This window comes from Luteibacter sp. 1214 (assembly GCF_031455395.1).
GTDB classification, from domain to species: domain Bacteria; phylum Pseudomonadota; class Gammaproteobacteria; order Xanthomonadales; family Rhodanobacteraceae; genus Luteibacter; species Luteibacter mycovicinus.
Genome location: NZ_JAVDSQ010000012.1, coordinates 1 through 57,671, shown reverse-complemented (window position 1 = coordinate 57,671; position 57,671 = coordinate 1). Strand labels below are relative to the sequence as shown.

The window sequence follows — 57,671 nt, the reverse complement described above, 5'->3', positions numbered from 1 at the left end:
GCCGATCTGCTCGATACGCCCGTGGCTGAAGATCGCGATGCGATCCGCCAGCGTCATGGCTTCGACCTGATCGTGGGTGACGTAGATCATCGTCGCGTTGAGTTCGGTGTGCAGCCGGGCGATCTCGAGGCGCGTCGCCGCACGCAGCGCGGCATCGAGGTTGGACAGCGGCTCGTCGAACAGGAATACGCGCGGTTCGCGGGTGATGGCGCGACCGATCGCGACACGCTGGCGCTGACCGCCGGAGAGTGCGGACGGCTTGCGGTCGAGGTACGGTTCCAGGGCGAGGATCTTCGTCGCCCTGGCCACCTTCTCGTCGATCGCGCGCTGGTCCGTCTTCGCCAGCTTCAGCGCGAACGACATGTTCTCGCGCACGGTCATGTGCGGATAGAGCGCGTAGCTCTGGAACACCATGGCAAGGTCGCGCTTATCCACCGGCTTATCGGTGATGTCGTCCTTGTCGAGCAGGATCTGCCCGTCGTCGGCCTCTTCGAGGCCGGCGATCAGACGCAGCGTGGTGGACTTGCCGCAGCCCGAAGGCCCGAGGAAGACGCAGAACTCGCGATCCTCCACGACGAGGTCGATGCCCTTGATGACGTCGACGCCCTCGAAAGACTTGCGCAGCTGACGGATTTCCAGACGGGACATGGGTGGCTCCTTATTTGACTGCGCCGAAGGTGAGACCGCGGACGAGCTGTCGCTGCGACAGCCAGCCGAGCACCAGGATGGGTGCGCAGGCCAGGGTCGACACGGCGGACAACTTCGCCCAGAACAGCCCCTCGGGACTGGAGAACGAGGCCACCAGCGCGGTCAGTGGCGCGGCGCTGGCGGTGGTGAGGTTGAGCGACCAGAACGCTTCGTTCCACGAGAGGATCAGGCAGAGCAGCGCGGTCGAGGCGAGGCCGCCGCGGCTCACCGGGATCAGTACCCGGAACATCGTCTGCGTGGTGCTGGCGCCATCCATGCGGGCCGCTTCGAGGATGTCGTACGGAATGTCGCGGAAGTACGTGTAGATCATCCAGACCATGATCGGCAGGTTGATCAGCGCGAAGATGATCACCAGCGCGGTCTTCGAATCGAGCATGTTCAGATCGCGGCAGATCAGGTAGATCGGCACGAGCACGCCCACGCTCGGCAGCATCTTGGTCGAGAGCATCCACAGCAGCACGCTCTTGGTCTTCATCGTCGGGTGGTACGCGAAGGCGTACGCCGCCGGCACCGCCACGATCATGCCGAGGATGGTGGCGCCGCCCGCCGTCACGATGGAATTCCACGCGTAGTGCAGGTAATTCGCACGGGCCAGGATCTGCTCGTAGTTCTCCAGGGTCGGCGCGAACAGGAAGTGCGGCGGCATGCTGAAGGCATCCAGCTCGGACTTGAAGCTGGTCAGCACCATCCAGAGGATCGGAAAGAACATGACGAACGCGACGATCCATGAAGCGACGATGCGTAGCGTGCGGGCGAGGGGGTTGCGGGTCTTCTTGGCCATGGCTGTCTCCTCACGCCTTCTCGGTCAACGACTTGCCGATCAGGCGGATGAGGAACACCGCCATGATGTTGGCCAGTACCACGGCGACCAGACCGCCGGCCGACGCGGCACCCACGTCGAATTCGAGCAGCGCCTGCGTGTACACCAGGTACGGAATGTTGGTCGTCGCATCGCCCGGTCCGCCGTTGGTGGTGACGAAGATCTCGGCGAAGATGTTGAGCAGGAAGATCGCCTCGACCATCACCACCACGGCGATGGGGCGCGCCAGGTGAGGCAGGGTCAGATAACGGAAGATCGCGAAGCCCCGCGCACCGTCCATGCGTGCGGCTTCCATCTGCTCGCGATCCAGCGACTGCAGCGCGGTGACGAAGATCAGGATGGCGAACGGAAGCCATTCCCACGACACCACGGTGATCACGGACAGTAGCGGCCAGTCGGCGAACCAGTTCACGGGTGTGGCCCCGAAGGCCTTCCAGACCCACGCGAGAAAGCCCGATACGGGATTCATCAGCAGGTTTTTCCAGACCAGCGCCGCCACGGTGGGCATGATGAAGAACGGCGAGATCAGCAGCATGCGGACGATGCCTTGGCCCGGAAACGTCTCGTCCACCAAAACCGATATCAGCACACCGCCGACCACGGTGATCACCAGCACACTGCCCACGAGCAGGATCGTGTTGAGGATCGAGGTCCAGAAGCTCGGGTAGGTGAAGAAGTAAGCGAAGTTTTCCAGCCCGACGAAGGCCGACTTACCCGGGTAAAGCAGGTTGTAATACTGGGTCGAGAAATACAGCGTCATCGCCAGGGGCACGATCATCCATACCAGCAGCATGATGATCGCGGGCTGGGCGAGCAGCCGTTCTGGACGTTTACGGATGCGCGCGCTCATTACGGCGACTCCTTCTGGATGACCGGCTTGTTGTCGTAGTAGCCGGCACGTTTCATGGTGCGGCTGACCGCGCCCTGGGCCGTGTGCAGCAATTCATCGATGTTGCCGCGGCCAGCCAGCGCACCGGCGATCTGGCGGCCGACCAGCGTCGCCACCGCCTGGAACTCGGGAATGGAAACGATCTGAATACCCTTGTACGGCACGGGCTTGAGCGTGGGGTGCGAGGGATCGACGGCTTTCAGCGAGTCGTAGGTGACCTTTGCGAAGGGCGCCGCCTCGATGTAGCCCGCGTTCGCATATGTCGACTCACGGGTACCCGGTGGCGTCGCCTGCGCGCCGTACTTGTCCGCGACCAGCTTCAGATACGGTTTGGACGTCGCCCAGAGGATGAAGTCACGCGCCGCATCGGGCTGGCGCGTGCTGGCCGGGATCGCCAGCGACCAGACCCACAGCCACGACGAACCGCGATCGGTGATCTGATGCGGCGAGCGCGTAAAGCCGACGTTGCCGACCACCTTGCTTTCCTTCGGATCGGTGACCGTGCCGCCGCCAACGCTTGCGTCGACCCACATGGCGCATTTGCCCGCGGCGAACAGGGCGAGGTTTTCGTTGAACCCGTTATCCGACGGGCCGGGTGGCCCGTAGTTCTTGAGCAGATCGACGTAGAAATTGACCGCCTTGTGCCACTCGGGCGTATCGATCTGCGGATGCCACTGCTCGTCGAACCAGCGTCCGCCGTAACTGTTGACGATGGTGCCGAGCAGGGCCATGTTCTCGCCCCAGCCGGCCTTGCCGCGCAGGCAGATGCCGTACACGCCGTTGGCCGGGTCATGCAGCTTCTGCGCAAAGCCTTTGATCTGATCCCAGGTCGGCTCGGCCGGCATGGTCAGGTTGGCCCTGGCGAACAGATCCGTGCGGAAGTACGTAACGCTGGCTTCGGCGTAGAAAGGCACGGCATACAGGTGGTTATCCACCGTCAGCTGCTCGCGCACGTTCTTCATGACGTCGTTGACGTCGTAGTCGGCCGGCAGGTTATCAAGCGGTTTCAGCCACTGCTGCTTGCCCCATAGCGGCGCCTCGTACGCACCGATGGTGATGACATCGAACTGCCCGCCATGGGTGGCGATGTCCGTGGTCAGACGCTGACGCAGCGTGTTTTCTTCGAGCACCACCCAGTTCAGATGCACGCCGGGATGCGTGCGCTCGTACTCGGGGGACAGTGCCTGCATGCGCACCATGTCCGCGTTGTTCACGGTACCGATCGTCAGTGTCGTGTCGGCGTGGGCGGCGGAAATCCCCAGCGCTGCGAACAGCGCGGAGGCGGCTAGGGCGCCGAGCCGGTTCCGGTAATCGCTCATCGTGCCTCCCTGGGCGGCGGGCTTTCGCGCGGTGACGTATCTGCCGTCGCGTCGAAATGGATGTGCGTTTATAGGTTTTATCGCGGACGGCTCACCAATACGCGCAACGTGGTTTTCCGGTGAAAATACATACTTTTTTGCGGAAAGGCCCTCGCAGGGACGCGGGAAAACGGCGATACAACGAGCTTTATGCTGCGATGCAGCATTCCCGTTGCACGACAATAAAGTACGTAAAAACGCGAGGATGAGGATTCGGCAGTAACGGACGCGTGACGCGTCGCGACATCAAAGGTCGGCGACGGGCAGCCGATGACGCATCCGATATTCGCGCGGGGTCATCCCGGTGAGGCTCAGGAACCGACGATTGAAGTTGGAGAGATTGCTGAAACCGACCTCGTAGCAGATGTCGGTAATCGAGGCCGGTGAGCTGACCAGCTTCTCGCAGGCGTGCTGCACGCGCGTCTGGTTGACGTAGTCGATGAAGCGGTAGCCCGTGTGCTGATGGAAAAAGCGCGAGAACGCCGATTCCGACATGCCAAGGCGGTCCGCCACCGCCCTGAGCGATACGTCCCCGGTGTAATGCCGGTCGATGAAGGCCACGGCGCGGTGGAGCTTCATCGACTGGCTGGGGTCGGCCGAGGCCTGAAAGGGCCGGCTGCTGAGTGGCCGGCGCGCGGTATCTTCGGCCAGGGCCTCCACCATCTCGAAGAAGCTGGCTACCCGGCGAAGTCCCGGATGATCGGAGACGCGGCGGAACAGCGGTTCGAGCTGCCTGCCCAGCTCCGAAGAAAACTGGATACCGTAGCGGGCTTCCTCGAGCAACAGGGACTTCACGTGGCGGGCGGATGGGAAAAATTCAGTACACCGACGGACGAAGGCTTCTGAGAAAAGGATCACCCTGTCACGCAGCGGCGAGGGCTCGCATCCTGCATCGGTGACCCAGTTGTGCGGAACGTTGGGCCCGGTGAGCATCAAGGTATAAGGCGCGAAGCGGCCTTCGTAGTCGCCGACATAAGCCGTGCCCTCGGTCGCTACGATCAGGTGCAGCTCGTACGCGGGGTGGTAATGCCAGCGGATCAGCCGGCTGCGCGAGCCGTGCTCGAGGTAATGAATCGACGGTTCGTCGGACAGACCCAGCAGATCCTGCTCACGACCGAGTGCCGACGTATCGGCCATGGGTGGCGGCAGCGAAAGGGCGGCGCGACGATTCATGCGGCCGAGAGTACCCTCTCCCGCTGGCAATCTCCAAGGAGCAGTGCAATGAAGGTTCTCATCGTCGGTGCCAGTGGCACGCTGGGCCGCGCCGTGGCGGCCGAACTCGGCGAGCGCCACGAGATCGTCACGGCGGGGCGCTCGGGTGGCGATCTCCGCGTGGATCTTCGTGACAGCGAAAGCATCGAGGCCATGTACCGTGAACTGGGCAAGCTCGACGCCGTGGTTTGCGCGGCGGGCAAGGTACCGTTCGCGCCCCTGGCCGAGTTGACCGAGGCAAAATACGTCGAGGGCCTGCAGGACAAACTGCTGGGGCAGGTCCGCCTCGTCCAGCTCGGCGTCGACTCCCTTCACGACGGCGGCTCATTCACGCTGATTACCGGCATTCTCACCGAGCAGCCGATCCTGGCCGGCGCGTGCGCAAGCATGGTCAACGGCGCGGTCGAGGGTTATGTGCGTGGCGCCGCCATCGAGCTGCCGCGCGGTATCCGCATCAACGTCGTCAGCCCCAGTGTCCTGTCGGAGGCCATGGCATCGTATGGGCCGTATTTTCGGGGCTTCGAGCCGGTCGGCGCGGCGCGGGCGGCGCTGGCGTTTTCGCGGTCGGTCGAGGGGCGGGAGACGGGGAAGATCTACAAGGTCTGGTAGACCATCCCGCCCCAACGTCAGGCGATCGCCAGCGGTCTTTCGATCGCGGCGATCCCGCTCCGCGCATGATCGACGATCTCGCCCGCGACACGCAGTGCGACAAGAAACGCATCCACTTCGTCGGCGCGCCCCGTGTACTCGACAACCGACTGACCCGCCGCGCGTTGCAGCATGCGCCCGCCGAACTGCGCGAGGCAGAGATCGACCGCGGCATGGCTGGCCTCGATGCGCGCCACCAGCAGCTCGCGTTCCACGTGTTCGCGGCGCGTGAGTTCGGCGATCTCGATCACGTCGATCAGTTTGGCCGACTGCTTGATGATCTGCTCGACCACGTCGTCGTCGCCGAAGATCACCAGCGTGAGTCGGGAGGCGTCCGCATCGTGCGTGGCCGCTACCGTCAGCGATTCGATGTTGTAGCCACGCGATGCGAACAGGCCCGCCACACGCGCCAGGGCGCCGGCTTCGTTCTGCAACAGCATGGAGATCAAGTGGCGCATGGTCAGAACATCCCTGTAGGTTCGGCGGTGGAGGCGATCGGCGGGTTGCGGCTGGCGATCCAGTCGCCGGTGATCATCTCGGCGTAGGTGGCGCCCGGGCCGACCATCGGATAGACGCCGGCGTCGGCATCGATCACGACTTCCAGGAAGGCGGGGCCGTCGAAGGCAAGGAAATCGGCGATCGTCGCGTCGATGGCGGCGGGGTCGTCGAGGCGCCGCGCCCATTCGAAGCCATCCGCTTGCGCGGCGCGCACGAAATCCTTCTTGTGCAGGCTCTTGTCCGACGCGGAGAAGCGGCCCTTGAAGAACAGCTTCTGCCACTGACGAACCATGCCGTCGCCGCTGTTGTTGAGCACGACGACCTTTACCGGCAGGCCATAGGTGGTGACCGTCTCCATCTCGCCGATGTTCATGCGGATGCTGGCGTCGCCATCGATGTCGATGACGGTCAGGTCGCGCCGCGCGAACTGGGCGCCGATGGCGGCGGGCAAACCAAAGCCCATGGTGCCCATCGAGCCCGAGGTGAGCCAGTGTCTGGGCTCGCGAAAATCGAAGTACTGCGCGGCCCACATCTGGTGCTGGCCCACGCCCGTAGTGATGATGGCGCGGCCGTCCGTGATGCGATTGATCGCCTGGATGACCGCGCAAGGCTGGATGGTCTCGCCGTCCCGGCAAAAATTCATCGCGTGTGTGGTCTTCAATGCGCCGACATGGTCGTGCCATGCCGCGTAGTCGGGTTTGAATCCGATGCGCCTGCCGTAATCCAGCAGTCGCTGGAGCGACACGTCGAGCGAGCCGACGTGGTGCCAGTCCACCGACTTGACCTTGCCGATTTCGGCGGGATCGATGTCGATCTGCGCGATGGCGCGTGCGCTCGGTGCGAACTTAGTCGGCACGCCCACGACGCGGTCGTCGAAGCGCGCGCCGAGGGCGAAGACGAAGTCGCTGTCGTCCATCGCATAGTTGGCATACGCCGCGCCGTGCATGCCCAGCATGTGCAGCGCGAGCGGGTCGGTGGTGTCGAAGCCGCCGATGCCCATGAGTGTGGTGACCACCGGAATGCCGAAGGCGTGTGCGAACTCACGGAGGATGGACGACGCGCCCGCCGCGATGATGCCGCCGCCCGAGTAAATCAGGGGGCGTTCGGCCCTGGCTAGGGCGTCGAAGAAGCTCGCGCAATGGGCGTCGGCGATAGTCGCCGACTCCACGGCGCGCAGCCGCGAGCGATAGCCGCGCACGGGTAATTCGCGGCGGCCTTCGAAAATGAGGGGTGCGTTCTGCACGTCCTTGGGGATATCGATCACCACGGGGCCGGGACGGCCGCTGCGCGCGATATGGAACGCGGTACGCAACGTGGCTTCGAGCGTGGAGGCGTCCGTGACCAGAAAGACGTGCTTGGCGCAAGCGCCCATGATCGTGCTGATCGGCGCCTCCTGAAAGGCATCGGTGCCGATGGCGCCCGTTGGCACCTGGCCGCAGATCACGACGACGGGAATGGAGTCGGCCATGCAGTCGCGCACCGGTGTCACGGCGTTGGTCGCGCCGGGGCCGGAGGTGACCAGGGCCACACCCACCCGCCCGGAGGCACGGGCATAGCCGGCGGCCATGAAGCAGGCCCCTTGTTCGTTGGCGGGGACGATGAGCGGCATCGGTTCGTTGCCGTCGTCTTTCGTATGCTCCGCGTTGTAACGGAACACCGCATCGTAGACGGGAAGGATCGCGCCGCCGGAGTAACCGAAGAGTACGTCGAGGCCCTCGTCGGCAAGCACTTGCACGACGATGTCGGCACCGGTCATGGCCTGGCCGGCGAGCGGGTGATTCGATGCGATGCGGCGGGTATCGCCGACGGTATCCAGTTGCGCGTTCACGTTGATATCGATTCCTTTGGCGGCGTGTAGGAGCGCGCCCTGCGCGCGACTGAGGGACATCGCGCGCAGCGCGCTCTCCTACAGGGTTTCTCGGTTATTCCGCGGTTTTGGCCGCTTCGGCGGGGGCCTTCGGCTGATTCGCCTGCAGCCACGGCATACGGGCACGCAACTGGGCGCCGACCTTCTCGATCGGGTGATCCAGATCCGCCTGTTTGAACTTCTTGTAGTTCGGCAGGCCCGCCTTGTATTCGGCCGTCCACTCACGTGCGAAGGTGCCGTCCTGGATGTCCTTGAGCACGGCCTTCATGCGTTCCTTGGTGCTGGCGTCGATCACGCGCGGACCGCGGGTGTAATCGCCGTACTGGGCCGTCTCCGAGATGAACTCGAGCATGCGCGCGATGCCGCCCTCGTAGAACAGGTCGACGATCAGCTTCAGCTCATGCATCACTTCGTAATAGGCGATCTCCGGGCGGTAGCCGGCTTCGGTCAGGGTCTCGAAACCCTTGATCACCAGCTCGGTCGCGCCACCGCAAAGGACGGCCTGCTCGCCGAACAGATCGGTCTCGGTTTCTTCCTTGAAGTCGGTCTCGATCAGCATGGCGCGAGCGCCGCCGATGCCGGCCGCATAGGCGGTGGCACGCTCGGTCGCGTGACCGGTCGCATCCTGGTGCACGGCGTACAGGCACGGGACGCCGCGACCGATCTCGTACTCGCGACGGACGAGTGCGCCGGGACCTTTCGGCGCGACCAGCACCACATCGATGTCCTTGCGCGGTTCGATCTGGCCGAAGTGGATGTTGAAGCCGTGCGCGAACAGCAACGTGGCACCCGCCTTGATGTTGGCTTCGATAGCGTCCTTGTAGATGCCAGGCTGGGTCATGTCCGGAGTCAGCACGGCGATCAGGTCGGCGCCGCGCACGGCGTCGGCGGGCTCGGCGACCGCGAAGCCGTCGTTATAGGCACGGCTCCAGGACGGGCCGCCGGCGCGCAGGCCGACGACGACGTCGAGCCCGGAGTCCTTCAGGTTGAGGGCATGCGCGCGGCCCTGGCTGCCGTAGCCGAGGACGGCGATACGGGCGTTCTGCAGGGGGGCGGTGGTGGCTTGCTTGTCGGTCACGGTGTTCTCCTTGATGCGTCGTTGTCTGAGTGGGAGCCAGGTCGGCTGGCGATTCCCGTTGATGAGTCGTCGGAACGATCAGTTGCCGATGAGCTCCTGCGTGCAGTCGTCTTCGGCGTATTCGCGGCGTGGCGGGTTAGCGATGGCGGTAGCGGGCGCATCGTCGAAGGCTTGCGTCACGGCGCCCTCGGCGGCGGAGCCGACCAGACGTGCGTACTTGGCAAGGACGCCACGGGTGACCTTCGGCGGCTCCGGTCGCCATGCCGCCCGGCGCGATGCCAGGTCCGCGTCTGTGCGGAGCTCCCGCGTCGAGGCATCGATGAAGATCGCATCGCCCTCGCGGATCAGGCCGATCGGGCCGCCGCGCGCGGCCTCCGGTGCGATGTGCCCGACCATGAATCCGTGCGTCGCGCCGCTGAAGCGACCATCGGTTATCAGCGCCACATCGTTGCCGAGCCCGCGACCGATCAGGGCGGCCGTCACCGCCAGCATCTCGCGCATGCCCGGACCACCGGCGGGTCCTTCGTTGCGGATGACCATCACGTCACCGGCACGGATACGTCCAGCCTTCACGGCGGCGAACGCTTCCTCTTCGCTCTCGAAGACGCGGGCCGGTCCGGCGTGACTGCTGCGGCCGTGGCCGGCGAGCTTCAGGATGCAGCCCTCGGGCGACAGATTGCCGTACAGGATGCTGTAGCCACCACGCGGCTTGAAGGGGCTGTCGACGGAGCGAACGACCTCCTGGCCCTCGGTGGCCGCGGGTGCGGTGTCGAGCTCGGCGAACAGGTTGCGACCGGTGACGGTCTGCGTGTCATTGAGCATGCCGCCCTTGCGCAGTTCGCGGGCGACGATGGTCGTGCCACCGGCGGCGGTCAGTTCGACGGCGCTGTAACGGCCGCCGGGCATCAGGTCGGCGATGACCGGCGTATGCGCGGAGGCCGGCTCGAAGTCTTCGATCGACAGCGGAACGCGCGCCTCGTTGGCGATGGCGAGCAGGTGCAGTACCGCGTTCGTGGAGCCGGCCGTGCCGGCCACCATGCGCGCGGCATTGTCGAACGCGCTGCGGGTCATGATGTCGCGCGGCTTGCGATCGGCCTTGAGGCACTCCATCGCCAGCTCGCCACAGCGGAAGGCGGCGTCGCGCTTCGACGGATGTGTCGCCGGGATATCGTTGAGACCGACCGGCGACAGACCCAGCGTGGTCAGCACCATCGCCATGGTGTTGGCGGTGTACTGCCCGCCGCAGGCACCCGCGCCGGGGCAGGCGTGACGCTCGACGTCTTCCAGTTCGGCATCGTCGATCTTGCCCGCGCCATGAGCGCCCACCGCTTCGAACACCTGCTGTACCGTGATGGCGCAGCCGTTGCGCGTGCCGTGATCGATGCTGCCGCCGTACAGCGCGACACCGGGGATGTTCAGGCGGGCCAGGGCCATGGCGGCGGCGGGAATGGTCTTGTCGCAGCCACACAGCACCACCATGGCATCCAGACAGTGACCGTCGACGGCCAGCTCGATCGAGTCGGTGATCACCTCACGGCTGACCAGCGACGAACGCATGCCGGTGGTGCCCATCGCGATGCCGTCGGTGACGGCGATGGTGTTGAACTCGACCGGCGTGCCGCCTGCCGCACGGACGCCTTCGGCAGCGGCTTCCGCCAGTTCACGCAGGTTGAGGTTGCACGGCGACACGTTGGACCAGCTGTGCACGATGGCGACCATCGGCCGCGCGATGGCGTCGTCGTCCAGACCGGTGGCGCGCAGCATGGCACGTGCCGGCGCGCGGTCGGGACCGGTCTTGATCGCATCGCTGCGCAGCGTGCGGATGGGGATCTTCTTGTCGTTCATGCGGCCTCCGCGTTGGCGTGACAGGCTTCCAGGACGGCGCGGGTCACGTCATGCGTGCTCGCGCTGCCGCCCAGGTCGCGGGTGAGGTTGGCGTGCTCCAGGACGTGATCCACCGCGGCTTCGATCACGGCGGCCTCGTCGGCCAGACCGAGCGAGTGACGCAGCAACATCGCGGCGGAGAGAATCGTGCCGAGCGGGTTCGCCAGCGACTGGCCGGCGATATCCGGTGCGGAACCGTGGATCGGCTCGTAGACGCCCGCGCCAGGACCGCCGATGGACGCGGAAGGGGACAGACCCAGCGAGCCGGCGAGCACCGAGGCTTCGTCGGTCAGGATGTCGCCAAACATGTTCTCGGTCACGATGACGTCGTAGTCGGCGGGACGCGTCAGCAGATGCATCGCCATGGAGTCGACCAGCTGATGTTCCAGCTCGACATCGGGGTAATCGGTGGCGACGCGCGTTGCCACCGAGCGCCACAGGCGCGATGTCTCGAGCACATTGGCCTTGTCGACCGAGGTCACCTTCCCGCGGCGTGTACGTGCCAGTTCGAAGGCATGGCGGACCACGCGTTCCACTTCTTCGACGCTGTAGCGGCATTCATCCGTCGCATCGTTCTCGCTGCGCGTTTTCGCACCGAAGTAGATGCCACCGGTGAGTTCGCGGATGAAGACCAGGTCGACACCCTTCGTCCGCTCCGCTTTCAGCGGTGACAGCGCCGCGGTGCGCGGATGCAGCTTCAGCGGGCGCACGTTGGCGAACACACCCAGCAGCTTGCGCATGGCCAGCAGGCCCTGCTCGGGACGGACCTTCGCAGCCGGATCGGACCACTTCGGACCACCGACGGCACCGAGCAGGATCGCGTCGGAAGCCAGTAAGGCTTCCCGCGTCCGCGGGGGCAGCGGATCGCCGAAGCGATCGATCGCATCGCCGCCGATGGCGTGCTCGGCGAACGTGAACTCGTGGCCGAAACGTTCGGCGATGGCGCTCAGCACGGCGACGCCGGCGTCGGCGACTTCCGGGCCGATACCGTCACCCGGCAATACGACGATCGAGGCCTTCATGCGGCTTCCTCCATGCGTGCTTCGAACGCCGCGATGTCGGCTTCCTGCTGCAGCAGGAAACCCATCTGGTCGACGCCGTTGAGCAGGCAATGACGCGAGAACGCGTCCAGATTGAAACGAATGGTGCCGCCGTCCGGCAGGCGGATGCTGCCTTCGGCGATATCGATGCGCAGTTCGACGCCGGGATTGTCGAGCAGCCAGCGGTGCTCGGCCTCGCTGACCACGATCGCCAGCAGGCCGTTCTTCAGCGAATTGCCGCGGAAGATATCCGCGATCTCGCTGGAGATCACCGCCTGGATGCCGTAGTCCAGCAGCGCCCAGGGCGCATGTTCGCGCGAGGAGCCGCAACCGAAGTTGTGGCCGGCGACGAGGATCGAGCAACCGCGCGCCGCGGGCTGATTCAGCGGGAACGCGGGGTCGTCACTGCCGTCGGCGGCGTAGCGCCAATCTTCGAAGCAATGCTTGCCCAGGCCGGTACGTTCGGTGGTGGTCAGAAAGCGCGCCGGGATGATCCGGTCGGTGTCGATGTTTTCGTTACGCAGCACCGCCGTGCGGGAATGCACATAGGCGAGCGGGCGGCTGGTCTGGCTCATGCGGCGACTTCCTGGTTCATGTAATCGCGGGGGTCGGCGACGCGGCCGGCGATCGCCGACGCGGCGGCGACCAGCGGGCTGGCCAGTACCGTGCGTGCGCCCTTGCCCTGACGACCTTCGAAATTGCGGTTGCTGGTGGCGACGACCAGCTGGCCCGGCTGGGCGAGGTCGCCGTTCATGGCGATGCACATGGAGCAGCCCGGCTCGCGCCATTCGGCACCAGCGGCGCGGAACACCTCGTGCAGCCCTTCGCGCTCGGCATCGCGACGTACCTGCTCGGAGCCCGGCACCACCAGCATGCGCACGCCGGCGGCGACGGTGCGGCCGCGCAGGATTTCCGCGGCGGCGCGCAGGTCGGACAGGCGACCGTTGGTGCAGCTGCCGACGAAGACGACGTCGACCGTCTCGCCCGTGATCGGCTTGCCCGCGGTGACCTTCATGTAGTCGAGCGCACGCTGTTCCTGCGCGTCGGCGGCGGCGGGCACGTTGCCGTGGATCGGCACGACCATGCCGGGATGGGTGCCGTAAGTGACCGACGGCTGGATCGCCGACGCGTCGATGCGGACTTCGCGGTCGTAGGTGGCGCCTGCGTCGGTGGGCAGCGCACGCCATGCGGTAACGGCGCGGTCCCAGGCTTCGCCGCGCGGCGCGCGCTCGCGGCCCTTCAGCCAGTCGAAGGTGGTCTCGTCCGGCGCGATCAGGCCTGCGCGTGCGCCTGCCTCGATCGACATGTTGCACACCGTCATGCGCTCCTCCATCGACAGCGCGCGGATGGCTTCGCCGGTGTACTCGAGCACGTAACCCGTGCCGCCACCGATACCGATCTGGCCGATGATGTGCAGGATCAGGTCTTTCGCGGTGACGCCTCGCTGCAACGCGCCGTCGACATGGATCGCGAAGGACTTCGGCTTCCGCTGCAGCAGGCACTGCGTGGCCAGCACATGGCCGACTTCCGTGGTGCCGATCCCGAAGGCCAGGGCGCCGAAGGCGCCGTGCGTGGCGGTGTGGCTGTCGCCGCAGACGATGGTCATGCCGGGCTGCGTGGCGCCCACTTCAGGTCCGGCCACATGCACGATGCCGCGTTGCGGGCTATCCCAGCCCATCAGGTCGATGCCGAACTCGGCGACATTGGACTCCAGCTTCGCGACCTGGGCTTCCGCCTCTCTCGTGTAATACGGGCGCCTGCCGTCCGCATCGGCGGGCAGCGTCGGCGTGGAATGGTCCAGCGTGGCGAGTGTGCGATCAGGGCGGCGCACCTTCAGCCCGCGTGCGCGCAACTCGTCGAAGGCCTGCGGCGACGTGACTTCATGCACCAGGTGCAGGTCGATGTAGAGAACGCCGGGCGTGCTTTCCGTTTCGGCTTTTACCTGGTGGCTGTCCCACAGCTTGTCGAACAGGGTACGCGCGCTCATGCCGCGACCCTCCCGTCCGCGGTTTCCTCGATGGGCGACAGCCAGCCCCACTGGTCTTCGGTGCGGCCGTCGAACAGCCCGAAGAAGTCGTCCTGCAACTGACGGGTGATCGGCCCCGGACGACCGCTGCCGACCGGCTTGCGGTCGACCGAACGCACGGCGGTGACTTCGGCGGCCGTGCCGGTCATGAACACTTCGTCGGCGAAGTAGAGCATTTCACGCGGCAGCGGCTGTTCGATGACCTGGAAGCCGCGCGCGCGTGCCAGCGTCAGCACGGAGTCCCGCGTGATGCCGCACAGGATCGACGAGGCGGCGGGCGGCGTGTAGATCACGCCCTTGCGCACGATGAACAGGTTCTCGCCCGCGCCTTCGCTCAGCAGTCCGTCGGTGCCCAGCGCGATGCCTTCGGCGAAGCCGCCATTGATCGCTTCGCGCGCGATCAGCTGGCTGTTGAGGTAGTTGCCGCCGGCCTTGGCCCCGCTGGGATAGGTATTGGGCGCGGCGCGGTTCCACGAGGAGACGCAGACGTCGACACCCTTCTCGATCGCGTCGGCGCCATGGTAGGCGCCCCAGGGCAAGGCGATGATCGACACGTCGACCCTGGTGTCGAGCGACGGCGCCAGGCTGAAGGTGAATCCGCTACGGAACACGATGGGACGCACGTAAGCGGACTGCAGCCCGTTCGCGGTGATGACATCGCGACAGGCCTGATTGATCGCCCTGGCGTCGTACGGCATCACCAGGTCGTATACACGCGCGGAATGGAACAGGCGCTCGGTGTGTTCTTCCAGTCGGAAATAGCGCGGGCCATCCGGCGTGGAGTACACGCGAATGCCTTCGAAGACGGAGGAGCCGTAATGCAGCGCGTGTGCGCCGACATGGACGGTGGCGTCCTGCCAGGACGTGATGCGGCCGTTGTGCCAGAGATGTTTCGGGGCTTCCATGGATCCTCCTCAGGACTGGACCGCGACGGGCGCGGCCTGGGTATCGAATTCGTAAGCGCTCATCAGAGCGGTGAGATCGTCGTTGGTTACCGAGCGCTGCCTGTCGGCCAGCACCTTGAAGCGATCGAAGACGGCGTCCAGCGTCGTTTCGTCGATGTCGTACTCCAGTTCTTCCAGGCGCTGCCGCAGCGCGTGGCGACCGGAGTGCTTGCCCAGGACCAGCGAGGTCTTCGCCCCGACGTCCTGTGGCCGCATGATTTCGTACGTGCCCCGATGCTTGATCATCCCGTGCTGATGAATGCCGGATTCGTGCGCGAAGGCGTTGTCGCCGACGATCGCCTTGTTGCGCGGCACGGCCTGCCCGGTCACTTCGGCCAGCAGGCGAGAGGTCGGATAGAAGTGCCGGGTGACGATGCCGGTATCGACCTTGAACAGCGGGCGGCGCGTGTGCAGCGCCATGACGATCTCCTCCATGGCGGCGTTGCCGGCGCGTTCGCCGATGCCGTTGATGGTGCATTCCACCTGGCGTGCACCGGCGGCGACGGCGGCCAGCGAGTTGGCGACGGCCAGGCCCAGATCGTCGTGACAGTGGGCCGAAAACACGACTTTGTCCGCGTTTCTCACGTGGGCGCGCAGGTAGGTGAACATCCGGGTGATTTCGTCGGGGGTGACGTAGCCGACGGTGTCGGGAGCGTTCAGGACGCTGGCGCCGGCTTCAACGGCGACCGAGAAGATCTCGGCGAGGTAGTCCGGCTCGGTGCGCAGGGCATCTTCGGCGGAGAATTCGACTTCGTGGGCCAGGGCCTTCGCCCGGTGGATGGATTCGGCGGCGATGTCGATGACTTGCTGCTTGCTCTTGCCCAGCTTGTGTTCGCGATGCAGCGGGCTGGTGGACAGGAACAGGTGGATCCGTGAGTGATGCGCGCCTTGCAATGCTCTGCCCGCGCTGTCGATATCGCCTGGCTGGCATCGGGCCAGCGCGGCGACCGTGGGCGTCTTCAGCGATCTTGCGATCTCGGCCACGGCGGCGAAATCGTCGGGTGAGGCCTGGGGGAACCCGGCCTCGATGATGTCGACACCCAGTTCTTCCAGGGCGTGCGCCATGCGCAGCTTGGCTCGTCGGTCCATGGAGAATCCAGGGGCCTGTTCGCCGTCGCGCAAGGTGGTGTCGAAGATACGCACGCGGCCGCCTACGTCGCTCTCGACGGATTCGGTGCTGCCCTGGTTTGCTGGATTCATGTCTGGCTCCGCTCGTGAATGAGGCGGGCCCGGGGCAATAAAAAACCCCGCATCCGTTGCCGGGTGCGGGGTTCTTCAGGAGTCTTCAGGTTTGTTGCTTATTCACCTGGACACTTGCCCTCAGCCCGCACCTCCGCAGGTAATAAGTACAAGGCTAAGAAGAAGGAGGCCGCCACCGAGACGCAGCTTGCCGACCGCCGGAAGGCGGTTCAGGTCAAAGCGGCCATGGGTGGTGCGCTGCGTCATGTCATCGAACGTATGTCACTTCGTCGGCGCGTGTCAACACTTTCGCGCGAAACTTTTTTCCTAGGACGTTTGGACGGCTAGACGCCCGATGTCGTGGTTCTCCTACGCAGGCCGCGCTGGAATGCGGCTTGCAGCCAAGTGGTATGGCCCTCATGGAATGAGAAAAATGGACAGTTAGTGGGAGTGTGACGGAGGTCGCACTTGGTCACGTTGACCGTGTTTTTTTGCGCCACCTAAACTGGTCACGTTCCAGTCGACGTATCCCAAAGGACGATTCATGGCCAAGCAACGGACGGCCGGAGCGCGCATGTTTGCGCGGCTCACGGCATGCACCTTCCTCGCGTTCACCCCTCTCGCCCATGCGGGTGACGCGCCCCCTCCCTTTATCGAGTACGAAGCCGCCGGTGAGTATTTCACCGACCTGATGCAGGTGAGCCTCCGGGCCATGCACGCGCGCTGCGAACACTTCAACGAACCCGACTGCCAGCTCATCTCGGCAAGAACCAGCGACATCGGCTACGCGTACACCTACCAGTTCCGCTATGACCGGCCGGGCGGCGACAGCGAATGGCGGAGCAGCGGCGATGGCGGCTACGGCTACATGTCCTGCGCGCCGGGCTTCTCGGTCTACATGATGGCCTTCGGCGTGCCGATGGGGCCCTTCGCGAACCGGGAACTCGATGTGGACAACATGTTCCCCGTGTTCTGTCAGGCGGCGGGGCGCGCGTCGGCGGTTGCCGGAAAGCGCGAAGTCGCGGATGCCTACCAGGACGGGAAGCTCGCCTTGCGCGAGGTGACCGAGGGCGGGGGGAGCGTGCGCTGGACCGTGAATGAGGAGGATGCCGGCATCCGGGTACGCGGCGTCTCCCGTGAGTCGGTGTCCGAATTTCTCATCAATGACGATCGCGTGGTCACCATCGGTGATCGGGTCACCCTGATCTACGCCGTCGACGGTTCGCTGCGACGGGTGCAGGGAAGCGACGGCACGTCGATCGATGCGCAAGGGAAATACGACCCCGAAGCAAGGCTTGGCCTACTGCTTGCGTCGATCACGGCCCAGTTGCCTGAGGTCGGTTCGCCCGGGCCGCTGGGGGTGGTGGCTAAGACGGGCGATGCGATCCGCGCACTGCTGGCCCGCTCCGAGAGCCGGGACGAGCCCTGACGTCGAGGCTGGAGCTCGTGGGAGCGGCATCCGCCGCTCCCACGAACCGGGTCCCGCCATGCATTTTCCTCAACTCGGAAATGTCATTTTTGTTTCAAGTTAGTTACAGGGTTGCCGATAATGGGCGGGCAACCCGTCGCGTCATCCGCGCTGTTGCAAGTCGAATCGCATGAAGTTGCGAAAAGCGTGGGTGACGAGCGAAGTACCTCTTCCGCGACGTCCCCGGTCTTGAATTGAAATTGCGCTTGAAACGCAAAGCAGGGGATACAACCGTGGTCAGCTCGTTTTACGCCGGTGCGGTGCACTGATGCGCGCCCGTTATCTGATCGCCGTCGCACTCGCATGCACGGCCGCCGGCGTCCAGGCCGATGATTTCTTCCGCGACGGCTCGTTCAACGGCGAACTGCGCCTGTACAGCTTTGCTCGTCATTACGATGCCGACACGCAGTACAACACGCGAGCCACGTCATTGGCGGGGCTGTTCACCGTGAAGAGCGGCAAGGTCGGTGGCTTCAGTCTCGCCGCCACCGCGTTCTCGGCGCAGTCGCTCGGCACGCGTGCCGAAAACCCGGGCCGGGTCGATACCTCGCTGATGGGACCGAACCACGCGGTCAGCGGGTTTACCCAGGCCTATGCCGAGTATGCGAACGACTGGCTCGTGGCACGGGCCGGTGACCAGTATCTCAACACGCCGTGGATGGGGCAGTTCGACTCGCGGGCGATCCCCGCTTCCTATCAGGCGGCCATGTTCGACTTCAAACCGGCCAGGGGCTTGGACATTTTCGCCATCCGCACGCTCCGCTGGAAAAGCCGAACCTCCAGCGGTTACAACGACGACAACCTGTATTACCCGTCGACGTACCATCACGACTCGATGTACGGCAACAACGGCGCATTGCCGCGCACCGCGCAGGAAATGGACGGCACCACGGCGATCGGTACGACTTACGCGACCGGCGGCCTGAAGGCGCAGGCGTGGTTCTACGACTTCGAGCACTTCGGCCGGATGGGCTACGTGGACGGCATGTACACGTTCAGGAACGACAGCGGTATCACGCCGTTCGTCGGCGCGCAGATCGTTCGCCAGACCAGTGGCTCGGATAACGTGCTCGTCGAGACGCACACCAGGCTCACCGGTGCCGCCGGCGACCGCGTCGATGCGCAGGCATGGGGCGTCGATGCGGGTGCGTCGGTCGGCAAGGCCAGGTTCGACGTGGCGTACAACAAGCTCGAGCGTCAGCACGACGCGGTGGGCGGTGGCGCGATCATCTCGCCGTACAGCAACAGCTATTCGGCCGATCCGCTGTACACCACGTCGATGCTGCGTGGCCTGGTCGAGCAGGGGCCGGGACATGCCTGGAAGGCGAAGGCGACCTACCTGATGCTGCACGATGCGCTGAGCCTCACGGCGGCCTATGCGCACTACGACACCAATCTGCGTGGTGCCAGCCACAATCTGTACGTCGACATCGTCTACAAGCTCGACGACGTGCTGAAGGGTCTGCAGATCCGTGATCGCTGGGAGCACCCGGTGGGCGGGACCAACAATCTCAATCCCGGCAACCTGCCGTGGACGAGCAACCGCCTGATGATCGCTTACCAGTTCTGATCGGACGCATCGCCGGCAGGGGCTGGTTACCAGCCCCGCAACCACTCCGCGAACATCCGTCCGTCCGCCGCCATCGGCTCCGCGGTCGCCCTGCGCGACAGCATGGCACCCAGCGCCTCGGGCACCGCGACCGTACGCCCGATCAACGGCTCCACCACCGTATCGAACTTCGCGGGATGTGCCGTCGCCGCGATCGTCCATGCGCGTCGATCGCCGGCGTGCCGATGCCGCTCGAACACGCGGACAGCCGTCGCGGTATGCGGACAGAAGACCTCGCCGTCGTTACTCGCATGTCGACGAATGACATCGCGGATCTCGGCGTCGTCGACACTTTCGGCGTGCCCGCCGCGTCGCGCCGCTTCCTCACCGCCGAACAAATGGCAGAGCCGCTCGAAGTTGCTTGGCGCGCCGACATCCATCGCGTTGGCGATCGTGGCCACCGCATCGCGCGCGCGATAAGGCTGTCCGCCGAAGAATTCCGGCAGCGTATCGTTGGCATTGCAGGCAAACATCACATCCCCGATCGGTAACCCGATCTCGCGCGCCCACAAGGCGGCTACCGCGTTACCGAGATTCCCCGTCGGCACGATCGTGTGCATCGCTTCGTCGGCCTCCAGCGAGGCATGGCCGAAGTAGGCCATCTGCGGCAGCAGGCGGCCAAGGCTGATGCTGTTCGCCGAGGACATCGGTACGTCGGATTGCAGGGCTGGGTCGCCGAGCGCCGCCTTCACGAGACGCTGGCAGTCGTCGAAGCTGCCCTCCACGCGCAGCGCACGCACATTGCCGCCGAAGCTGCCGAGCTGATGCGCCTGTCGCGGCGATACCCGGTTGTCCGGGTAGAGAATGGCGACGCGCACGCCCGGCAGATGGTGGAAAGCGGCTCCCACCGCCGCGCCGGTATCGCCGGAGGTCGCCACGAGAATGGTCAGCGGCCGGTCGTTGTCGCGACGCAGCCGGCTGAGGCACGCGGCGAGAAAGCGCGCCCCGAAATCCTTGAACGCCGCCGTGGGGCCATGGAACAGCTCGAGCACATGTGCGCCGTGGACGGGTAGCTGACGACGGGGCGTCGGATGGGCGAAGGCTTCCGCACAGATGGCAGGCAGTTCATCCTCGAGCGGATCGCCTGCGAAGAACGGTTCCAGCATCCGCAGCGCGGTGCCGGCGAGGTCACCCTGGCGAAAAGGCAGCGAGACCGTCGGCATCCGTTCGGGAACGTAGAGCCCGCCGTCCGGTGCGATGCCTGCGGCGATGGCGTCGGAAAGGCGCGTGGGCGCGGCACCGCCGCGCGTACTGACGTAGCGCATGCTCAGAGAATCCTGGCGGCAGGGCCGTCGATGGGAGCGACCAGTATGTCGCTGTCGTGGCCAGCCGCGGCGAACGCGGCGCGCATGTCGTGCGACGCGGCGTCAGCCGAGGCGCGGTCTTCGAACCAGCCGAACACACTGGGCCCCGCGCCGGAAATGCTGGCGCCGAAGGCACCGTGATCCAGCGCGGCCTGCTTGACGTCGGCAAAGCCTGGAATGAGCGGCGCACGTCGCGGTTCGACCAGTACGTCCGAAAGACCCTCGCGTACCAGCGCCGCTTCGCCGCGGTAGCAACCCGCGAGCACGAGGGCGAGGTTGGCGCTCTGCGCCACGAATTCACCCAGCGCGTAATGGCCCGCGAGTGCGGCGCGCGCCCGGCGGGTCTCCAGCACCACATGCGGATGGACCAGGGCGCAATGCCATGCCGCCGGTACCGGGATGCGCACGAGGCGCTTGTCGGTGGCCAGCACCAGTCCGCCGAGCAGCATGGGGCCGAGGTTGTCACCGTGACGGCTGCCGCTGGCGACGGCTTCGCCATCCAGCGCGAACGGATAGAGCGCCTCGCGCGGCAGCGGCTCGTCGAGCAACGCGTTGGCGGCGACGACGGCGGCCACGCAGGACGCGGCGGAGCCGCCCATCCCGGAGCCCAGCGCGATGCCCTTGTGCAGGGTGAGTTCGAAGCCGAAGGGCAGGTCGAGCGCACGCATCATCGACAGCAGTGCGGCGCCGGCGGTGTTGTCCACGGCGGCCAGCGGCAGGTCGGTGATCACGCCATGGATGGCGGCGATGCGCACCTCCCGTTCGGGGATGCGGCGCACTTCGGCGCGATCGCCCGCGCCGGCGACGCAGTGGCCCAGGATGTCGAAACCGACGCCGACGTTGCCGACACTCGCATACGCCTCGGCGACAGCGACATCCGCGCGGATCAGGGGTGAGGATTCTTCTTTCAGCATGCGCACCGTTTTACTCCCATGGCGCCGGCCACGCGCAGCAGATCCGTAAATACCGCCGCGGCCGTGACCTCGGGACCGGCACCCGGCCCCTGGACGACCAGGGCATTGTCGCAGTATCGGCGCGTGGCGAAACGCAGCACGTTGTCCGTGAGCTTCGAATGGGCGAAGGCATGGTCGGCGTCGACCACCTGCACGCCGACCGAGGCACGGTGGCCATCGAGCCGCGCGACGTGGCGCAGTGCACCTCCCGCGATACGGGCATCGGCGAGCAGGGCGGCCATGGGCGCATCCATCGCTTCGAGGTTGTCCATGAATTCGTCGCGCGAGGAGCCGGCGAGCTCGGCGGGGATCAGGCTGCGGACAGCCACATCGTCCAGAGACAGGGCAACGCCGGCCTCGCGGGCGAGGATCACCACCTTGCGGGCCACGTCCATGCCGGAGAGGTCGTCGCGCGGATCCGGCTCCGTGTAACCCATGGCATGGGCCTCGCGGACCAGCGCCGAGAACGGTACCGAGCCATCGAAGCGGTTGAACAGCCAGGCCAGCGTGCCGGAAAGCATGCCTTCCACGGCCGTCAGCTCATCGCCCGTGTCGATCATGTCGCGCAGGGTCTGCACGACGGGCAGGCCGGCACCGACCGTGCCTTCGTAGTACAGGTGCGCACCGCTCGCATCGGCCGCGGCGGCGATCTTGCGCCAGCGATCGAGCGGGCCGCTGGCCGCGCGTTTATTCGGGGTGACGACGTGGATACCGGCGCCGAGCCAGCCGGCATAGTGGTCGGCGACCAGGTCGCTGGCACTGCAGTCAGCGATGACGGCGACATGGTGGCCGTCCCCGGCGACATAGGCGGCAAACTCATCGAGTTCGGCCGGACGCCAGGTCTGCGCGCCGTGCTGGCGGCCGTTGAGGGCGTCGTCGTCGCAGTCGAGCCACATGTGCCGGCTGTCGCTTACGGCGCGCAGGCTGAGTTCGAGGTTGCAGTCACGCAGCAGACGCGGAGCCGCGAGGCGCAACTGGTTCAGCAGCGCGCTGCCGACCTTGCCGGGTCCGACGACACCGACTTGCACGACGAGCGGCTGGACGGCGGCGCGCACGGGCGCGGCACGTAAGGGTGAGCGGGGTAATGCGACAGCGATGGACACGATCAAAGCCTCCGGTGAGAGGCCCGTGGTCACGTCAGGTGGGGATCTTGGCTGGGAGTTCCGGCGCCGATCCCGTCCTGCGGGAGGTCGGGGCCGGCAGCGACAAGGAACTAGGCGCGCGCGAACTCCGATCCTCCGACCATGGTAATGGTCGTAGTGGATGTGGTCGCGGTGGTGGTCACGGACGCAAGCGTGCCGGTCGTGGAGACCGTGGTGAAACGCAGCGCTGGCGTGATGGGATACATGTGCCCGACGTTATGCCCGGGTGATGGGGGCTGTCAAGCGTGTCGGACGTGGCCGGATGGCCTATGGAGGATCTGGGTCTGCTGCCGGGGGGGGCAGGGGCAAGGTTGAATCGCCCGCAGGGCGGGCTCCTACAAGTCTGCGTAATTTTGTAGGAGCCCGCCCCGCGGGCGACCCCGTCCATCGCAGCCTCGGTAGGAGCCCGCCCCGCGGGCGACGCGAACTACCTCAACGCTTCGAAAGATCCAGCGCGTAAACCGCCGTACCGTCGCCGTTGTCGCGCAGCTGCCTGATCGCCAGTCCCTGCGCCTTGGCTACGCCTTCCTTCCCCGACGCCGCCGTAAACGTCACCGGCCCCCTGGTCTTCACCGGCACGAAGCTCCACGAACGCTTGTCCACGTCCTTCGCGGTCACGGTCTTCTTCGCCTCGACCCACTTGATCACGACTTCGCGATTGCCGTCCGGCGCGTTGAGCACGACGGACTCACCGTTCATGCCGGGGAACTCACCACCACCGTTCGCACGATAGCTGTTGGTCACGACGATGAAGGTCTGGCCATCCCTGATCGCCTTGCCCTTGTACCGAAGATTGCCGATACGCTGGCCTTCCGGCTTCGTGATATCGATGGTGTAGGTAATGCCGCCCTGCATCTGGTCGAAGTTATACGGCACCAGCTTGCCGGTGAGCGGCTGTTCGCCTTCCTTCGACGGATCGATCTGGTTGAAGCGCGTCGCCGACTTCTCGAGCCAGGCCTTCACCCCTGCCGTGTCGATCTTCACCGCCGCCAGCGTGTTCGGATAGAAGTACAGATCCGCCGCGTTACGGATCGTCATCGGTCCCCTGGCGACATCGGTGTAGTCGTCCGGACCGCCGAAGCCCGTACGAAAGGCGGAGGCCGCGGAAATCACCGGAATGTCCTTCCACTCCGGATGCTCACGTGCGATCTCGTCGCGTGCGTAGTCGGCCTGAGCCGCGTTGACCACCGCCAGCGCGCTCATGTTGCCTTCGTCGGCGAAGTAGCTGGTGAGGTCGTGATCGGTCGCGCCGATCGGCGTGTTGACGTACGCGACCGCGGCGTCGTGCGCTTCCTTCACGATCGGCGCGATGGCCGGATCCGCAGGCACGCACTCGTTCTTCTTCGGACAGATCGGACGGACCTGGCTGTGGCTCTTGTCCTTCTGCACCACCCAGCGACCGTTCTCGCGGGTCATGGTCATGTTGATGACACCGAGATCCTTGCCGAAGAAGCCGCCCATCACCGCAGGCACGCCGCGGACGATGCCGCGCTTCGCGTCGACGTCTTTCATGTCCATGTAGCGCGGCCCCGGAAACTCGGTATGCGAATGGCCGAGCAGCAGCGCATCGATGCCCGGCACACCGGCGAGGTACCACCCGCCGTTCTCCATCTGCGGCGTGTACGGCGCGGTGTTGAGGCCACCGTGCAGGATGGCGACCACGAGGTCCGGTTTCTGCGCGAGCACTTCCGGCATGTAACGGTTGGCCGCTTCGACGACGCCGTCGACAGTGACCTTGCCCTGCAGGTTGCGCTTGTCCCAGTCGAGGATCGGCGGCGGCGTGAAGCCGATGATGCCGATGCGGAGCGCGGTCGGCGTGGTGCTGCCGTCGGCGTTCTTCACCTCGACGGTTTTGGTCACGATCGTCCACGGCTTGAAGATCGGCTGCTTGTCACGAACGCTGTAGACGTTGGACAACACCAGCGGAAACTTCGGGCCGGCACACTGCCGCGGCTTCACGCCGTCGACGTTCATCGCGGTGTTGGTGACCTGAGCAAGGAACGGCAGGCCGTAGTTGAACTCGTGGTTGCCGGCGGTGCCGCCGTCGTAACCGATCGCGTCCATCGCGGCGTAGATGCCGAGCTCGGTATCGCAACCGACCGGCTTGACCAGTGCCTGATAATCGGCGAGTACCGAGCCCTGGATGGTGTCGCCGCTATCAAACAGCACGGTGTTCGGGAACTCCTTGCGCGCCTGACGGATCAGCGTGGCGAGACGCTCGTACCCGAAGCTCGGGTCGTCCTTCTGCTTGTAGTAGTCGTACGACAGGATGTTCGAATGGACGTCGGTGGTCTCGAGGATGGCGAGGTCGAGCGTGGCGCCATCTTTCACGCTGCCGGTTTTGCCGGACTTGTCCGCGGTCGGCGCGCTGGCGCACGCAGCGAGAAGGGCGGCCGAAAGCGTGGCCATCGCGAGAGATCTGAACATCGAAGGGTATCCGGGTGGGAACAAGGAGATTCGGGGCGGAAAACTAGCAGAAAAAGGTCATGTAGGAGCGCGCCTTGCGCGCGATGGGTGTGTTGCGGGTGTGCCTCTGGGGTGCCGCTGGTGTGCCGCGTCGCCGCTTCGTTGGCTTTTCGCGCGCGGGGCGCGCTCCTACACGCGGGGGTGGGGCGCGCTTTTACGGGAGGCGTTCCGCCTTGGCCTGGTCGAAGTAGGTGTAGGTCTTGCCGTTATCGCTCAGTTGTCTGGTCTTGAGGACGAAGCGGTACGTCGAACGATTCATCGGCGTACCGTCCACGCGGCGCACATCCAGGCCCGTCGCGGTGTCGGTCGCGATATCGGCGGGCTTCACGCTCAGACCTTCGGGCGAGTGCCCTTCGAGCGCCTCGCGCAGCACGCGCCCGTCCGGCTTGCCGAGGTCGATTTTCAGCACGGCCGCGATGGTCGGCGCGACGTCCACGTTGCCGCTGGGCAGCTCGCTGCGCAGGTTCCTGCGGAAATCCGGGCCGCTGGCCAGCAGCATGTTGTGCACGTCGATCGGGCTGAAGCTGCCGTGCATGCCGCGCTCGTTGGACATGCTGGTATAGACCGTGCCCTTGAAACCCTGCACGGTCGCGTCGGCGTTGAAGTCGTAGCTGACGATGATGTCGGGTGAACGCGTGTTCTCAAGGTGCACGGACGCCAGCGGCAGTGTGCCGGGGATCTTGCCGTAGCGGGCGTCGACGAAAATCGCGCCGAACATCTCGCGGCTCTGCAGGAAACGTACGGCTTCCACGATGCGTGCGCGATCGTGCGAGGGAAGGTAGAGGTATTCGCCGCCGCCATTCGGGGCAATGACGAAGGCGTCCTTAGGCAAGTCGGCCGGTACCTTGTACGACGGCGTCGTATACGGGCCGGGCTTGCCGCAAGCGCGGCCGTCATCGTCGAAGCGGGTCGGATGCAGCTGCGCGCCATCCGCTTCGACGCCGGACATCACCGGCGCGTAGATGCAGCCGAAACCGTCGAACGCCTTGAAGCCGGCGTGGGTCATCTCATCGGCGAGACGAATCGCGCCCGACGTGGAGAAGCCCCATTCCGCATCGACGCGACCGACACGGCCATCGGCGATCTGACGCAATGGGAACAGGTCGGCAGGACCGGCGACGTTGCTGTGCGCGTGGTCGGAGACGATCACCAGATCGGTATCCGCGTCCATGCCCAACGACTTCAGCTTCGCCTGGAGCTGGCCCAGGAGTTCGTCCTGTGCGCGCAGGGCGAGATGGAAGTTCGGTGAACCCACACCATAACTGTGCTCGGTGCCGTCGGGATTGCGCAGCCAGACGAAGCTGATATCGGGCTTCTCGACCGGCAGAACGTAGTCGAGGAAGGCCTTCATCAGGAACGCATTGGACGGTGTGGCCGGCGCGCCGGCGCCATCGGAGGCGTCCGTGGTCGAGCCGTCCTTCATCGTCACCAGCGGCAACGGTGCCGTGGGCGTGCCGTTGTCCGGTTCCAGGTGGAAACGGTCCGGATCGTAGGCGTGTACGGTATTGGCCGGCAGCGGATAGCCGGCCTTCGTCAGTCGCTGCGCGAAGGCCAGCGGCAGCGCCACGTTCTCATCGAGGATCACGCCGCCTTCGTGGATGTCCTGGAGGAAGGCCGGGCCCGATTTGCCCACCACAGCGGTCTTCAGCCCCGCTTTGCGTGCGCGCTCCAGCAACGTGGGCGCTTCCAGCAGATCGTGGTGCCAGTGATCGTCCAGCGCGCGCAGTACCGCATAGTCCTCGGTGTAGACCGGCGAGGCGAAGTCGCTGGGTGCGCCCTTCGCATCGAAACCGCTGGCGCCCGGAGCCCAGAAGCGGTTGCCGTAAAAACCGATCGTCCCCGGGAACGAGCCCGTGGCGAAACTCGACGCATTGACCATGGTGAAGGTCGGGTAGGTCGAGTGGTTGTCCGCGAAATACGTGCCCTGCCTGGCCAGCGCCGCCAGATTCGGCGTGTCGTCTTCGCTGATGGCATCCGGCCGCATGCCGTCCCAGACGAAGACGATGACGCGGCGGGAGGCGTGCGCGTCCACGGCCAGGATCACCAGGAGCAGGGCGGCAAGGCGGGCGAGTCGGCGCATGGATCGGTTCCGCGTGAGGTTAAAGGGCGCCATGGTGAGGCGTGCGTGTTGCAGTACGGGGACGCGGCCGAAATGCGACCTGCGTCACTCCGCGTCACATGTTCTTCTCTTCGTAAGAAAACCTAAACACTGGGCGGCCACGCTCGAAGGCTTCTTACGTTTTACGAGTTTCCTGTCGATGAAGCACAACCGCAGCGCCCTGTTCCTCGCCCTCGCCGCCGCCATCGCCCTGCAGGCTCACGCCGAAGACGCGCCGCCCCCGAAGACGCAGGATCTGGACGCGGTCTCGGTGATCGGCCAGGGCGAGACCCGCCAGGTGCAGCGCATCGTGCCCCAGGACCAGAAGGTGCTCCCGCCGGGTACCAGCCCTCAGAAGATCCTGAATCGCCTGCCGGGCGTCTCGGTGCAGTCCAATGACGCCTTCGGCGCCAACGAGGAGTCCCAGTCGATCACGTTGCGCGGTTTCAATACCACGCGCCTCGGCTACACCCTCGACGGTCTGCCGCTGGGCGACAACGCCTACGGCAACTACAACGGCCTCAATATCTCGCGCGCCCTGATCGCCGAGAACATGGCGACGGTGGAGTTGTCCGAGGGCATCGGCGCGCTCGGGACGGCGTCAACCAGCAACCTCGGAGGCGCCATTCAGTATTTCTCGTCCGATCCGGCGAAGACCTTCGGTGGCAAGGCGGCGCAGACCTTCGGCAGCGACCACAACCGTCGCACCTATGCGCGCATCGACACGGGTGACTACAAGGGTTTTTCGATGTACCTGTCCGGCATCAAGGCCGACGCGGACATGTGGGCCCAGCCGGGCTCGAAGACCACGACCAGGCAGTTCAACGGCAAGGCCGTCTATGAGTTCGGTGACGGCAACCGGATCACCGGCTTCGCGGACACTTCGCGGACCGCGCAGGCCGACTACGCCTATCTGTCCAGGAGCGGCATGAGGCGCGGCCTCGGCTGGGACTGGAATCTCTACGCACCGGACTGGAACCGCGCCCTGGCCGCGGCCTATTGCACGCCGGCTTACACGGTCGGTGGGGTGCGCGACTCGCGGTGCGGCTACTCCGGCGGCGTCGACAACACTGACGATGCCTACTACCTGAGCCGCGCGCTGCGACGCGACGATCTGTACTACGTGGCGGGCGACTTCGCCGTGGCCGATGGCGCGACGCTGCATACCCAGGTTTATCACCATGAGAACGCGGGCCAGGGCCACTGGTGGGCGCCGGGTCAGAAGTCCAACCCCGGCACCGCCGGGGAGCTGCCGATCTCCCTGCGCAGCACCAATTACACGATCAACCGCAATGGCGCGATCGCGTCGCTGTCGTGGGACCTCGGCAATCATCATGTCGAGGGCGGCGTGTGGTACGAGAAGAACAACCATCACGTGGAGCGTAACTTCTACTACGTGGACGGTCCGTTCAACGACGATTTCTATCTGTCCGGCCCGGATCGTCGTCTGTTCTCGCAGGACTATACGATCACCACCAAACAGGCGTACCTGCAGGACAGCTTCAAGGCGATGGACGATCGTCTGACCATCGACGTCGGTGTGAAGAGCCCGCACACGACCATGAAGGCGGTCGAAGCGCCGGGCGTGGAAAGCCCTTATGCCAACGGCACGCTCAAGGCGGGCAAGTCGCTGTTGCCGCAGGCCGGTCTTGCCTTCCAGCTGGCGCCCGGTCAGGAGGTGTTCCTGTCGTATGCAAAGAACATCGCGGCGTTCCAGGGCGGCGGTGCCGGTGGCCCGCTCTCCGTGTCGCAGAGCGCGTTCGACGGTACCAGGGCCAACCTCAAGCCCGAACAGTCGCGCTCCATCGATGGTGGCTTCCGCAGCGTCGGTCAGTCGTACGAAGCGTCGGTGGCGTTGTATGACGTGAAGTTCGACAATCGACTGCTCTCCCTCAACCCCTGCCCGAGCATCGAGCAGGGCACGCGTCCGGAGTGCAACACCGCCTTCGTCAACGTCGGCTCGGTGTCCAGTCGCGGCGCGGAATTCACCTTCATCTGGAAGCCGGTCCGTGGCTTCGAGTGGTACAACTCCGCCTCGTTCAACCGCTCGCGCTACGACGACAACTACGTCGCCAGCGGTGTGGTCGTCCCGGTGAAGGGCAAGACCACGGTGGATACGCCCAAGCGCATGTACTCGAGCGAGATCAGCTACACCTACGGCCCCTGGTCGGCCAGCCTGCGTGGCAAGTACACCGGCAAGCGCTACTACACCTATACCAACGATCAGAGTGTGGCCGGCGCCACCTCGTTCGACTTCGGCGCGGGCTACGATTTCGGTACGATCGGCTACCTCAAGTCGCTGACGCTGGCGCTGAACGTCACCAACCTCACCGACCATCGTTACGCGACCAACCTGACCGCGTTCGGCGCGACCGATCCGAACGGCCGCGCACTGGCGTTCCATGCCAGCGCGCCGCGCCAGAGCTTCGTTACCCTGTCGGCGGATTTCTGATGAAGGCGATTGCTCTATCCTCATGCGCTCTGGCCCTGGCCCTTGGAGTGCTCTCGATGCCCACGTCCGCCGCCCCGGCTCCCGGTAAGCCGATTGCCGCGAAGATCCTCGTCATCGGTCACCGCGGTGCCAGTGCGCTGCGTCCCGAGCACACGCTGGCCTCGTACGCCGTGGCCATCGAGGACGGTGCCGACTTCGTCGAGCCGGACCTGGTCTCCACCAGGGACGGTGTGCTGGTCGTGCGTCACGAAAACGAGATCGGGGGGACGACCGATGTGGCCTCGCATCCGGAGTTCGCCAGCCGCCGGGTGACCAAGACCGTCGATGGCGAGTCGATCACGGGGTGGTTTACCGAAGACTTCACCCTCGCCGAGCTGAAGACGCTGCGCGCCCGAGAGCGCCTTGCGGATATCCGCAAAGCCAACACGGCCTACGACGGCCAGTTCACCGTGCCGACCTTCGACGAGATGATCGAGTTTGTCGCCGCGGAAGCGTCGGCCAGGCATCGGGTCATCGGCATCATTCCGGAGATCAAGCACTCGACGTATTTCCATGACGTCGGCCTGCCGATGGAAGACAAGGTGCTGGCTACGCTGGCGGCGCACGCCTATACGCGCACCGCACCCGTGGAGATCCAGTCGTTCGAGATCGGCAATCTGAAGTACCTGCGCGGCAAGCTGGGCAAGGATCACCCGAACATCCGTCTGCTCCAGCTGATGGATCTGGCCGACCAGCACCCGGCCGACCAGCCGTCGACCACCTACGGCGCGATGATGACCCCGAAAGGTCTCAAGGCCATTGCCACCTACGCCGACGCCATCGGGCCGTCCACGCGCAGCATCATTCCGCTGACCGGGGACGGAAAGCTGGCGCCGGTCGCGCCGCTGGTGCACGACGCGCACGCCGCCGGGCTGGAGGTGCATCCGTATACGTTCCGGCCGGAGAATCACTTCCTGGCGGCGGATTTCCGCGACGACGCGGGGGATGCGGCGCGGAACGACGCCGGTTCGGTGGCTGAGATCCGGGCGTATGTGGCGACCGGGATCGATGCGTTCTTTACCGACGACCCGGCGCTGGGGCGCAAGGCGCTGGATCGCCCCTGATCCTGCGGGGTGTCGGGCTTTTCTGACGACACCCTGGCCCTTGCCCCGCTATGATCCCGGGCTCTGCCAGCTCCAGGGGTCGCCCCGATGTCGTTAGCCAAGTTTCTCCGCCACAAGTCCGTCGAGCAGTTGCAGGCGGAAGTCGGCCTGCGTACGGACTTCCGCCGGGTCCTCGGCCTCTGGCAGCTCACGGCCATCGGTATCGGCGGGATCATCGGCGTGGGCATTTTCGTGCTCGCCGGCCAGCAGGCCGCCCTCAACGCCGGCCCCGCCGTGGCGCTCAGCTTCATCATCGCCGGCTTCGGCAGCGCCTGCGCGGCGCTCTGCTACGCGGAGTTCGCGGGGCTGATCCCTGTGACCGGCAGCGCCTATACCTACGGCTACGCCGTGCTCGGCGAGGGCGCGGCCTGGATCATCGGCTGGGATCTGCTGCTGGAATACGCCCTGGTGGTGGCGGTGGTCGCCATCGGCTGGTCCGGCTACGTGCAGGTGTTGCTGGCCACGGCAGGCGTGCATCTGCCGGAGTGGGCGCAGAAGAGCATGAGCGCCGACACCATGAACTATTACTGGCAGCAGGCGAAGCTGGGCGTCGGCTTCAGCGTCGCGAATCCGCTGCCGGGCCCGACCGACGCTCACCGCTTCAACATCATCGCCGCCGGTATCTCGCTGTTCGTCGCCATCCTTTTGTCGATCAAGACGGAGTGGGGTGCGCGCCTCAACACCGTGATCGTCGGTATCAAGGTGATCGGCGTAGCGCTGGTGATCGGCGTTGGCGCGTTTTTCATCAACACCGCCAACTGGCACCCGTTCATCCCGGCGCGCGTATTCGACGCCAAGGGCATGGGCCACTTCGGCTGGCAGGGCGTGCTGACGGGCGCAAGCGTCGTCTTCTTCGCGGTGTTCGGCTACGACACGCTGACCACGGCGGCCGAGGAAGCGAAGAACCCGCAGCGCGACCTGCCGCGCGCGGTGCTGCTCTCGCTCGCGGTCGCGATGGTGCTGTATATCGCCGTGTCGCTGGTGCTCACCGGCATCGTTCCTTACGGGACGCTAAGCGGCGAAGCCTCGGTATCCGACGCCTTCAACGCCATCGGCCTGCCGTGGCTCAGCAACGTGATCGCCGTCGCGGCGGTCATCGGTGTGATCAGCGTGCTGTTCGCGTTCATGCTCGGCGCGGCGCGCATCTGGTTCGCGCTGTCGCGTGATGGGCTGTTGCCGGCATGGTTCGCGCAGGTGCATCCGCGCTTCGGCACGCCTGCACGTCCGACGATGATCCTTGGCATCTTTACCGCCGTGGTGGCCGGCCTGCTGCCGATCGGTGAAGTGGCGGAGCTGGTCAACATCGGCACGCTGAGCGCGTTCATCCTGATCTGCGCCTCGGTGCTGGTGCTTCGTGTGCGCAAGCCGCATCTCGAACGGAAGTTCAAGACGCCGGCCGTGTGGTTCGTGGCGCCGCTGGGTATTTTGTTCTCGCTGGCGCTGATCTGGGGGCTGCCGGCGATCACCTTCGAGCGGTTTGCGATCTGGATGGTGTTGGGCCTGATCGTGTATTTCACGTATGGCGTGCGGAACAGCAAGCTCAATCGTGGGTATCGCTGAAGCGCTGCCGCGACCGCATGGGTGAACGCCTTACGCGTCTTGTAGGAGTTCCCCTACACGACGTGTCGGCAATATCCTACGACTAAAGCTCAGCCCCTGAGATGCGCAGGCTCTAAAATTCCCCACCTCGGAGCAGCACGGCCCGGACCGGCCAGAAACAGGGGAAAACGTGAGCATCATCTCAGGAAGGCGCGGGCAGGGCGTCTCGACGGCCATGCGTGTGGCCGGCATTCTGCTAACTGTGACGGGCGTCGCACAGGCGCAACAAGTCCAGACGCTTGACCAGCAAGAGCAACGCGATCGCGCCCAGCGCGAGGCACAGGCTCGTCTGGAGCAGCAACAACAGCCGGATGTGCGACTGAATTCCGCTCCCGTGACGGATTTCCGTCGCACGGATGTGCCGGTTGAAGCGGAATGCTTCCGACTCGCCCATGTCGTGCTCGAAGGCCAGCGCGTGGAGGACTTCGTCTTCGCGCAGCGCTACCTCGACCGCTACGCCGGTAAATGCGTCGGCCACGAGGGCGTCAACGCCATCGTCCGCCGTGTGTCGGACATGATCATCGATCGCGGATTCGTGACTACTCGTGTGGGGCTCGCGCCGCAGGACTTGTCGAGCGGCACGCTGAGGCTCACGCTGGTGCCGGGGACGATTCGTGCGGTGCGCTTCGCCGATAATACGGCCGTGGGTGCCTGGCAGACCGCGCTCGCCGCCCGGCCGGGCGACCTGCTCAACCTGCGCGACATCGAGCAGGGGCTGGAGCAGTTCAAGCGCGTGCCTTCGCAGGACGTCACTATCGACATCGCCCCGGGCGAACAACCGGGCGAGTCGGATCTGGTCATCACCGCGAAGCGCTCGCGACCCTGGCATGTGGTCGCGTCGCTCGATGACAGCGGGTCGCGCGCAACCGGCCGCCTGCAGGGCGGTATCAACCTCGGACTCGACAATCCGCTGCGCATCAACGACGTGCTGTCGCTGGGATACAACCACGACGTCTATCACAGCGACGGGCACGGCACGCGCGGCAACACGGCGAACTATGCGGTGCCTTATGGCGACTGGCTGTTCACCGCTTCGCTGTATGACTACAAGTACCACCAGACGGTGGAAGGCTCGCAGCAGACCTTCACCTCCAGCGGCAAGTCGCGCACGACGGACATCACCGTGCAGCGCATGCTCCATCGCACGAAGTACGGCAAGACCTCGCTGGAACTGCGCATCGGCAAACGCTGGGCGCACAGCTTTATCGAGGACTCCGAGCTGCTGACGCAGAAGCGTGACGTCACCACGGCCGAGCTCGCGCTGGTGCAGCGCCAGTACCTGGGTAACGCCCAGCTGGATCTGCGCCTTGCCCATCGCCGCGGTGTCACCTGGTTCGGCGGCCAGCAGGATGCGGCGGGCCTGTCGAAAGACGCGCCGACCTTCCAGTACGGCCTGAACCTGCTCGATGCCTCACTCAACGTGCCGTTCAAGCTCGGCCGTGTGCCGGTGCAGTGGACGACGGAACTGCGTGCCCAGCGCAGCAGCGACACGCTCTACGCCTCGGAATTCATCACGCTGGGCGGACGCTATTCCGTCCGTGGGTTCGATGGTGAAGAGACGCTGGCGGGCGAGCGTGGCTGGTACTGGCGCAACACCTTCAGCGTGCCGCTGGGCAACCTGCCCATCGCGGCCTACGCCGGTATCGACGGCGGCCACGTCGGCGGGCCGAGCATTCGCACGCTGCCCGAGAAAACCCTGCGTGGCGAATTCGTCGGCCTGCGCGGCAGCTTCGGGCGTTTCAGCTTCGACGCGTTCGCCGGCTGGGCGGACAAGGGCGGTCGCGCCCTCAACACGATGCGACCGGCGACGGGCTTCCAGCTCGTTTACCAGTACTGACAAGGACTGCACGATGACACTGCGCCCTCACTTTGCCCGCCGCGTGACGCATACGCTGGCCCTCGCGCTGCTCGTCGCCTTCGTTGGCGCGCCTGTCGCCTCGCAGGCCCAGGTGGCCGGCGCCGCGAACCCGGCCCACCGGCCGACCGTGGATACGGCGGCCAACGGCACGCCGGTGGTCAACATCGTCGCGCCCACGCAGGGCGGCGTGTCGCATAACCAGTACGAGCACTTCAACGTCGACCCGAAGGGCCTGATCCTCAATAACGGCGCCGCGGTCAGTCAGACGCAACAGGCGGGCTACATCGTCGGCAACGCGAATCTCGCCAGCGGTCAGTCGGCGCGGATCATCGTCAACGAGGTGACCTCACAGAATGCATCGAGCCTGCGCGGCTTTACCGAGGTGGCGGGCAACCGCGCCGAAGTGATCATCGCCAACCCGAACGGGATCAGCTGCGACGGCTGCGGCTTCATCAACACCTCGCGCGGCACGCTGGTCACGGGTACGCCGGTATTCGGTGGCGATGGCAGCCTCGCGGCCTTCCGTGTGACGCGCGGTACGCTGGCCATCAACGGCGCGGGTCTTAATGGCACCGGCACGGACCGGCTCGACCTGATCGCGCGTACCGTCGCGGCCAACGCGAAGGTCTGGGCCAATGAGCTGAACGTGGTCACCGGTGCGAACCAGGTGAACTACGGCGACCTGTCGGCGCAGGCGATCGCAGGCGAGGGCGCCACGGATGGCGTGAGCCTGGACGTGGCCGCACTGGGCGGCATGTATGCGAATAAGATCCGCCTCGTCGGTACCGAAGCCGGTGTCGGCGTGCGCAATGCGGGCGAACTCGCGACGCAGGGCGGTGACTTCACAATCACGCAGGCGGGCCGTCTCGAGCTGACCGGCAGGACGACGTCGACGGGGCAGCTGGCGATACAGGGTGCGGCGCTGTCGAACAGCGGCACGCTGGCGGCGGGCACTAATGTGGCGGTGACGACCGCGGGTGCCCTCGATAACAGCGGCACGATCTACGGAACCGGCGACACATCGATCGACGCCGCTGGCGCGCTGACCAACAGCGGCAAGCTCTATGCCGTCGGCGGATCGCTCGGCGTCAACGCCTCCGCTATCACCAACAGCGGTGCGGGTGACGTCTACGCAGGCAAGCGCGTCACGCTGCGCGCGGGGAGTATCGACAACGCCGCGTCGGTCGAGTCGGGTACCGAACTGAGCCTGCAGGCGAACGATCGCCTCGGCAATGCCGGAACCATCATCGCCGGTGGGGCTGCCGGTCTCGATGCGGCCAACATCGACAACAGCGGTCGCATCAGCCTTGCCGGGCAGGCGTCGCTGCATGCATCGCGCGCGTTGACCAACAGCGGCAACATAGTGACCGGCGGCGACACGGCGATCCATTCCGCCAACATCACCAACAACAGCCAGATTCAGTCGGGCGGTGACCTGGTCGTATCGACGGCTGCGCTGACGCTGGGTGCGCAAGGGGTGCTGTATGCCGGTCGCGCGTTGACGATCGATGTCGACGGCAAGGTGAGCAATGCCGGTCAGATCTACGCGACGACGAATGCATCCTTGCATGCGGGTTCGCTGGACAACGGCAACCTCGTGCGCGCCGACGGCAACCTTGTCGTCGACGTGGCCGGTGACATCGTCAATACCGGCGCCATGCAGGCGGCGCAGAAGCTGGCGCTGGACGCGTCGGGTGCGCTGACCAACAGCGGCAAGCTGTACGCGATCGGCGGTGCACTGGAAGCGACGGCCGGTCAGGCTCTCAACAACGCGGCTTCGGGCGATATCTACGCGCAGACCGATGTCTCGCTTCGTGGCGGCTCGGTAAGCAATGCGGGTACAGCGGAAGCGGTGGGTTCGGTCGCTGTAGCGGCGAACACCACGGTCGACAACAGCGGCAAGCTGCTTGCCGACACCGGCAATGCGACGCTGATCGCGACGGACATCGCCCAGCGCGGCACGGTCAGCGCTGTGGGCAACACCAGCCTGACGGCCTCGCAAAACCTGACCCACACGGGCACGACGGTGGCGGATCGCGATCTGTCCGTCGCAGCGGTTGCGGTAACCAACAGCGGCCACCTGCAAGCGGGCCGCGACGTGGCCATCGACGCGGGCACACTGACGCAGCAGGGCGTAATCTACGCGAAACGCGATGCGACCCTCCGCGGTCGTGATGTCAACCATGCCGCGGACGCGATGACCGTTGCCGACGGCGCGCTCCGCCTCGACAACACCGGTACGCTCACCAACGCGGGCACGCTGCAGGCGGGAACGGATCTGTCCGCAAAGGCCCTGACGCGTCTCGACAACGCGGCGACCGGCAGCCTCTACGCGACCGCGCATGTCGACGTGGCGGCGACTGACGCTATCGACAACGCCGGTTCGGTCTACGCCGGCAGCGATGCCACGCTGGCGACGCGCTCGCTGACGAATAGCGGCAGCCTGCGCACGGGCGGCGACCTGACCGTCAACGCGACCACGGCCAGCAACGACGGCAGCGTTTATACGGGTGGCAAAGCCAGCTGGACCCTGGCCCAGCAATTGAGCAATACCGGCACCCTCGTCGCTCAGGGCGACCTGACCGTGGTCGCCGGCACTCTCGTCTCCACCGGCGTGCTCGGCGCCGGCGTGCAGGCCGACGGCAGCCTCGGCACGTCGGGCGTGCTCGACGCCACGGTGGCCGGTGCGCTGGCGGTGCATGGCAACACGCTGGCAGCCAGCCGCCTGGCGTTACGTGCCGCGTCCCTCGACCTGGCCGCCTCGCGCCTGCGTACTGGCGGCGACATCGCGTTGATCGCCACGGCGGGTGACATCGATACCGGTAACGCGAATATCGCCACGGACGGCACGCTGGCGCTTCAGGCGAGCGGCGCGCTGAAGAACCGTGCCGGCACGTTGCAGGGTGGCACGCTCGACGTCACGGCCGTCAGCCTCGACAACACCGGCGGCACGCTCGTCCAGACCGGAACGACCGATCAGGCGCTGGACTTCGCCGGTGCCGTGGATAACACCAACGGTCGCATCGCCGGCAACGGCGGCAACCTCACCGTGCGTGCGTCCTCGATTACCAACAACAATGGTGCGATCGAACACGCGGGTACGGGCACGCTGACGATCGACGGCGATAACGGCATCGCCAATCGCGGTGGGCGCATTGTCGGTAACGGGGCGCTCGATCTGGACACGCGCGGTGCGCTGGATTCCACCGGCGGCACGATCAGCCTGACTGACGTCGCGACGATCGACGCGGCCAGCATCGCCAACGACAGCGGCACGCTGGTCGCCAGCGCGCTTACGATCACGACGGCGGGCGCGCTGGGTAACAACGCAGGCACGCTTCAGTCGGGTGGCGCGACGTCGGTCACGGCAGGCTCGCTGGCCAACGGCAGTGGTCAGATCAAGGGGCTGTCCGGTGAGCTGATGCGCCTGAGCATCGCGCAGGCGCTGAGCAATGGTGTCGGCGGATTCATCGGCGGCAACGGTGGCCTGTGGCTGCATGCCGGCTCAGTCGATAACGCGGGGCAGTTGTACGCCAATACGACGGCGGATATCGCCGCCACGGGTAACCTGGTGAATCGTGGCGCCGTCCAGTCGATGGGTTCATCGACGGTGGTCGCCAACGGCTCGCTGATCAACGACAACGGTCGTATTGAGAGCGGCAGCGGCGACACGGCGGCCACGCTGACCGTCACGGGCGGCGGCCTCTCCAACATCAATGGCCGTATCGCCAATACGGGCACGGGCATGACCCGCTTCACGTCCGGCGGCGCCATCAACAACACCAACGGCACGCTTGGCGGTCAGGGCGGCGTGGCGATCAATGCGACCTCGCTGAACGACACCGGCGGCCGGGTGGTTTCCGGCGGCGATCTGTCACTCGGTATCGGTGGCTTCGAGAACACCAGCGGTAACGTCTACGCGGCAGGTACTCTGGACTGGAACAACGGCGGTGCGACGCTGACCAATACCAACGGCCAGTTTGGTGCCGGTACGCGTCTTGCCCTGACGCTGGCGTGGCTCAACAACGCGGGCGGCAACACGTCGTCCAACGGCGACGTAGCGCTCAGCTTGCTCGGCGGTATCCAGGGTAACGGCCGCGTCATCGCGGGTCGTGATCTCGATGTCACGCTGCCGGGCGATTTCATCAACGGCGAGGGCGGTCAGTTCAAGGCCAACCGCAACTTCGGTCTGCACCTGGGTGGCTCTCTATACAACAGCGACGGCGCGGCACTCGAAAGCGTCGGCGCATTGACCGTCGACGCCGCCAGCATCACCAACGGCAGCGGCGCGCGCATAAGCAGCGCGACGACCACGCTCAACTCGCGTGGAGCCGTAGTAAACCGCGGTCGCCTCGAAGGCGATACGCTCAACGTCAACGGTACGGATATCGACAACACCGGTTCGCTGATCGGCGACAACATCACCGTCCGCGCGAACAACTTCACCAACGGTGCGGACCTGGGTGGTGTCGCGGACAACATGGCGTATCAGTCGGCCCTGGTCGCCGCGACGAACAATGTCCGCCTGCTGATCGGTGGCACGTTCCTCAATCGCGATGCGATGGTGTTCGCGCTGGGCGACATCTTCATCGCCGCCAACGACGGTGGCGGCCGTGCCGGGGCGATCACCAACCTGTCCGGCGACATCGAAGCCGATGGCTCGATCACGCTCGCTGCGAACCAGATCACCAATCAGCGCCGTATCTTCGAAAACGCAGACGGTCAACCTGGCGGACGGCGCGGTGCAGCAGGTGGGCGGCCCGATCGTGCGCTATGCGTATAACGATCCGGATCCGAACCACCAGCCGCCGAACATCGATCCGAGCCAGGTCGTCAGCGCGGAAGAAATTCAGCGGGCGCGGACGTATTGCCAGGGCGCGGGATATACGGACAACCGCTGCACGGGCTTCCAGAGCGGCGACGGTATTCCGACCCGTTTCCAGGCAACGTACACCGACACTTTGCTGTCGTATGAGCGACTGTCGCGTGCCAGCGCGGAAGGCCGCATGGTCGCTGGTGGCAACATCACGCTGTCCGGCTCGGTCACCAACGACAAGTCGACGGTGGCCGCCGGTAGCAACCTCGTCATCAACGGCGCCGGACAGAGTGCGCTCGGTGCGGGCGACACGAACGTCGGCGGCGAGATCATCCGCAACATCGCCTGGAATCCGACCGGTACCGTGCGTACCGTCTCGGAGTATGGCGTGGGCTGGGAGTCGCTCGTCCACGATCCGCGCCGCTGGGAGCCGAATGGCTTCAAGATCTACGGCAACGGCAGCCGTACGTCGACCATCGCCCTCGGCGACGGGCAGCGCCCCGCATGGATCGGCATCGATCCGGGTCAGGGCCTCGTCTCGCGGATGACCGCGGGCGGCACGCTGGAATTCCACGGCCAGACCATCGAGAACACCACCGTCGGCGCCGACGGTAACCCCATCAGTGGCGTGCAGCTCGGTGCGAATAGCGGCGGCAGCAACGTATCCGGCACAGGCGCGGGCCATGTCGGCGCGGCGGGCGGCAACGTCGATCTCGGCGGTGTCGGTGGCCTGGGCAACGCTCCGGATGCGAACAGCGTCGGTGCCGTCGGCACCACCAGCGGCGATACACGCAACGCGGGTCCGCGCCCCGGCTCGCAGAGCGTCGGTTCGCCCGACGCCCCGGCCGGCCAGATCCGCCTGCCGACCAGCGGCCTGTACACGACGCACCCGGGCAGCGCCAGCTCGTACCTGATCGAGACCGATCCGCGCTTCGCCAGCCAGGCCGGCTTCCTCGGTAGCGACTACCTGATGGACCGCCTCGGCTTCAACGGCGAAAGCACGATGAAGCGTCTGGGTGACGGCTTCTACGAGCAGCGCATGGTGCTCGACCAGATCACCTCGCTCACCGGTCGTCGCTACCTCACGGACAACACCGACGCCATGGCGCAGTACCGCGCGCTGATGGACGCAGGCGTGTCGGCGTCGGGCGAGTTCCAGCTCTCGGTCGGTATCGCGCTCACCGCCAGCCAGATGGCCAGCCTCACCCAGGACATCGTCTGGATGGTGAGCCAGGAGGTCAACGGCGAGAAGGTGCTCGTGCCGGTGGTCTACCTGTCCGCCGCGCACGCGCAGGAAGTCGCGCAGAACGGCGCGATCCTCTCTGGCAAGACGGTGATCCTCGACGCCTCCGGCACGCTGACCAACACGGGCACGATCGCCGCGAGTGAAAACGCCAGCCTCAAGGCCGGCACGCTGCTCAACGGCGGCAACCTGAGCGCAGGCGGCAACCTCAGCGTCACCGCCGCGCAGGACATCCTCAACGCGGGCAGCATCAAGGGGGGCAACGTCAGCCTGACCGCAGGCAATGACATCCTCAGCGGAGCGGACATCGGCCGCGTCGATCTGGGCGGCCTGAAACTGGGCGATGCGATCGCGCCGGTGGATGCCGCGCGACTGGGCCTTGCCTCGGGCGGTTCGATCAGCGCGACGGGCAACTTGTCCGCAAGCGCGGGTCGCGACCTGACGCAGGGCGCGGTGCCGGTGTCCGCCGGTGGCGACTTGTCGTTGTCAGCGAAACGCGATCTCTCGCTCACGGCAACGTCGGTCAAGGCGGGCGGCGATGCGCAGCTGGTCGCCGGGCGTGATCTTAGCCTCAATGCGATCGGTCAGACGACGGCCGTGCGGGGTGGAAAGCAGAACAGCGAGAGCACCGTGCACACGGTGACGACGATTGACGCGGGCGGGAATGCGGTGCTCGCGGCGGGTCGGGATGTGGTGAGTGAGGGGGCTAAGGTTAAGGCCGGGGATCAGGTGGCCATCAGTGCCGGCCGCGACGTTGTGCTGAATGCGATCACCGACACGCAGCGCAGCGAAAGCTACACCAAGGACGGCAAGAAGGCTGTCCAGACCCACACGATGGACCAGACGCTGACGGGCACCAGCCTGGACGGCAGCAACGGCGTGATCGTCAGCGCCGGGCATGACATCAACGCAACGGCCGCAACGATCACCAGCGAGACGGGCGGCGTCGCCCTGGCGGCAAAGAATGACGTCAACCTCAATGCCGGTCAGGAGCTGCACAACTGGGAGCAGCAGACCAAGAGCGTCAAGTCCGGCACGATGTCGAGCACGACGAAAAAGGCTTACGACGCGACGGTCGATAGCCTTGCGGTCGGTACGCTGATCAGCGGGGACAGTGTGACCGTGGCGGCGGGGAACGACATCACTACGCAGGGTGCGCAGATCGGTGCAACCAACGATCTGGTGATGGCCGCGGGAAACAACCTGACCATCGGCACGGCCGAGACCACGCATAGCGAAACCCACGACAAGACCGTCAGCAAATCGGGTCTGATGTCCGGCGGTGGCTTCAGTGTGATGATTGGCGGGTCGAAGGAGCAGACCGGTTACGAAGAGAACGACAGTACGCCGACGGGTAGTGTCATCGGCAGCACGGATGGCAAGGTCACGCTGACGGCCGGTAACACGGTACACATCACCGGTAGCGATGTGCTCAGCAAGGAAGGGACCACGATCGTCGGTAAGGATGTGACGATTGATGCCGCCGTCGCCACCGCGGACACGCGTCAGACGTATAAGAAGCAGACGGCGGGTATCACGTTGGGTTTGACGGGCGGTGCCGTAAGCGCCATTCAAGGCGCTTACGGTGCGGCGCACCGGGCAGGTGAAGTTAAGGACGACCGGTTAAAGGCCCTCTATGCGGCGCAGTCGGCTCAGTACTTGTTCTCGGATGGTGCGGGCCGTGGAATGGGTCTTTCAGGCGATGGGATGGATTCGATCGCATCGCTGGGTGGCGCAGCCGATGCGTACGACAACGCCGGGGGTGGTGCCGCCGGTGCACAGGCGGCAGGCCAGGCGACGGGTATCTCGCTGCGCGTCGGCATTGGTGCGAGCAGCGCAAGTAGCGAGACGAAGACGCACGAAGAGCGCGCGTATGGAAGCAACATTCGCAGTAACGGCGACGTCACTATCGCAGCTACTGGCGGCGATCTGAATGTCATCGGCAGCAACATCGACGGTAAGAACGTTGCGCTCGCGGCTGCCAATAATCTCACTCTTCTCAGCCAGGCTGAAGACCATTCCAGTAAGAGCACGAACCGGAATGGCAGTGGCGAAATCGGCTTCTCTATCGGCTCGCAGACCGGCATCTACATCTCGGCGTCGGCCGGGATGGGTAAGGCTGTTGGTAATGGGACAACACATGCCGAGACGGTGGTTAACGCCAGCGATAACCTTACGCTGATCTCGGGTAACGACACGACAATCAAGGGCGCCCAGTTGAAGGGTGACTCAGTGCTTGCAAATGTGGTTGGCAACTTGCTTATCCAAAGCGAACAAGATACCGACGACTATGCAAGCAAGCAGCAGCAGGTCGGAGCAAGTGTCACGTTCGGCTATGGCGGTAGCTTCAGCTATAGCCAGAGCAAGGTGAATAGCCACTACGATAGCGTCAATGAAGTCAGCGGGATTGGTGCAGGGAAGGGTGGTTTCGATATCACCGTCGGTGGAAATACTCACCTGGTTGGCGGCGTAATCGCCAGCTCAGCCGATCCGAGCAGGAACATCCTCGATACAGGCTCATTGACCTGGGATTCGATTCACAACGAGGCAAGCTATAGCGCGAGTAGCTTCGGTGTGGGGGGCGGCTCCGGCGGATTTTCGCCGACGGGGCTTTCGGTTCCTCAGAGTGACAAGAGCAGTAGTGATACTCAGTCCAGCATTGCTGGCGGGAAAATTATCACGCGCGATCAGGCTACTGATCTTGCGAGTCTTCAGCGTGACGGCAGCCTCGACGCACAGGGCCTCAAACCTATATACGACGAGGAGAAGGTCCGCGCAAACCAGGAGTTGGGGAATTTAGCTGGTCAAGTGGGCATGACTGCAGTGGGCGACGTTGCCGCTTACATGTTCAAGCATGCAACGACTACTGAGGATCAAGCAAAATGGGCGGACGGTGGACAGAACAAGGTGCTGCTTCATGGCCTTGTAGGCGCGGCCAGCGTCGCCTTGGGAGGAAGTGACGCACTCGGCGGCGGCCTCGGTGCTGCGGGCTCCGAGGCGGCCAGCAAGGCGATGGCTGAGTTTCTTGTTAGCCAGAGCATTGATCCTGATCAGCCAGAAGGGAGGCAGCTCCTGGCCGCGGCAAGTGCAGCCCTTGGCAGTGCGCTAGGTGGAGGATCAGGCGCAGCGAGCGCCCTAAATGGATCTCTCTACAATCGTGAATTGCATGTCGACGAACAGTCGGCCATCGTGAATCTTGCAAGGAGCAAGGGTTACTCCGAGGAGGAGGTTCAGGCGATTGCGTGTGTCATCGTATCGTGTGTCAACGGCAGAGGTTTGGTGCAAGCGACAGTGCTGACTGACACTGGTATCCACTATACCGTTGCGGGGCAGCAACTTGTGGACCAGTACAATGACGTACTGGCGCAGATGTCTGACGGCCGGAAAGCCGAGATTGCGGCCGAGTTGAAGGCTACCGGACTCTTCGAGTATGGCCCACTAGCCGCAGCTGAGGATGCGTGGGCTGACATAAATGGCACGAAGCGCTTGGAAGGTCTGGGTCAGGCCACTAATAGCTTCGTAAACGCGCTTCTGGTGTCTAAGCTCTGCCAGTTCGGGGGAGCTGCTTGCGGCGCAAGTGCGGTGAACATCGCGCAGCAAAGCGATTCCTTCTCCGCCGGTGTAAGTACGTGGTGGACTGGGCAGTCGTATCAGACACTGCAGTACGGCATGTGGAAAGACGCAGGGCTGTCGGATGCTGCAGCGCAGAACGCACAGGCGCTTACAGACACGATTACGGCAGTCGCGGCTGGACGCCTTGCAATGGGAACAGCGCCGCTCCCCCGGACGCAGGACGTCCCGCAGAAGGCGTCGCCTATAGCGGGGGCGGTCGATGCCGAAGCGGGCGGTTATTCCGAATATGCACAGTATCAAAAAGCCGATGGCTCATGGAATTGGCCAGCTAACATGGGCTTCGCGGATAAGCCAATCAGTAATACCATTGCGGTGGGCACCAGACTCGACCGTTACGGTGATACGGCAGGGTCGTTCTTGTCTCCCGTAGGAACCACGTACGAGCAAAGGGCGTTAGCACCAGGTACTAGAGCCAACCCATACAGTGAGTACGAGGTCATTAAGCCACTGCCTGTCATTCAAGGCGAGATAGCTCCTGCGTTCGGGCAATCTGGAGGAGGCGTGCAAATGCTACCCAACTTGCCAGGCAAGGTTAATGTGCAGTGGCTCCTAGACAATGGATATCTGAGGAAGGTCAAGTGAGTTCGAATAGCATCGTGGATTTGCAAGAAGAGGTGACTCGGCTCGGGTCCCAGATCAATGCTCCTCCGTTGCTCCTGATAATCCCGTTGGCGCCTGTGTCAGATGGAACTCCTTACGTCGAGCTGTCTTCTGGGTCGTACAATTACGTATCGTCCGAGCGCGGAGTCGAGAATTTCCGCCTTTCCTACACGAGTTCGGACGAACTTGTTTACCGGATCATGGATCGGGTCGTGTCGCAGATGGCGCTTGCGTTCGAACTTGACCACCGAGTTCAAGGGCAGGATTGGAGGCGGGTGTATTTCTCCCGGAGAGTGCTTCTGATGGCGCAGTTGCGTCCCGACTGGGGCGATAGGCAGGAGCGTGAGATTGCTGAGATTTTGGTCTCCGCTCCTTTTTCCGACTAGCAACGGTATTTCGTACACGTTCAACCAGTGCGTTAGATCCCGTCGAGTTGCATCCACCGACGGGGCTCCGCGTCAAGTTGCAGAGCCCAGTTAGTTCGATTGAAGCATGGTTTCTAATATGGACGGAAAACCATGTGTGCTGTCCCGATTTGCGCGGATGCAGCTCCTGCTGGCTCACGGTGGTTTGGATAAGTCCTAGAGCGTTCATATCCCGCGATGCAACGCTCCTCCGCACGCAGCTCGCCTCAGGCGGCGCGATCGCGCTGGCTTCGGGCCGTGACATCAACCTCGAAGCCACGCACGACAGCTACAGCGAATCGCACGAGTCGACGGTCAAGAAGTCGGGCTTCGTCCTGAATCACGGCCTGGCGCCGATGCAGCAGGGCAAGACCACCGACCGCGATTCCTCGACGACCCAAACCATCGCCCACGGCGCCACCCTCAGCGGCGACAGCGTGACCGCGGCGGCGGGTCGTAACATCGTCGGTGAAGGCGTGCAGATTGCCGCGACCAACGACGTCCTGCTCGCTGCCGGTAACGACCTCACCCTGACAACGGCCGAGAGCACGTACAGCACGGGCCAGGACAAGTCCGTCACGTATACCGGCTTCTCGCGTCAGGGTCTCAACGATCACTACGGCAAGGTCAAGGACAGCCAGGGCCAGAGCGATACGGAGATCACCCACACCGGCAGCCTGGTCGGCTCGACGGATGGGCAGGTCACGCTCACGGCGGGCAATAACCTGCACCTGACCGGCACCGACGTCATCAGCAACAAGGCGACTACGATCGTCGGCAAAAACGTGACGATCGATGCGGCGGTGGATACGTCGGATACGACGCAGTTTCAGCGGCATAACGAAGGCGGCATAACGGTGGGTCTCGGTGGTTCCATGGTCGAGCTGGCGATGGACGCGCGGAATTCAGTGAAGCGGGGCAGCGAGGTCGACGATGACCGGCTGAAAGCGCTCTACGCCGCCAAGGCCTACTACGACGGCAAGGACATCCTCGATACGTATAAGACGCAGGGCATCGGCGCAGGCAAGGGCGGTGCTGGCCAGGAAGGCATCAACGTCCAGGTCGGCATCGGCGGTAAGAGTGCGAGCAGCAAGACCACCAGCCACGACGAGACGGCGTTCGGCAGTCACATCCGTAGCAGCGGCGACGTCACCATCGCCGCGACCGGTGGCGACCTCACTATCATCGGCAGCGAAGTCACCGGCGACAACCTCGCCCTCGCGGCCGCCCATGACATCAATCTGCTAAGCCAGGTGGAGAATCATTCACTCAAGAACGATTCGAAGAACGGCAGCGGTGGCGTGGGGGTCAGCTTCGGCACGGACGGTTTCGGTATCTATGCCGAGGCGAGCATAGGCAGTGGGAAAGCCCGCGGCAACGGCATCACGCATGCCGAGACGACGATCAACGCCGACAGCGTGCTGACGCTGATCAGCGGCAACGACACTACGATTCAGGGCGCCCAGCTTAAGGGCAACCAGGTTATCGCCAACATCGGCAACAACCTGACGATCCGCAGCGAGCAGGATACCGACGACTTCTCCAGCAAGACGATGCAGGCGGGGGCGAAGGTGATGTTTGGCCTGACCCAGAGCGGTTTTGTCAGTGCGAGCGGGTATTACAGCCAGGGCAAGATCGATAGCCACTATCAGAGTGTCAACGAGGTCAGCGGAATCAAGGCGGGGGATGGCGGCTTCCAGCTGGGAGTGGGCGGAACCACGCACTTGATCGGTGGGCAGATTGCCAGCAGTGCCGATCCATCCAAAAACATTCTCAGCACGGGCGATCTGATTTACGAGGATCTGCATAACGAGTCGAAGTACAAGGCGAGCCAGGTCACGGTCAGTGGCGGCAGCACGATGGCGAGCAATATCTCCGGGGCGGTCGGTGCTGCCGTGGGTGCTATGACGCCGCAGCATGACAATGTGAGTAGCGATACCCATTCGGGTATCGCGGGCGGGACCATTATTGTTCGCAACGACCCGGGTAAGGATCTGAGCGACCTGGATCGGAATCCGACGCTGGAGAACGAGGCGCTTAAGAATGCCTTCGATCAGGAGAAAGTTGCTGAGCAGCAGGAGCTGACCAGCCTGGCGGGCTACACGGGTATGCGTGGAGTGGGTGATCTCGCCCAATACATGCAGAACCACAGTTCGTCCGATGCCGAGCGCGCAGCCTGGGGCGATGGTGGCCGCAACAAAGTCATTCTGCACGGGTTGGTGGGTGCGGTGATGGCGTCGCTTGGTGGCGGCAATGCGATCCAGGGCGCCGTTGGCGGTGCGACCAGCGAAGCGGCATCGAAGGCGATGCAGCAGTATCTATTTGAGCAGGGCGTCGATCCACGGAGCGACGATTGGAAGGCCTTCATGGAACTGGGCAGCGCGGCGGTCGGCGGGCTCGTCGGTCAGGGGACGGGCGCACTAGCTGCGTTGGACGGCGATAAATACAACCGACAGTTGCACCCTGATCTGGTCAACTTCATCACTGACAATGTGGCCGCCAAGTACGCGCAAGCCAAGGGGGTCTCGGAGGAAGAGGCTCGCGGTATCCTTATCCGCGCGGCTATGATCGGGAACGACGATTTTGACTCACGATACTTGGGTAATGCGGACTCTGAGCAGACGCGCACAGAAGCAATGCTGTTTCTCTATGACAACACGCCGGTTGGTCAGAATGGATGGGTGTACGAGTTGTCGTCTTCGCCCGAGCAGATGTCGAACTCGGGGCTTGGTGCGGGGAAGTTAGTACAGGATCAGAAAGCCTTTGCCAGTGTTCTTGAGGCGATGAATCCTTCGGCTGATCCTTCGCGAGACGCCGCGCTTAGATCCTACTTCTCTGAAACGAGTTTCCCTGAGCGCTTCGTCGAGTGGACCTCTGACGATACCGCTAAGTTCCTCAAGATGAATGGCCAAATAGTGCTCACAGGTGCTAGCGGCGGGCTCTCTGTCGGTGTGCCATTCCTGGCTGCGGCGAACGCTGCCCGAGCTGGCGCGTCGACCGGGACGATAGCAACGTACATTCTGGCATCACGTGCAGGCGCGGGAGCGTTGAGTGGTGCAGTCAACGCAACCTCACAATTGATCCAGGATGGGAGTGTCCGATGGACGAACGTTGCGGTAGCAACGGCTGGCGGCGCGCTTGGCGTCGGCGGTGGCCTTTGGTGGAACGTGGCGGTCGGATCGGCCGGCGGATTCGTGCAGACGGAATTGAATAACCAGATCTACAACGAGAACAATAATGTGTTTTCAAACGCTGTCATGTCCGGCTTGACGGGCGGTGTAGGATATAAAGTTGGTGACACGTCAACGATTTGGATCGGCAAGCAGATACCGGGGTCTATATCTCCCTATGCGTACGGGAATGCCGCGGGCCCAGCGGCAGCAGAGGCTGTTCAGGCGGTAATCGATGGAATGGCAAAAAAGACGATCGCCGATACTAAAACAAAGGATTCAACTAAGTGAGCCGAATCATTAGAACCTTGGCCGTTGGCCTTTTCTTCTTTGTTGTTATGACGCCTTTGATACTCGCGCTCGGGTTTGTAGGATGCTTAATGCGTGGTTTGACGTTCGATCTTCCCTTGGCATTGGCGATTGCCTGCCGGGGAGGTATGGTTACTGCAGGGATAGGGATGCTACTTTTCAATTTGCGGGGTCCAAGGCCGAGAAGCCCCCATTGACAGGTTGTGAGCACCCGATTTCCTGGGCGTTTGGCGTTGTTGTATGGATAGCCTATTTAGGTGCCGATGTCGCGATTCGTTGCTTAGCAACTTTAGGTCGGTAGCTGGTGGATTGCATGAGCTGTTGTTTGAGGAAAAGGCTGTGCCGGTCGGCGGAGCACCTTGGGAAGTAGATGGACCGTGTATCAGATCGAGGGTCCGTTGTATGGCGCCTCGGACCGCATCGATATGATCATTGATCCTAAGCTTGGCGCTCACCTTTTCTCATTCGATCGTCTGTTCCAAATGGTGGCATGACCGGGATTCCAACGAAGCCGTGATAGACGGCGCATATAACAGCCTTAAGACTCATAAACTCGTCGATTGGGGTGTCGTCAATCTGGGCTTGAACGGTGTCCCTGGTTTAGGCGGGTCGCTTCAAATACGTGATGTCGCCAGCTTCGCTTACGATCGGCTCGCGATTGTTAGTTCGACGAGTCCTCAATTGCACAACGTCGTCGCGCTTGCGACAGATCCATCCTTGACGTTGCGGGAGGTTCGCGAAATCGTCTCTCAAATCTTTATCGCAGTTGGCGCGGATGACGTTCAGTCTGTGAAACTGTGGCGATTCGCGGCTGTAGTGAGTTATCTCGACGCCCCAGATGAGGATTTCGTGTATGGATTGAACGCGTTAGAGGGCATTAGTTTGGCTTGGTCGACATGCGAAGTAATGCCAACCTTGCCCGCAGTAGGCGGCGATTCCAAGAAACGATACTCGTCTGAGGAGAACTATAAGATCGCTCTCGCCGCCTTTCGCGAATGGACCATGCGTGAGCTTTCCGATCTTGCGAGGGTTTGCTCTATTGTCGGAATCGAGGTGATTGCCTAGCTCGAAGTTAATTGTGCGGGACGACTTGGCTTCGCCGATATCTTCGTCAGCACCAGGCGCTAAGGTCTTCCTTTCGAGCGTAACCTGTAGGTGCTCACTCAATGCGGAATTTACGAACACAGGTAGCCTTATCGGCAAAAACGTGACGATTGATGCGGCGGTGGATACGTCGTAAACCACGCACTTCCAGCGGCATCACGGTGTGGCATGGTGGCTCGATGGTCGAACTGGCTATGAACGCTCGGAGTTCAGTGAAGCGTGGCAGCTAAGTCGACGATAATCGGCTGCAAGCGCTCTATGCCGCCAAGGCTTTGCGTATCAGCGCGGTCGAGTACCTTTCGCGAGCAGATCCGAGTCTCGTGTCGGCTGCATGCCATGAGTTCCCTCGACTTGTGCGGCACGTTCGACTCTGTACTTCCGCTTGGATCGCTCTGGCATGAGTGTATTGGCGGTCAAGCGACCGGGGATGTGCAAGGCTGAAAGCTGGCGACTCGTTGGTCGGAAATTGCCGGCAGCATTACGTGGACTGTAGAGGATGTGACGCCGCACTTTAATGGCGACGGATGAGTGGAGGCTAAGTCTGAATGAGTTACGACAAATTTTTTTGTTCCGTTGGTCGCTCCTCTTTCGGGCTATCCCTGGGGACGCTCTGGCAGCATGTAGGCATCTTGCTTGAGTCGTCATCGGGGGCATGCCTGTCTCAGAAGGAAGTCTTTTTCGCGATATTGCGAGCGCTACTGAGCGAGGGAGCCGTGAGTCTCGCCCGCAACGGCATTCTTCTGGAAGGTTCTTTGGATGAGCAGGTGAGTAGTTTTCTTCGTTTATGGCCTATCGATCCATCTCCTGACGATCTTGATGGTATCGGTCTTTGGTTTCTTACAGTTGCACCCGGTGCTTTGGTTTGGCACGCGGCTGATGGCGTCGATCTATGGACGTAAAGGGGCGGCCGGAGTCTCCTCAACATAGCGGCGCCGAGCCTACATTGCCGCTGCCCCGGATCGCTCACGGCAGGTACGCGCCTGCCCTGTGCGCATACAGGTCGAAAATGGGCCGGAGTTTATCTCGATGGCTTTGGGTCCTCGGCAAGACGGTCATCCTCGATGCCTCCGGCACGTTGCTCAACAGCGGGCGGGAACCTCAGCGTGACCGCCGCGCAGGACATCCTCAACGCGGGCAGCACCAAGGGCAGCAACGTCAGCCTGACCGCAGGCAACGAGATCCTGGGTGGCGCAGACACCGGCCGCGTCGATCTGGGTGGCCTCAAGCTGGGCAACACGCCAGACGGTAACTTTGCTAGCTTGACCGGTGGTACGTCGCGCGTATCCCACCTATCTGGGCGCATTCATGGGCAATTTGCCGAAGACGTCGCTCAGCTCGCGGTGAAGAAACTGCTCAAAGGGGCGGAGAGCGAAGATGGCTCTTTGCGCTCACTGGAGTCTCACGCCTACGAGATGGCACTTTATGCCTGGTTCGCCGATGGGGATCTTGTCCAGTCGAAGGCGTGGGTCTATACCGCTGATCGCCTTCATGCGAAAAGCCGACGTCCCCCCAGATTTGAGTAGCGGCCCGGTTTCGAGTCCAATCCCCCACGAGAAGGAGATTGGACGTGAAGAAGCGTTTTTCCGAAGAGCAGATCATTGGGTTCCTGCGTGAGGTCGAGGCCGGCACGCCGGTCAAGGACCTGTGCCGCAAGCACGGTTTCAGCGAGGCCTCGTACTATCTGTGGCGCAGCAAGTTCGGTGGCATGAGCGTGCCGGGGGCCAAGCGGCTTAAGGAACTGGAGACTGAGAACGGCCGACTGAAGAAGCTGCTGGCCGAGCAACAGATTCAGCGCGCTGTAGACTACGCAGCATCTAAGGATGTCCGACTGAATGTGACAAAGGCAGCGGGAAATTGACATGTCATTAAAACCTCGGCGTGGGGCCTCTGCTTACCTCAAGCCTGAATTCATTCTTGTGGACACCTTCTCGGGTCTTGGTCTCATGGGGCGAGATCCTATGGGTTTAAGCGCTTGCCTCAACGCCGATGCTGAGCCAGAAATACTCGGTAACGCGGTTAAAGGCGCGCTAGAGAAGAGCCGTTGGCTTAGCTTGGATGAGTACCCAACCTTCTTCGATTGGAAGGAGCGGAAGAAGGATGAAGCTGCAAGGGATGCTCATCTGATTGAAGCCTTCGGCTACAAAACGAGAAAGCAGCTCTACCGTGATATGAAGTGCTGTTCGATATACGAGGCAGATGGCATTATAGTCGTGTCACCTACTGTTCACGAGAGACTTGACGCTTGGACGGGAGAAGGCATTGATCAAGAGGATAAGGTGGCAGTGGCATTGAGTTCGAGTCTGAAAGAGATCGGCGACGCTCTTATTTTGGGTCTTTCTCGTTGCCGATAGGCCTACGCCTACGCCTGCGTTGCGGTCGGTGTGGCGAGCTAGGCTGAGCCTTCGGCTAAGAGGTATGATCCTCTGATCTCTTAGTGCAATCCGGGCGGTGCCGGCCTCCCGGGAATGCCTCCGCCGCAAACAACGACGGTGCCGTCGGCACTGCCGACGGCGTGTATACCACCCACCCGGGCAGCGCCAGCCCGTACCTGATCGAGACCGATCCGCGCTTCGCCAGCCAGGCCGGCTTCCTCGGTAGCGACTACCTGATGGACCGCCTCGGCTTCAACGGCGAAAGCACGATGAAGCGTCTGGGTGACGGCTTCTACGAGCAGCGCATGGTGCTCGACCAGATCACCTCGCTCACCGGTCGTCGCTACCTCACGGACAACACCGACGCCATGGCGCAGTACCGCGCGCTGATGGACGCAGGCGTGTCGGCGTCGGGCGAGTTCCAGCTCTCGGTCGGTATCGCGCTCACCGCCAGCCAGATGGCCAGCCTCACCCAGGACATCGTCTGGATGGTGAGCCAGGAGGTCAACGGCGAGAAGGTGCTCGTGCCGGTGGTCTACCTGTCCGCCGCGCACGCGCAGGAAGTCGCGCAGAACGGCGCGATCCTCTCTGGCAAGACGGTGATCCTCGACGCCTCCGGCACGCTGACCAACACGGGCACGATCGCCGCGAGTGAAAACGCCAGCCTCAAGGCCGGCACGCTGCTCAACGGCGGCAACCTGAGCGCAGGCGGCAACCTCAGCGTCACCGCCGCGCAGGACATCCTCAACGCGGGCAGCATCAAGGGGGGCAACGTCAGCCTGACCGCAGGCAATGACATCCTCAGCGGAGCGGACATCGGCCGCGTCGATCTGGGCGGCCTGAAACTGGGCGATGCGATCGCGCCGGTGGATGCCGCGCGACTGGGCCTTGCCTCGGGCGGTTCGATCAGCGCGACGGGCAACTTGTCCGCAAGCGCGGGTCGCGACCTGACGCAGGGCGCGGTGCCGGTGTCCGCCGGTGGCGACTTGTCGTTGTCAGCGAAACGCGATCTCTCGCTCACGGCAACGTCGGTCAAGGCGGGCGGCGATGCGCAGCTGGTCGCCGGGCGTGATCTTAGCCTCAATGCGATCGGTCAGACGACGGCCGTGCGGGGTGGAAAGCAGAACAGCGAGAGCACCGTGCACACGGTGACGACGATTGACGCGGGCGGGAATGCGGTGCTCGCGGCGGGTCGGGATGTGGTGAGTGAGGGGGCTAAGGTTAAGGCCGGGGATCAGGTGGCCATCAGTGCCGGCCGCGACGTTGTGCTGAATGCGATCACCGACACGCAGCGCAGCGAAAGCTACACCAAGGACGGCAAGAAGGCTGTCCAGACCCACACGATGGACCAGACGCTGACGGGCACCAGCCTGGACGGCAGCAACGGCGTGATCGTCAGCGCCGGGCATGACATCAACGCAACGGCCGCAACGATCACCAGCGAGACGGGCGGCGTCGCCCTGGCGGCAAAGAATGACGTCAACCTCAATGCCGGTCAGGAGCTGCACAACTGGGAGCAGCAGACCAAGAGCGTCAAGTCCGGCACGATGTCGAGCACGACGAAAAAGGCTTACGACGCGACGGTCGATAGCCTTGCGGTCGGTACGCTGATCAGCGGGGACAGTGTGACCGTGGCGGCGGGGAACGACATCACTACGCAGGGTGCGCAGATCGGTGCAACCAACGATCTGGTGATGGCCGCGGGAAACAACCTGACCATCGGCACGGCCGAGACCACGCATAGCGAAACCCACGACAAGACCGTCAGCAAATCGGGTCTGATGTCCGGCGGTGGCTTCAGTGTGATGATTGGCGGGTCGAAGGAGCAGACCGGCTACGAAGAGAACGACAGTACGCCGACGGGTAGTGTCATCGGCAGCACGGGTGGCAAGGTCACGCTGACGGCCGGTAACACGGTACACATCACGGGTAGCGATGTGCTCAGCAAGGAAGGGACCACGATCGTCGGTAAGGATGTGACGATTGATGCCGCCGTCGCCACAGCGGACACGCGTCAGACGTATAAGAAGCAGACGGCGGGTATTACGCTGGGTCTGACCGGTGGCGTCGTCGATGCTGCTACGGCCGCTTACGGCACGGCGCACCGAGGTGCCGAGGTCGAGGATGGCCGCCTCAAAGCGCTGTACGCGGTGAAGACGGCCTACGCGATCAAGGATGGTGTATCCGCGTACCAGGACGCGGTCGGAAGTACGGGAAGCGCCGATGGCGGCATCTCGCTTCGCGTGGGCATTGGTGCAAGCAGTGCCAGTAGCGAAACAAAGACTCACGAGGAACGTGCCTACGGGAGCAACGTCCGTAGCGACGGCAATGTGACCATTGCCGCAACGGGCGGCGACCTGAACATCATTGGCAGCAATATCGATGGCAAGAACGTTGCGCTTGCCGCTGCTAACAACCTGAACCTTCTTAGCCAGGAAGAGGCGCATTCAAGCAAGAGCACCAACCGCAACGGAAGTGGCGAGATCGGCTTCTCGATTGGCTCGCAGACGGGCATTTACCTGTCGGTATCGGCAGGTCGTGGAAAGGCCGTCGGTAATGGCGTGACTCATGCCGAAACCGTCGTAAACGCAACGGACGGACTCACGATCGTCTCTGGCAACGATACGACGATCAAGGGCGCACAGCTCAAGGGGAACTCCGTCGTCGGCAACATCGGCGGCAACCTGCTCATCCAGAGCGAGCAGGACACCGATGACTACGCGAGTAAGCAACAACAGGCCAGTGTGACCGTGACGTTCGGCTACGGCGGCAGCGGAAGCTTCAGCCAGAGCAAGACAAAGTCCCACTACGAGAGCGTCAACGAGGTCAGTGGTATCGGTGCTGGCGACGGTGGCTTCCAGCTCGTCGTCGGCGGTAATACTCACCTTGCGGGCGGGGTCATTGCCAGCACTGCGGACCCGTCGAAGAACTATCTTTCGACCGGTTCACTGACGTGGGAAGACATTCAGAATGAAGCTAGCTACAAGAGCAGCAGCATCGGTGTCGGTGGTGGTTTCAGTACGGGTAAGTCGGGCGACGACGGCGCCAGAAATTCTTATGGACCCGAGGGAGTATCCGGTTCCCCGAGCCTTGGCCTTGCCCAGAAGAGCAATAGCAGTAGTACGACGGAAAGCTCGATTGCCGGCGGCACGATCATCGAACGCGACGGCCCGGTCGATCTTTCGGGTCTGAAGCGCGATGGCACCCTCGATAGCCAGACCCTGAAGCCGATCTTTGACGAGAAGAAGCTGGCCGAGCAACAGGAGATGGCCCAGGTCGCGGGACAGGTGGGATTTCGTACTGCCGGCGCTATCGGTGAGACCTTTGGGCTTAAAGACGGAAGTCCGGAGAAGATCGCACTGCACGGCGCTGTCGCCGCGGCGGTTGCTAGCCTCGGCGGAGGCGATATCGGCTCCGCTTTGGCAGGAACGACGGCGAATCAGCTCGCGATCAATTCGATGGCTAAGTCCTTGCAGGATGCCGGCTATCAGCCCGGCTCCCCAGAGTTTGCAACGTTGCTGAAAATGGGGAGTGCCGCCCTCGGCCTGGCGGTGGGCGGAGACACAGGATCGAGCGTCGCCGAGGCGGCGACGCAGTACAACTGGCTACTTCACTCCGAGGTCGAGGATGCGGACAAGCGCAGGGCGGCGTGCGCCAATCAGGCGTGCAAGGACAAGATTACCGCAGAAATGGAGATGCTCAGTCTTTCGCGCGATCACGAGCGGGAGGTCTTCTCAAATAACGCCTTCGCTCAAATTGCGAAGGCACAGGGTGGCTTGACCTACTCGGACCGTGATTACGTCGCAAACGCGTACTATGCGCAATATGGGCTCAAGCCTGGCGAGTCGATCGCTGCAGACTATGCCCCGGCTTACGAGCTGGGATACCAGTTTCGCCAGGTTGTCGCTGGCTTTAGCGGCGCACGCGATTCCCTTTCGGCGACACTTGAGCACTATCAGGCGAATCCAACGGAGATTCCTGGCGCAGTCGTAAACGGCGTCTATGAGAACGGAAAGAGCATCATCACAGGGACGGTCACGTACCTCTCAAGTGACGTACCCGCCTGGACGCTTTCGAACCAGGTCGCCGACGCATGTGGTCCGCCGACCGCCGCGAATACCGGGGCTTTTCTTTACGGAGCGCTGATCAAGACCGGGCTGGCAGCGGGCGGCGCGGCGGCTGGTTCATTTGAGTCCGCTGCGGGCTGGCCGGTAGGTACCTCCGGTTGGAATGCGCTGGCAACGCCTGGATCGGCCGCGTACACGTCACAGCTCGGTATGATCTTGAGTGATGGTGGGCTCGCTGCAAGCGGGGGCTCGAGTAACCTTGCGTTGGCCCTTGCCCTTGGTGGCGCGAGCAACACGAACCTTGTCGTTGGGGGCATCGGAGGCGTTACCGGAAACGGCGTCGCCGCTCTATCCGTGAGGTTAATCCAGGATTTCCAGCTGACGGACGAAGTCGTAACTGTGTGAACTGCTCCATTGCAACGGATGCTACGCTGGCGGGAAATCCGGCATCAGCGCTGCCGAATATGTCCAACGACGGTGTTCCAATCAGTGTCCTTGAGATGCAGTTCGGGACAAAGTTCAGTAGCTCGTTAGCGCCAAGTGATATCGTTGCCCAAATGGCAGGGGCGGGCAGTGGCGCCCGCGGTATCGTTTTTGGTTCTAATGGGCCTGGCGAAGTCGGTCACGTCTTTAACGTCGTGAACCAAGGAGGCGTAGTCAGATTCCTCGATGGACAAACAGGGGCGGTGGCGGACATGAGTAAATTCCAAACATTCCAATTGTTGAGGACTAACCCGTGATCGACTTTCTCAAGGCAGTGCGTATTGCCGTAAGCTACATTGATGGTGGGGAGATACCCTTGGAAATCGTCGTTAGTCGGCGATTTTCTGAGGGTTGGTATTTTATTTATCAATCTCGTGAGTATCTTGAAACGAACAATCCATCATCGCAGTTGGCCGGGAACGCGCCATTCATAGTCGATCGCGATACAGGGGAAATTCAGTCTCTGACAACGGCTTTGTCGCTTGATGATGAGTTGATTGCATATGAGAAGAGAAAGAGGTCGGGGATTATCGATGCTCCGTAGCGCTTGGCCTTCCATGCCTGTTCGTCTCTAGAGCGCTGTCCGACGTCCCCGCAGATTTGAGTAGCGCCCCGGTTTCGAGTTCAATCCCCCACGAGAAGGAGATTGGACGTGAAGAAGCGTTTTTCCGAAGAACAGATCATCGGTTTCCTGCGTGAGGCCGAGGCCGGCATGCCGGTCAAGGACTTATGCCGTAAGCACGGCTTCATCGAAGCCTCGTACTACCTGTGGCGAAGCAAGTTCGGCGGCATGAGCGTGCCCGAGGCCAAGCGGCTGAAGGACCTGGAGTCGGAGAACGGCCGCCTCAAAAAACTGCTGGCCCAACAGCTTCTGGAAAATGAGGTCATCAAGGAAGCGCTGCGAAAAAAATGGTGAGCGCACCGGACCGGCGCGAGCTGGTGCGCTATCTGATCGGCCAGGAGCTGAGTGAGCGCCGGGCGCTGGCGATCGCTGGCATGAGAGCAAGCGCTTACCGATACGAACCGCGACCCGACTCCAATGTCGAGCTGCGCGAGGTGATCTGCGTACTGGCGAATCGCCATAAACGCTACGGCGTCGGCATGATCTACCTGAAACTCCGCCGGGCCGGACGGATGGTCAATCACAAGCGAGTCGAGCGCCTTTACCAGGAGGCGAACCTGCAGGTGCGCCGGCGCAAACGGAAAAAGGTGCCTCCGGCCGACAGGC

General features: G+C 63.8%; 34 protein-coding genes and 4 pseudogenes (1 of these 38 running past the window's edge). 19 read left to right on the top strand and 19 right to left on the bottom strand.

The window, feature by feature from the left end; translation table 11 throughout:
• From J2X57_RS19010 to J2X57_RS18990, 5 genes are all read right to left on the bottom strand, one after another.
• Positions 1-648: the 5' portion of an ABC transporter ATP-binding protein gene (locus J2X57_RS19010; protein ID WP_309869400.1), read on the bottom strand. Its footprint begins 429 nt before the window's first position; 648 of the gene's 1,077 nt are visible here — the first part of the coding sequence; it begins with the start codon at positions 646-648; the stop codon falls past the left edge of the window.
• Between the two features lie 10 nt (positions 649-658).
• The gene (locus J2X57_RS19005; protein ID WP_036116587.1) at positions 659-1,489 is read right to left on the bottom strand and encodes a carbohydrate ABC transporter permease; all 831 of its coding nucleotides are present in this window, start codon (positions 1,487-1,489) and stop codon (positions 659-661) included.
• A gap of 10 nt (positions 1,490-1,499) precedes the next feature.
• The gene (locus J2X57_RS19000) at positions 1,500-2,378 is read right to left on the bottom strand and encodes a sugar ABC transporter permease (RefSeq protein ID WP_036116586.1); all 879 of its coding nucleotides are present in this window, start codon (positions 2,376-2,378) and stop codon (positions 1,500-1,502) included.
• Positions 2,378-3,736: a sugar ABC transporter substrate-binding protein gene (locus J2X57_RS18995; protein WP_051944087.1), complete on the bottom strand. Its 1,359-nt coding sequence runs from the start codon at positions 3,734-3,736 to the stop codon at positions 2,378-2,380. The genes J2X57_RS19000 and J2X57_RS18995 overlap by 1 nt, the downstream gene beginning before the upstream one ends.
• A 285-nt stretch (positions 3,737-4,021) precedes the next feature.
• A complete protein-coding gene (locus J2X57_RS18990; RefSeq protein WP_081907616.1) occupies positions 4,022-4,948 on the bottom strand; it encodes an AraC family transcriptional regulator in 927 nt (308 codons plus the stop codon).
• Positions 4,949-4,996: 48 nt separating this feature from the next.
• On the opposite strand from J2X57_RS18990, the gene J2X57_RS18985 reads away from it, so the two are divergent.
• Complete coding sequence (locus J2X57_RS18985) at positions 4,997-5,596, top strand: short chain dehydrogenase (RefSeq protein ID WP_036116583.1); 600 nt, start codon at positions 4,997-4,999, stop codon at positions 5,594-5,596.
• Between the two features lie 17 nt (positions 5,597-5,613).
• On the opposite strand, the gene ilvN is transcribed toward J2X57_RS18985, so the two are convergent.
• The 9 genes and pseudogenes from ilvN to J2X57_RS18940 all read right to left on the bottom strand — a co-directional run.
• Entirely contained in the window at positions 5,614-6,093 is a 480-nt protein-coding gene (gene ilvN / locus J2X57_RS18980) for an acetolactate synthase small subunit (protein WP_036116582.1), read from the bottom strand.
• A gap of 2 nt (positions 6,094-6,095) precedes the next feature.
• Entirely contained in the window at positions 6,096-7,889 is a 1,794-nt protein-coding gene (ilvB, locus tag J2X57_RS18975; protein ID WP_081907675.1) for a biosynthetic-type acetolactate synthase large subunit, read from the bottom strand.
• A gap of 166 nt (positions 7,890-8,055) precedes the next feature.
• Entirely contained in the window at positions 8,056-9,078 is a 1,023-nt protein-coding gene (gene ilvC / locus J2X57_RS18970; protein ID WP_079522792.1) for a ketol-acid reductoisomerase, read from the bottom strand.
• Between the two features lie 78 nt (positions 9,079-9,156).
• Positions 9,157-10,893 carry a dihydroxy-acid dehydratase gene (ilvD, locus tag J2X57_RS18965; protein ID WP_309869449.1) on the bottom strand — a complete coding sequence of 579 codons (1,737 nt, stop codon included), beginning with the start codon at positions 10,891-10,893 and terminating at the stop codon, positions 9,157-9,159.
• 26 nt (positions 10,894-10,919) lie between these two features.
• A complete protein-coding gene (leuB, locus tag J2X57_RS18960) occupies positions 10,920-11,984 on the bottom strand; it encodes a 3-isopropylmalate dehydrogenase (protein WP_043691725.1) in 1,065 nt (354 codons plus the stop codon).
• Positions 11,981-12,577 (bottom strand): 3-isopropylmalate dehydratase small subunit, encoded by a 597-nt coding sequence (leuD, locus tag J2X57_RS18955; protein ID WP_036116577.1) that lies wholly within the window; start codon positions 12,575-12,577, stop codon positions 11,981-11,983. Before leuD ends, leuB begins: the two co-directional genes overlap by 4 nt.
• Entirely contained in the window at positions 12,574-13,989 is a 1,416-nt protein-coding gene (gene leuC, locus J2X57_RS18950) for a 3-isopropylmalate dehydratase large subunit (protein WP_036116575.1), read from the bottom strand. The genes leuD and leuC overlap by 4 nt, the downstream gene beginning before the upstream one ends.
• Entirely contained in the window at positions 13,986-14,933 is a 948-nt protein-coding gene (locus J2X57_RS18945) for a branched-chain amino acid transaminase (RefSeq protein ID WP_036116573.1), read from the bottom strand. The genes leuC and J2X57_RS18945 overlap by 4 nt, the downstream gene beginning before the upstream one ends.
• 63 nt (positions 14,934-14,996) lie before the next feature.
• Positions 14,997-16,172, bottom strand: a pseudogene (locus J2X57_RS18940) (2-isopropylmalate synthase); the annotation flags it as partial.
• 523 nt (positions 16,173-16,695) lie between these two features.
• On the opposite strand from J2X57_RS18940, the gene J2X57_RS18935 reads away from it, so the two are divergent.
• Positions 16,696-17,580 (top strand): hypothetical protein, encoded by an 885-nt coding sequence (locus tag J2X57_RS18935; protein WP_309869389.1) that lies wholly within the window; start codon positions 16,696-16,698, stop codon positions 17,578-17,580.
• 307 nt (positions 17,581-17,887) lie between these two features.
• On the top strand, positions 17,888-19,189 hold the full coding sequence (locus tag J2X57_RS18930) for an OprD family outer membrane porin (RefSeq protein WP_309869387.1): 1,302 nt from the start codon (positions 17,888-17,890) through the stop codon (positions 19,187-19,189).
• Between the two features lie 26 nt (positions 19,190-19,215).
• On the opposite strand, the gene thrC is transcribed toward J2X57_RS18930, so the two are convergent.
• The 5 genes and pseudogenes from thrC to J2X57_RS18905 all read right to left on the bottom strand — a co-directional run bounded on the left by thrC (position 19,216) and on the right by J2X57_RS18905 (position 27,173).
• Complete coding sequence (gene thrC, locus J2X57_RS18925; protein ID WP_308847269.1) at positions 19,216-20,493, bottom strand: threonine synthase; 1,278 nt, start codon at positions 20,491-20,493, stop codon at positions 19,216-19,218.
• Between the two features lie 2 nt (positions 20,494-20,495).
• Entirely contained in the window at positions 20,496-21,446 is a 951-nt protein-coding gene (locus J2X57_RS18920) for a homoserine kinase (protein ID WP_051944320.1), read from the bottom strand.
• A pseudogene (locus J2X57_RS18915) lies at positions 21,440-22,507 on the bottom strand (homoserine dehydrogenase); the annotation flags it as partial. The gene J2X57_RS18920 and the pseudogene J2X57_RS18915, both read right to left, overlap by 7 nt.
• A 552-nt stretch (positions 22,508-23,059) precedes the next feature.
• A complete protein-coding gene (locus tag J2X57_RS18910; RefSeq protein ID WP_043691735.1) occupies positions 23,060-25,054 on the bottom strand; it encodes a bifunctional 2',3'-cyclic-nucleotide 2'-phosphodiesterase/3'-nucleotidase in 1,995 nt (664 codons plus the stop codon).
• A gap of 193 nt (positions 25,055-25,247) precedes the next feature.
• Positions 25,248-27,173, bottom strand: a complete 1,926-nt coding sequence (locus J2X57_RS18905) for a nucleotide pyrophosphatase/phosphodiesterase family protein (protein WP_043691737.1) — start codon at positions 27,171-27,173, stop codon at positions 25,248-25,250.
• 178 nt (positions 27,174-27,351) lie between these two features.
• Here J2X57_RS18905 and J2X57_RS18900 point away from each other — a divergent pair, with 178 nt between their 5' ends.
• The 16 genes and pseudogenes from J2X57_RS18900 to J2X57_RS18825 form a co-directional block, all read left to right on the top strand.
• Complete coding sequence (locus tag J2X57_RS18900) at positions 27,352-29,643, top strand: TonB-dependent receptor (protein ID WP_043691740.1); 2,292 nt, start codon at positions 27,352-27,354, stop codon at positions 29,641-29,643.
• A 56-nt stretch (positions 29,644-29,699) separates the two neighbouring features.
• The gene (locus J2X57_RS18895; protein ID WP_043691743.1) at positions 29,700-30,746 is read left to right on the top strand and encodes a glycerophosphodiester phosphodiesterase; all 1,047 of its coding nucleotides are present in this window, start codon (positions 29,700-29,702) and stop codon (positions 30,744-30,746) included.
• A gap of 87 nt (positions 30,747-30,833) precedes the next feature.
• A complete protein-coding gene (locus tag J2X57_RS18890) occupies positions 30,834-32,345 on the top strand; it encodes an amino acid permease (RefSeq protein ID WP_043691744.1) in 1,512 nt (503 codons plus the stop codon).
• A gap of 169 nt (positions 32,346-32,514) precedes the next feature.
• Entirely contained in the window at positions 32,515-34,221 is a 1,707-nt protein-coding gene (locus J2X57_RS18885) for a ShlB/FhaC/HecB family hemolysin secretion/activation protein (protein WP_156128471.1), read from the top strand.
• Between the two features lie 13 nt (positions 34,222-34,234).
• On the top strand, positions 34,235-39,025 hold the full coding sequence (locus tag J2X57_RS18880) for a filamentous hemagglutinin N-terminal domain-containing protein (protein WP_309869377.1): 4,791 nt from the start codon (positions 34,235-34,237) through the stop codon (positions 39,023-39,025).
• 223 nt (positions 39,026-39,248) lie between these two features.
• On the top strand, positions 39,249-44,516 hold the full coding sequence (locus J2X57_RS18875) for a hemagglutinin repeat-containing protein (RefSeq protein ID WP_309869446.1): 5,268 nt from the start codon (positions 39,249-39,251) through the stop codon (positions 44,514-44,516).
• Positions 44,513-44,920 (top strand): Imm63 family immunity protein, encoded by a 408-nt coding sequence (locus J2X57_RS18870; RefSeq protein WP_051944077.1) that lies wholly within the window; start codon positions 44,513-44,515, stop codon positions 44,918-44,920. Before J2X57_RS18875 ends, J2X57_RS18870 begins: the two co-directional genes overlap by 4 nt.
• Before the next feature lie 134 nt (positions 44,921-45,054).
• A complete protein-coding gene (locus J2X57_RS18865) occupies positions 45,055-48,399 on the top strand; it encodes a hemagglutinin repeat-containing protein (protein WP_309869374.1) in 3,345 nt (1,114 codons plus the stop codon).
• A 462-nt stretch (positions 48,400-48,861) separates the two neighbouring features.
• Positions 48,862-49,482: a DUF2247 family protein gene (locus J2X57_RS18860; protein ID WP_197062348.1), complete on the top strand. Its 621-nt coding sequence runs from the start codon at positions 48,862-48,864 to the stop codon at positions 49,480-49,482.
• Between the two features lie 584 nt (positions 49,483-50,066).
• A complete protein-coding gene (locus J2X57_RS18855; RefSeq protein WP_081996419.1) occupies positions 50,067-50,420 on the top strand; it encodes a DUF596 domain-containing protein in 354 nt (117 codons plus the stop codon).
• A gap of 204 nt (positions 50,421-50,624) precedes the next feature.
• The gene (locus tag J2X57_RS18850) at positions 50,625-51,044 is read left to right on the top strand and encodes a hypothetical protein (protein WP_043691757.1); all 420 of its coding nucleotides are present in this window, start codon (positions 50,625-50,627) and stop codon (positions 51,042-51,044) included.
• 44 nt (positions 51,045-51,088) lie between these two features.
• Positions 51,089-51,304 (top strand): annotated as a pseudogene (locus tag J2X57_RS18845) (transposase); the annotation flags it as partial.
• 76 nt (positions 51,305-51,380) lie between these two features.
• On the top strand, positions 51,381-51,872 hold the full coding sequence (locus J2X57_RS18840; RefSeq protein ID WP_043691760.1) for a contact-dependent growth inhibition system immunity protein: 492 nt from the start codon (positions 51,381-51,383) through the stop codon (positions 51,870-51,872).
• 257 nt (positions 51,873-52,129) lie between these two features.
• Positions 52,130-56,365 carry a hemagglutinin repeat-containing protein gene (locus tag J2X57_RS18835; protein ID WP_309869371.1) on the top strand — a complete coding sequence of 1,412 codons (4,236 nt, stop codon included), beginning with the start codon at positions 52,130-52,132 and terminating at the stop codon, positions 56,363-56,365.
• 331 nt (positions 56,366-56,696) lie between these two features.
• A complete protein-coding gene (locus J2X57_RS18830; protein ID WP_081996420.1) occupies positions 56,697-56,987 on the top strand; it encodes a YrhB domain-containing protein in 291 nt (96 codons plus the stop codon).
• A 168-nt stretch (positions 56,988-57,155) separates the two neighbouring features.
• Positions 57,156-57,671 (top strand): annotated as a pseudogene (locus J2X57_RS18825) (transposase); the annotation flags it as partial.

Coding starts and splice junctions, on each gene's coding strand:
- leuD (WP_036116577.1), bottom strand. CDS start 12,577: ATGAGCCAGACCAGCCGCCCGCTCGCCTATGTGCATTCCCGCACGGCG.
- J2X57_RS18920 (WP_051944320.1), bottom strand. CDS start 21,446: ATGCTGAAAGAAGAATCCTCACCCCTGATCCGCGCGGATGTCGCTGTC.
- leuB (WP_043691725.1), bottom strand. CDS start 11,984: ATGAAGGCCTCGATCGTCGTATTGCCGGGTGACGGTATCGGCCCGGAA.
- thrC (WP_308847269.1), bottom strand. CDS start 20,493: ATGCGCTACGTCAGTACGCGCGGCGGTGCCGCGCCCACGCGCCTTTCC.
- J2X57_RS18905 (WP_043691737.1), bottom strand. CDS start 27,173: ATGCGCCGACTCGCCCGCCTTGCCGCCCTGCTCCTGGTGATCCTGGCC.
- J2X57_RS18900 (WP_043691740.1), top strand. CDS start 27,352: ATGAAGCACAACCGCAGCGCCCTGTTCCTCGCCCTCGCCGCCGCCATC.
- J2X57_RS18910 (WP_043691735.1), bottom strand. CDS start 25,054: ATGTTCAGATCTCTCGCGATGGCCACGCTTTCGGCCGCCCTTCTCGCT.
- J2X57_RS18840 (WP_043691760.1), top strand. CDS start 51,381: ATGTCATTAAAACCTCGGCGTGGGGCCTCTGCTTACCTCAAGCCTGAA.
- J2X57_RS18930 (WP_309869387.1), top strand. CDS start 17,888: ATGCGCGCCCGTTATCTGATCGCCGTCGCACTCGCATGCACGGCCGCC.
- J2X57_RS18835 (WP_309869371.1), top strand. CDS start 52,130: ATGGACCGCCTCGGCTTCAACGGCGAAAGCACGATGAAGCGTCTGGGT.
- J2X57_RS18990 (WP_081907616.1), bottom strand. CDS start 4,948: ATGAATCGTCGCGCCGCCCTTTCGCTGCCGCCACCCATGGCCGATACG.
- J2X57_RS19000 (WP_036116586.1), bottom strand. CDS start 2,378: ATGAGCGCGCGCATCCGTAAACGTCCAGAACGGCTGCTCGCCCAGCCC.
- J2X57_RS18995 (WP_051944087.1), bottom strand. CDS start 3,736: ATGAGCGATTACCGGAACCGGCTCGGCGCCCTAGCCGCCTCCGCGCTG.
- leuC (WP_036116575.1), bottom strand. CDS start 13,989: ATGAGCGCGCGTACCCTGTTCGACAAGCTGTGGGACAGCCACCAGGTA.
- J2X57_RS18985 (WP_036116583.1), top strand. CDS start 4,997: ATGAAGGTTCTCATCGTCGGTGCCAGTGGCACGCTGGGCCGCGCCGTG.
- J2X57_RS18895 (WP_043691743.1), top strand. CDS start 29,700: ATGCCCACGTCCGCCGCCCCGGCTCCCGGTAAGCCGATTGCCGCGAAG.
- J2X57_RS18875 (WP_309869446.1), top strand. CDS start 39,249: ATGGTCGCTGGTGGCAACATCACGCTGTCCGGCTCGGTCACCAACGAC.
- ilvB (WP_081907675.1), bottom strand. CDS start 7,889: ATGACCGGTGCCGACATCGTCGTGCAAGTGCTTGCCGACGAGGGCCTC.
- J2X57_RS18935 (WP_309869389.1), top strand. CDS start 16,696: ATGGCCAAGCAACGGACGGCCGGAGCGCGCATGTTTGCGCGGCTCACG.
- J2X57_RS18880 (WP_309869377.1), top strand. CDS start 34,235: ATGACACTGCGCCCTCACTTTGCCCGCCGCGTGACGCATACGCTGGCC.
- J2X57_RS18855 (WP_081996419.1), top strand. CDS start 50,067: ATGAGTTACGACAAATTTTTTTGTTCCGTTGGTCGCTCCTCTTTCGGG.
- ilvN (WP_036116582.1), bottom strand. CDS start 6,093: ATGCGCCACTTGATCTCCATGCTGTTGCAGAACGAAGCCGGCGCCCTG.
- J2X57_RS18945 (WP_036116573.1), bottom strand. CDS start 14,933: ATGGAAGCCCCGAAACATCTCTGGCACAACGGCCGCATCACGTCCTGG.
- J2X57_RS19005 (WP_036116587.1), bottom strand. CDS start 1,489: ATGGCCAAGAAGACCCGCAACCCCCTCGCCCGCACGCTACGCATCGTC.
- J2X57_RS18890 (WP_043691744.1), top strand. CDS start 30,834: ATGTCGTTAGCCAAGTTTCTCCGCCACAAGTCCGTCGAGCAGTTGCAG.